The organism is Sorangium sp. KYC3313 (assembly GCF_052075895.1).
GTDB classification, from domain to species: domain Bacteria; phylum Myxococcota_A; class Polyangia; order Polyangiales; family Polyangiaceae; genus Sorangium; species Sorangium cellulosum_B.
Window position 1 is genome coordinate 6,147,336 of the sequence record NZ_CP197255.1, and the last position, 57,671, is coordinate 6,205,006.

At 70.8% G+C, this 57,671-nt stretch carries 40 protein-coding genes (2 of these 40 cut by a window edge); 24 read left to right on the forward strand and 16 right to left on the reverse strand.

Annotation, left to right across the window (positions count from 1 at the left end):
* The 3 genes from ACSRUE_RS23920 to ACSRUE_RS23930 form a co-directional block, all read right to left on the reverse strand.
* On the reverse strand, positions 1 to 468 hold the 5' portion of the coding sequence (locus ACSRUE_RS23920) for a serine/threonine-protein kinase (RefSeq protein WP_441293028.1). It extends 1,134 nt beyond the left edge of the window; 468 of the gene's 1,602 nt are visible here — the first part of the coding sequence; the start codon lies at positions 466 to 468; its stop codon lies off the left edge, out of view.
* Positions 452 to 1,069 carry an ECF-type sigma factor gene (locus ACSRUE_RS23925; protein ID WP_441293029.1) on the reverse strand — a complete coding sequence of 206 codons (618 nt, stop codon included), beginning with the start codon at positions 1,067 to 1,069 and terminating at the stop codon, positions 452 to 454. Before ACSRUE_RS23925 ends, ACSRUE_RS23920 begins: the two co-directional genes overlap by 17 nt.
* Before the next feature lie 72 nt (positions 1,070 to 1,141).
* The gene (locus ACSRUE_RS23930; RefSeq protein ID WP_441293030.1) at positions 1,142 to 1,663 is read right to left on the reverse strand and encodes a MarR family winged helix-turn-helix transcriptional regulator; all 522 of its coding nucleotides are present in this window, start codon (positions 1,661 to 1,663) and stop codon (positions 1,142 to 1,144) included.
* A gap of 405 nt (positions 1,664 to 2,068) precedes the next feature.
* On the opposite strand from ACSRUE_RS23930, the gene ACSRUE_RS23935 reads away from it, so the two are divergent.
* From ACSRUE_RS23935 to ACSRUE_RS23955, 5 genes are all read left to right on the forward strand, one after another.
* On the forward strand, positions 2,069 to 8,821 hold the full coding sequence (locus ACSRUE_RS23935; protein ID WP_441293031.1) for an SDR family NAD(P)-dependent oxidoreductase: 6,753 nt from the start codon (positions 2,069 to 2,071) through the stop codon (positions 8,819 to 8,821).
* On the forward strand, positions 8,818 to 9,552 hold the full coding sequence (locus ACSRUE_RS23940; RefSeq protein WP_441293032.1) for a 4'-phosphopantetheinyl transferase family protein: 735 nt from the start codon (positions 8,818 to 8,820) through the stop codon (positions 9,550 to 9,552). Before ACSRUE_RS23935 ends, ACSRUE_RS23940 begins: the two co-directional genes overlap by 4 nt.
* Positions 9,553 to 9,582: 30 nt before the next feature.
* Positions 9,583 to 11,130 carry an SDR family oxidoreductase gene (locus ACSRUE_RS23945; protein WP_441293033.1) on the forward strand — a complete coding sequence of 516 codons (1,548 nt, stop codon included), beginning with the start codon at positions 9,583 to 9,585 and terminating at the stop codon, positions 11,128 to 11,130.
* Between the two features lie 100 nt (positions 11,131 to 11,230).
* Positions 11,231 to 12,721: a cytochrome P450 gene (locus ACSRUE_RS23950; protein WP_441293034.1), complete on the forward strand. Its 1,491-nt coding sequence runs from the start codon at positions 11,231 to 11,233 to the stop codon at positions 12,719 to 12,721.
* A gap of 229 nt (positions 12,722 to 12,950) precedes the next feature.
* Positions 12,951 to 15,146 carry a TonB-dependent receptor gene (locus tag ACSRUE_RS23955; RefSeq protein WP_441293035.1) on the forward strand — a complete coding sequence of 732 codons (2,196 nt, stop codon included), beginning with the start codon at positions 12,951 to 12,953 and terminating at the stop codon, positions 15,144 to 15,146.
* Positions 15,147 to 15,287: 141 nt separating this feature from the next.
* On the opposite strand, the gene ACSRUE_RS23960 is transcribed toward ACSRUE_RS23955, so the two are convergent.
* The 3 genes from ACSRUE_RS23960 to ACSRUE_RS23970 all read right to left on the reverse strand — a co-directional run bounded on the left by ACSRUE_RS23960 (position 15,288) and on the right by ACSRUE_RS23970 (position 20,389).
* A complete protein-coding gene (locus tag ACSRUE_RS23960; protein WP_441293036.1) occupies positions 15,288 to 16,859 on the reverse strand; it encodes a glycoside hydrolase family 43 protein in 1,572 nt (523 codons plus the stop codon).
* Between the two features lie 394 nt (positions 16,860 to 17,253).
* Positions 17,254 to 18,945 (reverse strand): 2-isopropylmalate synthase, encoded by a 1,692-nt coding sequence (gene leuA / locus ACSRUE_RS23965; protein ID WP_441293037.1) that lies wholly within the window; start codon positions 18,943 to 18,945, stop codon positions 17,254 to 17,256.
* Between the two features lie 262 nt (positions 18,946 to 19,207).
* Positions 19,208 to 20,389, reverse strand: coding sequence for an LLM class flavin-dependent oxidoreductase (locus ACSRUE_RS23970; RefSeq protein ID WP_441293038.1), 1,182 nt, complete (start codon positions 20,387 to 20,389; stop codon positions 19,208 to 19,210).
* A 362-nt stretch (positions 20,390 to 20,751) separates the two neighbouring features.
* On the opposite strand from ACSRUE_RS23970, the gene ACSRUE_RS23975 reads away from it, so the two are divergent.
* The 7 genes from ACSRUE_RS23975 to ACSRUE_RS24005 all read left to right on the forward strand — a co-directional run bounded on the left by ACSRUE_RS23975 (position 20,752) and on the right by ACSRUE_RS24005 (position 32,311).
* Complete coding sequence (locus tag ACSRUE_RS23975; protein WP_441293039.1) at positions 20,752 to 21,471, forward strand: hypothetical protein; 720 nt, start codon at positions 20,752 to 20,754, stop codon at positions 21,469 to 21,471.
* Positions 21,468 to 22,169, forward strand: a complete 702-nt coding sequence (locus ACSRUE_RS23980) for a hypothetical protein (RefSeq protein ID WP_441293040.1) — start codon at positions 21,468 to 21,470, stop codon at positions 22,167 to 22,169. Before ACSRUE_RS23975 ends, ACSRUE_RS23980 begins: the two co-directional genes overlap by 4 nt.
* The gene (locus ACSRUE_RS23985; RefSeq protein ID WP_441293041.1) at positions 22,166 to 22,858 is read left to right on the forward strand and encodes a hypothetical protein; all 693 of its coding nucleotides are present in this window, start codon (positions 22,166 to 22,168) and stop codon (positions 22,856 to 22,858) included. The genes ACSRUE_RS23980 and ACSRUE_RS23985 overlap by 4 nt, the downstream gene beginning before the upstream one ends.
* A complete protein-coding gene (locus tag ACSRUE_RS23990) occupies positions 22,855 to 23,559 on the forward strand; it encodes a response regulator (RefSeq protein WP_441293042.1) in 705 nt (234 codons plus the stop codon). Before ACSRUE_RS23985 ends, ACSRUE_RS23990 begins: the two co-directional genes overlap by 4 nt.
* A gap of 34 nt (positions 23,560 to 23,593) precedes the next feature.
* Positions 23,594 to 25,138 (forward strand): ATP-binding protein, encoded by a 1,545-nt coding sequence (locus ACSRUE_RS23995; protein WP_441293043.1) that lies wholly within the window; start codon positions 23,594 to 23,596, stop codon positions 25,136 to 25,138.
* A gap of 381 nt (positions 25,139 to 25,519) precedes the next feature.
* On the forward strand, positions 25,520 to 29,788 hold the full coding sequence (locus ACSRUE_RS24000) for an RHS repeat-associated core domain-containing protein (RefSeq protein WP_441293044.1): 4,269 nt from the start codon (positions 25,520 to 25,522) through the stop codon (positions 29,786 to 29,788).
* 21 nt (positions 29,789 to 29,809) lie between these two features.
* On the forward strand, positions 29,810 to 32,311 hold the full coding sequence (locus ACSRUE_RS24005; protein ID WP_441285625.1) for a hypothetical protein: 2,502 nt from the start codon (positions 29,810 to 29,812) through the stop codon (positions 32,309 to 32,311).
* Positions 32,312 to 32,333: 22 nt separating this feature from the next.
* Here the strand turns inward: ACSRUE_RS24005 and ACSRUE_RS24010 are convergent, their stop codons facing one another.
* From ACSRUE_RS24010 to ACSRUE_RS24025, 4 genes are all read right to left on the reverse strand, one after another.
* A complete protein-coding gene (locus tag ACSRUE_RS24010; RefSeq protein WP_441285626.1) occupies positions 32,334 to 32,510 on the reverse strand; it encodes a hypothetical protein in 177 nt (58 codons plus the stop codon).
* A 237-nt stretch (positions 32,511 to 32,747) separates the two neighbouring features.
* The gene (locus tag ACSRUE_RS24015; RefSeq protein WP_441285627.1) at positions 32,748 to 33,329 is read right to left on the reverse strand and encodes a hypothetical protein; all 582 of its coding nucleotides are present in this window, start codon (positions 33,327 to 33,329) and stop codon (positions 32,748 to 32,750) included.
* The gene (locus ACSRUE_RS24020) at positions 33,326 to 34,045 is read right to left on the reverse strand and encodes a PD-(D/E)XK nuclease family protein (RefSeq protein ID WP_441285628.1); all 720 of its coding nucleotides are present in this window, start codon (positions 34,043 to 34,045) and stop codon (positions 33,326 to 33,328) included. The genes ACSRUE_RS24015 and ACSRUE_RS24020 overlap by 4 nt, the downstream gene beginning before the upstream one ends.
* A gap of 109 nt (positions 34,046 to 34,154) precedes the next feature.
* Positions 34,155 to 37,289 (reverse strand): type I restriction endonuclease subunit R, encoded by a 3,135-nt coding sequence (locus ACSRUE_RS24025; RefSeq protein ID WP_441285629.1) that lies wholly within the window; start codon positions 37,287 to 37,289, stop codon positions 34,155 to 34,157.
* 333 nt (positions 37,290 to 37,622) lie between these two features.
* Here ACSRUE_RS24025 and ACSRUE_RS24030 point away from each other — a divergent pair.
* Positions 37,623 to 38,425 (forward strand): IS5 family transposase gene (locus ACSRUE_RS24030; RefSeq protein WP_441285630.1). Its coding sequence is split into 2 segments (ribosomal slippage): positions 37,623 to 37,947 and positions 37,947 to 38,425, totalling 804 coding nucleotides; the frame shifts between segments, so codons are not numbered across the junction.
* Positions 38,426 to 39,489: 1,064 nt separating this feature from the next.
* Here ACSRUE_RS24030 and ACSRUE_RS24035 read toward each other — a convergent pair.
* A complete protein-coding gene (locus ACSRUE_RS24035) occupies positions 39,490 to 41,013 on the reverse strand; it encodes a type I restriction-modification system subunit M (protein WP_441293122.1) in 1,524 nt (507 codons plus the stop codon).
* Between the two features lie 565 nt (positions 41,014 to 41,578).
* Positions 41,579 to 41,869 (reverse strand): helix-turn-helix domain-containing protein, encoded by a 291-nt coding sequence (locus ACSRUE_RS24040; RefSeq protein ID WP_441285631.1) that lies wholly within the window; start codon positions 41,867 to 41,869, stop codon positions 41,579 to 41,581.
* Positions 41,870 to 42,161: 292 nt separating this feature from the next.
* Here ACSRUE_RS24040 and ACSRUE_RS24045 point away from each other — a divergent pair, with 292 nt between their 5' ends.
* On the forward strand, positions 42,162 to 42,779 hold the full coding sequence (locus tag ACSRUE_RS24045; protein WP_441285632.1) for a JAB domain-containing protein: 618 nt from the start codon (positions 42,162 to 42,164) through the stop codon (positions 42,777 to 42,779).
* Between the two features lie 269 nt (positions 42,780 to 43,048).
* Positions 43,049 to 43,885, forward strand: coding sequence for a hypothetical protein (locus tag ACSRUE_RS24050; RefSeq protein WP_441285633.1), 837 nt, complete (start codon positions 43,049 to 43,051; stop codon positions 43,883 to 43,885).
* 878 nt (positions 43,886 to 44,763) lie between these two features.
* On the opposite strand, the gene ACSRUE_RS24055 is transcribed toward ACSRUE_RS24050, so the two are convergent.
* Entirely contained in the window at positions 44,764 to 45,093 is a 330-nt protein-coding gene (locus ACSRUE_RS24055; protein ID WP_441285634.1) for a DUF6968 family protein, read from the reverse strand.
* 1,271 nt (positions 45,094 to 46,364) lie between these two features.
* Between ACSRUE_RS24055 and ACSRUE_RS24060 the strand changes: the two genes are divergently transcribed.
* Positions 46,365 to 46,787 carry a DUF6531 domain-containing protein gene (locus ACSRUE_RS24060; protein WP_441293123.1) on the forward strand — a complete coding sequence of 141 codons (423 nt, stop codon included), beginning with the start codon at positions 46,365 to 46,367 and terminating at the stop codon, positions 46,785 to 46,787.
* 31 nt (positions 46,788 to 46,818) lie between these two features.
* Positions 46,819 to 47,649, forward strand: coding sequence for an RHS repeat-associated core domain-containing protein (locus tag ACSRUE_RS24065; RefSeq protein WP_441285635.1), 831 nt, complete (start codon positions 46,819 to 46,821; stop codon positions 47,647 to 47,649).
* Between the two features lie 9 nt (positions 47,650 to 47,658).
* Here ACSRUE_RS24065 and ACSRUE_RS24070 read toward each other — a convergent pair whose 3' ends face one another.
* Both ACSRUE_RS24070 and ACSRUE_RS24075 read right to left on the reverse strand, forming a co-directional pair.
* The gene (locus ACSRUE_RS24070; RefSeq protein WP_441285636.1) at positions 47,659 to 48,636 is read right to left on the reverse strand and encodes a hypothetical protein; all 978 of its coding nucleotides are present in this window, start codon (positions 48,634 to 48,636) and stop codon (positions 47,659 to 47,661) included.
* A gap of 362 nt (positions 48,637 to 48,998) precedes the next feature.
* On the reverse strand, positions 48,999 to 51,626 hold the full coding sequence (locus ACSRUE_RS24075) for a galactose oxidase-like domain-containing protein (RefSeq protein WP_441285637.1): 2,628 nt from the start codon (positions 51,624 to 51,626) through the stop codon (positions 48,999 to 49,001).
* Positions 51,627 to 51,940: 314 nt separating this feature from the next.
* On the opposite strand from ACSRUE_RS24075, the gene ACSRUE_RS24080 reads away from it, so the two are divergent.
* The 4 genes from ACSRUE_RS24080 (at position 51,941) to ACSRUE_RS24095 (ending at position 55,486) form a co-directional block, all read left to right on the forward strand.
* Positions 51,941 to 52,072: a hypothetical protein gene (locus tag ACSRUE_RS24080; RefSeq protein WP_441285638.1), complete on the forward strand. Its 132-nt coding sequence runs from the start codon at positions 51,941 to 51,943 to the stop codon at positions 52,070 to 52,072.
* Between the two features lie 124 nt (positions 52,073 to 52,196).
* Complete coding sequence (locus tag ACSRUE_RS24085; RefSeq protein WP_441285639.1) at positions 52,197 to 53,732, forward strand: dockerin; 1,536 nt, start codon at positions 52,197 to 52,199, stop codon at positions 53,730 to 53,732.
* 105 nt (positions 53,733 to 53,837) lie between these two features.
* Positions 53,838 to 54,413, forward strand: coding sequence for a TetR/AcrR family transcriptional regulator (locus ACSRUE_RS24090; protein WP_441285640.1), 576 nt, complete (start codon positions 53,838 to 53,840; stop codon positions 54,411 to 54,413).
* Positions 54,410 to 55,486, forward strand: a complete 1,077-nt coding sequence (locus ACSRUE_RS24095; RefSeq protein ID WP_441285641.1) for an MBL fold metallo-hydrolase — start codon at positions 54,410 to 54,412, stop codon at positions 55,484 to 55,486. The genes ACSRUE_RS24090 and ACSRUE_RS24095 overlap by 4 nt, the downstream gene beginning before the upstream one ends.
* Positions 55,487 to 55,525: 39 nt before the next feature.
* On the opposite strand, the gene ACSRUE_RS24100 is transcribed toward ACSRUE_RS24095, so the two are convergent.
* On the reverse strand, positions 55,526 to 55,918 hold the full coding sequence (locus ACSRUE_RS24100) for an MAPEG family protein (protein WP_437766535.1): 393 nt from the start codon (positions 55,916 to 55,918) through the stop codon (positions 55,526 to 55,528).
* A 289-nt stretch (positions 55,919 to 56,207) separates the two neighbouring features.
* Here ACSRUE_RS24100 and ACSRUE_RS24105 point away from each other — a divergent pair, with 289 nt between their 5' ends.
* The 3 genes from ACSRUE_RS24105 to ACSRUE_RS24115 form a co-directional block, all read left to right on the forward strand.
* Complete coding sequence (locus ACSRUE_RS24105; protein ID WP_441285642.1) at positions 56,208 to 56,672, forward strand: nuclear transport factor 2 family protein; 465 nt, start codon at positions 56,208 to 56,210, stop codon at positions 56,670 to 56,672.
* Between the two features lie 208 nt (positions 56,673 to 56,880).
* Positions 56,881 to 57,552 (forward strand): class I SAM-dependent methyltransferase, encoded by a 672-nt coding sequence (locus tag ACSRUE_RS24110; protein WP_441285643.1) that lies wholly within the window; start codon positions 56,881 to 56,883, stop codon positions 57,550 to 57,552.
* 109 nt (positions 57,553 to 57,661) lie between these two features.
* Positions 57,662 to 57,671: the 5' end (the start) of a hypothetical protein gene (locus ACSRUE_RS24115; protein WP_441285644.1), read on the forward strand. Its footprint extends 149 nt past the window's final position; the window shows 10 of its 159 coding nt (coding positions 1–10); it begins with the start codon at positions 57,662 to 57,664; the stop codon falls past the right edge of the window.

Consider the following 57,671-nt stretch of genomic DNA (forward strand, 5'->3'; position numbering starts at 1 on the left):
CACGCCCCGCTCGTGCTCGCCGATCTCGTAGATGGGGACGACGTTCGGGTGCGAGAGCCTGGCCATCACCTGCGCCTCGCGCACGAGGCGGGCCCGATCCTCGGGATCGAACCTCCCCGGCGCGATGAGCTTGAGGGCGACGCGGCGGTCGAGCTCCGCGTCGTAGGCCGCGTAGACGACGCCCATCCCGCCCTGGCCGGCCCTGGCGAGCACCGTGAACCGCCCGACGCGCGCGCCGGGGCTCAGCGGTTCGTCGCGTTCGTCGCGGCCGGGGAGGGCGGCGGCGGCGCCCTTCAAGAACCCGTCCGGCAGGGCGCCCTCGCTCCGGAGCAGGCTCCACACCTCCCGGAGGAGCTCCGGGCGGCCCGCGCACCGCGCCTCCAGGAACGCCCGGCGGTGCTCGTGGTGCTCATCGAGCGCCGCCTCGAAGAGCGCCTCTACCTCGCGCGGATCAAGGGGCGGGCTCATCTCCGCCGTGGAGCGCCCGGTAGAGCCACGCCTTGGCGAAGCGCCAGTCGCGCTCGACCGTGCGCGTCGTCACGCCCGAGAGCTCGGCGATCTCGTCCTCGGTCAGGCCCGCGAAGTAGCGCAGCATCACGATCTCGGCCTTGCGCGGGTGCTCCTGGCGCATCTTGCGCAGGGCCTCGTCGAGGGCGAGGAGGTCCTCGACGGGGAGATCGAGCGCGAGGGGCAGCTCGTGGAGGTCCTCCTCGGGCGCGCGCACCTGATCGCCGCCCCGCTTCCGGGCGGCCTTGTGGCGCGCGTAATCGACGAGGAGATCGCGCATGGCCTGGGACGCGGCGCCGAAGAAATGGGCGCGGCTCTGGAAGCGGGCCTCGCCCTCCCGGAAGAGCTTCTCGTACGCCTCGTGGACGAGCGCGGTGGGGCCGAGGGTCTGCCCGGCGCGCAGGTGGCGGACGCGGGCCAGGGCGATCGTCTTGAGCTCGGCATAGACGGCGCGGAGGAGGGCGTCCGCGGCGTCCCTCTGGCCCGCCTGGGCGGCGTGCAGGAGGCCCGTGATGGCCTCGCCGGCGCTCGGTCCGGGGGCGCGTCGGTCGCTCGCGTTCATGGGGGTGCGCCTCGATCAGGCCGGAGCGTACACCAAGTGGCCGCGCCGACGAGCCCGGCGGCGCGCTCCATCTCACTTCGCCTTGCGCTTGCCCGGCCGCGACTTTTGCTCGGTCCGCTCGTGCGCTGGCGCCTTCTCGGGCCGCGTGGCCAGGGCCACGACGCGGCCGAGCTCCTCGCGGAGCGCGTCGGCCCTGCTCTCGCCGAGCTGCTCGCGGACGTGCTTCTGCGTCCGCTCCCACAGCGGGAACGCCGCCTCGATGGAGCGCTCGCCCTGGCGCGTGAGGGAGATGATGCGGACGCGCGCGTCGCCGGGCGCCCGCGCCACGCGGAGCAGGCCCGCCTTCTCGAGCGGCACGAGGTTCCTCGTGAGCGTCGTGCGATCCATGACGAGCCCGTCCGCGAGCGCGCTGAGCTGCACGCCCTCGTCGCCGCACGTCGCGACCGCGGCGAGCATCGTGAGCTGCGTCGACTGGAGCCCCACCGCGCGCAGGCTCTCGTCGTAGAGCCGCGTCAGCGCGCGCGACGCGCGGCGGACGCGCACGAGGGCGCACTGGCTCGCGATGATCTGGGCGGCGCGGGCAAAATCAATCACCAGTGTATCTACACCGTTTCGACCGGGTCCGTCAAATCGCGGCCAGGATCGCGGCTTGACATCCGTTCAGGTGCAGCTACACCTATCTCGTCCTCGACGACGTGGATCCGCCTCGTCTGCTCGACCGCCTGCTCGGCGTCGGCGGCCCTGGCGCGCGCTGGCCGATCCATCGATCGATCGATCTGTCATTCGCCAGGGCCATGGCGGCGTCGAGGCGAGCATCGCGGCATCACCCGCGCGGCCGGGGGCCATGGGCCTGCGGCGCGCTCTGCGCATTTACGTGTAGGTACACTTATTCGAGCAGCCCGAGCGGCGCAAAGGTGAGGAGCGCACGAACCATCGGCTGGCACGCGGTGCCAGTCGTGCGTCGACGCCGCGCGCGGGCGGGCTGCGTGGAGAGGATCTATGGGCGAGTTCTTCGTCGTTCCGTACTGCGTGAAGTTCGAGGACAGCATGGCCTATGGCAGCCATCACTACCTCACGAACTTCCGCTTCCAGTGCATCGCGCGCGAGACGCTCTACTTCGCCGAGGCCGCGGACGGCACGCTGCCGCACGAGGAGGATCGCGCCGCGATCCGGCTGCTCACCACCGAGGGGTACAGCCGGAACCTCGCGCCGGTGCGCGTGGGCGAGCGCGTCGCGATCTTCATGAGCCTCGGCGCCGTGACGCGCTCGAGCGCGTACGGCTACTTCCGCACGGTCCGCTTCGACGGCGAGCCCGTCGCGTGCGGCTACCAGCGCATCGTCGCCGTCGCCTCGGCGAGCGACGAGCTCGCGCCGCTGCCCAGGTCGGTGACGGCGCACGTCGGGGCCTTCGACGAGCGCGCGCCGCACCAGCGCTTCGTCGAGCTCTGCCTGCGCGGCGGCTCGGCGCTGCGCGAGCTCTTCCCCGAGCGCCTGCTCCGGCACGCCGCCGAGGTCGCGCGGGGGCCGCTCCACGAGGCGCGCCCGCACAGGGCGCGGTGGGACGCGGAGGCCGCGCCGGCCGCGGCGGGCGGGGAGGCCGCGCAGGGGCGCTCCTGCGAGGCCGCGCGGGAGGGCGGCGGCGTCGCCGGCAAGATCGCGCTGCTCCTGCCGGGCCAAGGCTCGTTCGACCTCCGGCTCCTGCGAGCGCTCCACGCGCGCTTTGACGCCGCGCGCGAGGCCGTCGCCGCGGCCGAGCCCGCGGCGCGCGAGCTGCTCGGCGCCTCGCTCGCGGCGCTCGTGACCGCCGGCGAGGCGGAGGCGCGGGCCGCCCTCGAGGCGTGCGTCGATCTCGATCAGCTCGGGATCCTCGTCCAGGACCACGTCGCCGTCGCGCTGCTCCGGTCCGCCGGGCTCGAGCCGGACGTCGTGGCGGGGCACAGCCTCGGGGAGATCGCCGCGCTGGCCGCGGGCGGCGCGTTTCCCCTCGCGACGGCCGCCGAGGTCGTGTGCCGCCGGGTGCTCGCCCTCCGCGGCGCGCCGCCCGGCCGCATGCTCGCCGCCCACACCGGCGCGGAGCGCCTGCGCGACGAGGTGCATGCGCTCGGCCGGGACGACGTGTTCGTCGCGGTGGTCAACGCGGCCGATCAGGCGGTCGCGTCGGGCACGGCGGACGGCATCGCCGCGCTCGAGCGGCGGCTCGCGGGCGCCGGCGTTCGCGCGACGGTGCTCGCGAGCCGCTACGCCTTCCACTCGCCGCTGCTCGCGCCGGCGGTCGGTCCGTTCGCGAGCGCCCTCGGGCGCGCCGGCGCGGCGCGGCCCGCGCTCGCCACGTACTCGCCGATCGATCGCGTCCACTACGGCGACGGCCCGCTCGCGCCCGCGCGCCTGCTCCCGATGCACCTCGTGACGCCGCTCGACTTCGAGGCGGCCGTGCGCGACCTCCACGCGGCGGGGGTCCGCACCTTCGTCGAGTGCGGCGGCGGCGGCGCCCTGACCGCGCTCGCGCGGCGGAGCGCGCCGCCCGGGCCCGATCTGCGCGTGATCTCGGCGTTCCGCGCCGGAGAGGACGTCGTGGCCGAGCACCGGCGCGTGATCGACGCGCTGCGCGCCGCGGGGCGCGCGCTCACGGCGGTCGCGCCGCTCCCGGAGGAGGAGCCGGACGGCCGCCGCCCGCGCGAGGCCGCGAGCCCCGCCGCCGCCGCGAACTCCGCGGGCACCGCCGCCGCCGCGAGCTCCGCGGGCACCGCCGCCGCCGCGAGCCCGCGCGACGACGCCGCCGCCGCGGGGGCGACGCCGATCGCGATCGTGGGCATGGGCGCGGTGCTGCCGGGGGCCGGCGGCGTCGACGCCTACATCGCGCAGCTGCATGCGGGCACGTGCGGGATCGCCGACACCGGCGAGCGGCACCCGGAGCTCGCGACCGACTTCCTGAACCGCGGCCGCGCCGCCGACAAGACGTACAGCCTGCTGGTCGGGACGGTCGACGCCCTCGGCCCGTACGCCGAGCAGACCGGTTACGACACGCGCACGCTCGAGCGGCTGCCCAAGACGGCCCGCATGCTGGCGTGCGCGCTCGCCGAGGCCCGATCACACGCGGCCGCGCTCCGCGGCGGCGCGCCCCTGCGGATCGTGTGCCTCCTCGGGTCCACGGCCGACGGCTCGATCGAGCACGACGAGGCCACGCTGCTGCTCGGCGTCGAGCGCGCGCTCGACCGCGCCGCCGCGGGCGAGGCGGCCCGCGCCGCCGTGGCGGACGCGCTGGCGGCCGAGCTCGGGCTCGACGCCGGGCGGCGCGCGGCGTGCCGCGGCCACCTCGAGCCGCTCGCGCGCGTCGTGCGCGACGTGGTGGGGGAGGGCGCGCGCACCGTCGTCGTCGACGCGGCCTGCGCGTCGTCGATGCACGCGGTCCACCTGGGCGCCGCGATGCTTCGCCGCGGCCTCGCCGACGTCGTGATCGCCGGCGGCGCCTACCAGCCCGGCCCGACGAACGCGTGCCAGTTCTCGCAGTTCGGCGGGCTCTCGGCGACCGGCAGCCGCCCCTTCGACGCGTCCGCGGACGGCGTCGTGTTCGGGGAGGGCGCCGCGGTCGTCGTGCTCGAGCGGCTCGACGACGCCCGATCGCGGGGCGATCGCGTCGACGCCGTGCTCCTGGGCAGCGGCCTGTCGAGCGACGGCCCGAGCCCGTCGGTCACGGTGCCGCAGCGCCGCGGGCAGGCCCTGGCGATGCGGCGCGCCCACGCGCGGGCCGGCGTCGAGGCGCGGAGCGTCCAGTACGTCGAGGCGCACGCCACGGCGACGCCCGTCGGCGACGCCACCGAGTTCCAGGCGCTCGCCGAGGTGTTCGCGAGCGACGCCGGCGACGCCGGCGCCCCGCGCATCACCCTGGGCAGCGTCAAGTCGCTGCTCGGCCACACGGGCTGGACCGCGGGCGTCGCGTCGCTCATCAAGGTCGTGCTCGCGATCCGCGAGCGCACGCTCTTCGCGCAGCACGGGTTCCAGGCGCCGAGCGCGCGCATCGATCTGGCGCGCTCGCCGTTCGCCATCCCGACGGCGGCCGCCCCCTGGATCGCCGAGGGCGGCGCCCCGCTGCGCGCCGCGCTCGACAGCTTCGGCTTCGGCGGCACCAACGCCCACCTCGTCGTCGAGGAGCACCGCCCCGAGCGCCACCCCCCGCGCGCGCACCCGCGCGTCGGCGCCCGCGCCCTGTGCGTCGTCGGGCTCGGGGCCGTGTTCCCGGCCGCAGGCGGCGCGACCGCGGGCGCCCCCTCGGACGTCCTCGCGTTCGACGAGGGCGCGCTCCGGCTGCCGGCCCGCGCGCCGGTCCTCCCGGACGCCCTCGAGGCGATGGACGCGACGCAGCTGCTCGCGGCGATGGCCGCGGAGGCGGCGCTCTCGGCGCTGCCCGCGCGCGAGCTCTGCGAGCGCATCGGCGTCGTCGTCGGCCACGAGGGCAAGACGCGCCGCGGCGCGCGCGCCAACGAGCGCATCTTCGCCGACCGCGTGGCGCGGGCGCTCCGCGCGCGCGGCGTCAGCCCCGCGCTGGCCTCCGCGACGGCCGACGCGCTCCGCGCGGGATCGCCCACGACGGGGCCGTACACGCAGCCGGGCAACATGCCCAACGTCATCTCCGGGCGCGTCGCCAACGTCTTCGGCCTGCGCGGGCCGAACTTCGTCGTCGACACCTCGGCGACCTCGCTGCTCGACGCGCTCGCGGCCGCCGATCTCGTGCTCGACGAGGACTGCGACGTCGTGCTCGCGGGGGCCGTCAACGCCTTCAGCGACGACGTCGCGCGGGGCGCGTCCGCCACCTGTGACCCGCGGCCGATCGGCGAGGCGGCGCTGCTCGTTGCGCTGTGCACCGAGGACACCGCCGCGCGCCACGCCTGGCCGGTGCTCGCTCGCCTGCACCTCGTCGCCGGCGCGGCGGAGGGCGCCGCCGGCGCGGCGGGGCGCGGCCCCTCGGCCCGCGAGCTCGCGATCGGCGGATCGAGCGCGCGGCTGCGCGGGGCCGAGGGCGCCGTCGAGCTCCACGCGGCGATCCGCGGCGCGCGCGCGCACGGCGCCGCGCTGGTGCGCTGGCCGTCCGATCCCCGCGCCGTCCAGGTCACGCCCCCCGAGGCCGCGTCGGTCGCGCCGGCGCGAGCGGCCTCGGGCTTCGCGACGGGCACGCCGATCCACGGCTTCGTCCCCGAGATCGCCCCCGCGCCGGCGACGGGGCCGGCGGCGCGCGTCCCGTCCCGCGTCCTCTACGTCTGCACCGACGCGGCGCTCGCCATGGAGGTGCGGCGCGCCGCCCGCTCCGACGAGGAGCGCGCGCGCGTCCTCGCGCTCGCCGTCGAGGAGGCGTCCGTCACGGCGGAGGGCGGGACCCCGCGCGACCTCGCGGCGCCCGGGGCCGAGGCGTCCGGCGGCGCGCCCGCGCTCGACGCCCGCGACGAGGCGCGGCTCGGCGCGTCGTTCGCGGCCCTGGCCCCCGAGGACGTCGACGCGGTCGTCGTGCTCACCCGCGCCACGGACGCGCGCGCGTTCGTCGACGGCGCGCCGGGCTCGTACAGGCCGGCGCTGCGCGCGCTGTTCGGCGCGGCGCGCCGCTATTACGGCGCCATCGCGCGCGGCGAGGTGGCCTTCGCCGCCGTCGTCGCCTCCGCCGTGGACCTCCACGGGCGGCTCGCGCCGGTGAGCGGCGCGGTCGGCGGCTTCGTGAAGTCCCTGGCGCGCGAGCTCCCGGGCGGCGACGTGCGCGTCGTCCACACCGACGCGCGCGACGCCGCGGCCGCGCTCGGCGCGCTCTCCGAGGAGTGGCGCCACGCCCGGCCCGCCGTGCCCGAGGAGGTGGTCGATCTCGGCGGCGCGCGGCACGCCGTGCAGCTCGCCCGCGCCTCCGCGAGGCCGCGCGCGCGCGCCGTACCGCAGCTCGGCGCCGATTCGGTCGTGCTCGTGACGGGCGGCGCGCGCGGCATCACGGCGGAGCTCGTCGAGGGCCTGCTCGACCGCTTCGGCTGCCGCGCCGTGCTCCTCGGCCGCTCGCGGCTGGAGGACGCTCCGGCCCGCGTGCTCGCGATGACCGACGCGGCGTTCGACGCGTACGAGCGGGACTTCTATGCCGAGGCCCTGCGCGAGAGCCCGGGCCTGCGGATGGGCGTCCTGCGCGACCGCTACGCGCGCCTCCGCGCGGCGCGCGAGGCGCACCGGGTCCTCGCCCAGCTGCGCGCCGGGGGCGCCGGCCGCCGCGTCGTCGACTACCACGCCGTCGACGTGACCCGCGGCGAGGACGTCGACCGCGCCGTCGCGGCGATCGCGGCGGCGTACGGCCGGGTCGATCTGGTCGTGCACGGCGCAGGCATCCAGGTGTCGAGCCGGCTCACGTCGAAGCCGCTCGATCTGTTCGAGCGGATCGTCGACACGAAGCTCGCCGGCCTCGCCCACCTCCGCCGCGCCCTCGCGCGCCACCTGCCCGACGCGCGCCCGCACGTCCACCTCGTCACCTCGGCGTTCAGCGTGCTCGGCAACGACGGGCAGCCGGACTACGGCGCGGCGAACGAGGCGATGAACCGCGCCGCGGCGTACTTCGCCGCCGAGGCGGGCGCGGGCCCGTGGTCGAGCATCGCGTGGCTCGGCTGGAACGGCGTCGGCATGACCGCCGGGTCCGAGTACAGCGCGCTCGGCGCGGCGCGCGGGCTCCGGGGCGTCGAGCCGGAGGAGGGGAGGCGGATCTTCCTCGACCTCGTCGCCGAGCCGCCCGCCGGCGCGGCCCAGGTCCTGCTCACCGACGGCGAGATCGAGCGCTTCGCCCCCCGCATCGTCGCGGCGGACGCGGCGGACGCGGCGGACGCGGCGGACGGCGCGTCCGGGAGCGCGTGGACGCTCGATCCACGCGTCGATCCGTGGCTCTCCGACCACCGGGCGCGCTCGATCGCCGTCGCGGCCGGGGCGTTCCTCGTCGACCTGGCCGTCCGGCACGCGCTCGCGACGTCGGGCGGCGGTGCCCTCGTCCGCGAGGTGCGCGACGTGCGCTTCCTCGAGTTCCTGCGCCTCGCCGACGACGCGCCGCGCGACGTGCGCGCGGTGACGATCCGCCGCGAGCGGCTCCCCGGCGGCCGCGTCGCGTGCGCCGTCGAGGTGCGCGGCGACTTCGTGCACCGGTCGGGCGTGACCCTCCGCGCCGGCGTGGTGTTCGCGACCTGCGTGGTCGAGCTCGGCCCGAGCCACGTCCGCCGTGACGGCCTCGCGCCGCGGCACGCCGGGCGGGTCGACGGGCCCCTGATCCGCGACCCGTACGCGAGCCCTGGCTCGCCGGTCCGGCACGCGGGCTGGTTCGACCACCTCGGCACCTTCGTGCTCGGGGCCGCGCTCAAGGAGGCCCGGTTCCGCCTCACGACCGACGGCGCCCTCGCAGGGCAGCGCGGGGCCGCCACGCCGTTCCTCCTGCTCGACGCGCTCCTGTCGCTGGGCACCCTGCGCCGCGACGAGGCGGGCGCGTTCCCGGTGTGCGCCGCGGGCGGCGTCGACCGGATCCGCTTCGGGACGGCGGCCAACGATCTCGCGCTCCGTGACGCGGGCGTCCCCGTCCGGCTCGTCGCCGCGGTCCCGACCGCGGCGGGCGACCGCGTCCTCGGCGCGTGGGCGCAGGCGCTCGACCCCTCGGGCGGCGTGCTTCTGGAGGTCGAGGGGCTCGAGGGGCGCGTCATGGGGCGCGTGGCCGCGGACGCCCGCCCGGCGGCGCAGGCGACGCTGACGCTGGGGGCGCCGTGACGCCGCCGCTCGCGATCGCGGTCGCGCGGGCGGACGCCGAGGCCGCGGCGCGCCTCGAGCCCTACCTGACGGCCGGCGAGCGCCGCGCGTGCGCAGCGCTGCGCGTCGCGGCCCGGCGGGCGCAGTCCGCGTGCGCGCGCGTCGCGGCGAAGTGGCTGCGCCTCGAGCTCGCCGCCGGCCGCGGCGCGCCGCTGGTCGCGCTGGACGCGGCCTCGCTCGAGGCGCACCCGCGCGCCGACTACCTCGCCTGCGCGGTGACGGGGCCGTGCGGCCGTCGCCCGCGCTTCGAGGACGGCGCGTTCGCGCTGTCGCTCTCGCACGCCGGCGAGCTCGCGGCGGCCGCGGTCACCACGGCGCGTGCGGTCGGCGTCGACGTCGAGCGGGTCGAGGCGCGCGCGGCGAGCTTCGCCGACGAGCACTTCACCCCGCGCGAGCGCGAGGGCCTCGCGCGGGGCGCCGCGGCAGGCGCCTCGCGCGCCGCCCTCGAAACGTTGCTCTGGAGCGCCAAGGAGGCGCTCTACAAGACGGGGGCGCTCGCGCTGCCGGCGCGGTTCTCGTTCCGGGACATCGACGTCGCGTTCCCGCCGGAGGGCGCGCGCCTGGCGCAGCCCTCGGTCCGCTCCTTCGCGCTGGGCGCGCGGGGCGGGCAGTTCTTCGGCCGGGCCGTGCTGACCGGTGCGTTCGCGCTCGTCGCGGCCGTCCCGGTCCCCCCGGCCGCGGCTCTCGGATGAATGGCACTCACCAACCACGAGGTTTCGACGATGCAATCTCATGATCTTCTCGACCATGTCCGCTCCGTCTTCGTGCGCATGACGCGCTACCCCGACGAGGTCGTCGTCGCCGACGCCGACCTGGAGCAGGACCTCGGCATCGACTCCGTGAAGCGCGGCGAGATCCTCGCGTCGCTGCGCGCCGATTTCGGTCTCCCGAACGCCCTCAAGGCGGCGCCCGACGAGCTGCGCACGGTGGCCCGCGTCAGCGAGTTCCTGTCGCGAACGATCGCGGCCAGCGCGGAGGCCGGAGAGCACGCCAAGGGTCATGTGGAGACCGGCAACTACGCCAACGGCCATGTCGAGGCCGGAGGGCACACCCATGGTCATGTCGAGGCCAGAGGGCATGCCAAGGGTCATATGGAGGCGGAAAGGTACGCCAAGGGTCATATGGAGACCGGAAACCACGCCAATGGCCACGTGGAGACCGGAAACCACGCCAATGGCCACGTGGAGACCGGACGGCACGCCAATGGCCACGCCGGCGACGCGCTCCATGTCGTGGTCCAGGCGCTCGCGGACGCGACCCGCCACCCGGTCGATCTGCTCGTCCCCGACGCGCGGCTCGAGGAGGACCTCGGGGTCGACCGCCGCCGGCGCGACGAGCTCCGCGCGCTCCTCTGGCAGCGCGGCGCCCAGCCGGCCGTGCTCGAGGCGGCGCTCGACGAGGCCCGCACGGTCGGCGATCTCGCGCGCCTCGTCGACTCCGCGCCGCCCGCGCAGGTCCCCGCGGCGCGCGCGCCCGCGGCCCCCGCGGCGCAGCGGGCGCTCCCTGCCCCCGGGGTGGCGCTCGCGGGAAAGACGGTCCTCGTGACCGGATCGAGCCGCGGGCTGGGCCGCGCCATCGCCGCGAAGCTCGGGCGCGCCGGCGCCCGGGTCGTCGTCAACAGCTTCCATTCGCGGGACGACGGCGAGGCGGTCGCCGACGAGATCCGCGGCGCCGGCGGCGACGCGGTGCACGTCTGGGGCTCGGTCGCCAACCCCGCGCACATCGACAGGCTCTTCGACGCGATCGCGCGCGACGTCGGCGAGCTGCACCACTTCGTCAGCAACGCGTCGAACGGCCGCTTCGGCCCCCTCGAGCAGACGACCCCGGAGCACTGGGAGCTGGCCTTCCGCACGAACGTCATCGGCTACCACCTGTGCGCCCTGCGCGCGGCGCGCCTGATGGAGCGCAACGGCGGCGGGCGCATCGTCGCGCTCTCGTCGAACGGCTCGTCGAGGTACCTCGAGCACTTCGGCGCCATGGGCGCCGTGAAGGCCGCGGTGGAGTCGCTCACGCGCGCGCTCGCCGTCGAGCTCGCCCCACGCAACGTGCAGGTCAACTGCGTCTCCGCCGGGCCGATCTACGGCCACGTGACGAGCAACTACCCGGATCACGAGCGGATCCTCCCGTACTGGGAGTCGCGCACGCCCGGCGGCCGGCTCTGCACCGAGGACGACGTCGCCGAGGCCGTCCTGCTGCTGCTCTCCGACGGGGCGCGGAGGATCAACGGCGCGACGCTCACCGTCGACGGCGGAGGCTCGCTGTGCATCTGACGGCGGCGATGACGATGACCGGCGCCGGGGTGCGCTCGGCGCGGGTCCGCGCGGAACAGCTCACGCCAGCTTCCCTGGAGCTCGCGAAGAAGGAGGAATCATGAGTGCCACGCTCGATCGGCAGCCCCCGGGCCCCGGCCCGCTCGCCAGCCTGCGGTACCTGGCGAATTTCAGGACCGGTAACATGCGTCATTACGAGGACCTCTTCGCGCGCTACGGCGACGTCGTGCGCCTGCGGGCGCCCGGGGCCGAGGACTTCGTCATGGCGTTTCACCCGAACGACATCGCGCACGTCCTTCGCACGAACGCCCGGAACTACCCCAAGGGGAAGCGCTACCACGAGCTCGCCCCCGTGCTGGGCTGGGGCCTCGTGAACAGCGAGGGCGAGCTCTGGCGGCGCCAGCGCAGGCATGTGCAGCCCCAGTTCAACCACGCCAACACGCTCAAGTTCGTCCCCCTCATCGTCGAGCACATGGAGGCGGCGCTGCGGCGCTGGGACGCCCAGCCGGGCGAGTTCGAGCGGGACATCAACGACGACATGATGGATGTGACGTTCGGTATCGCGGGCGAGGCGTTCTTCGGCGCCGCGCTGGAGGCCCACACGGACACCGTCCGCGAGGCGTTCAAATATGCGCTCTCGATCGCGCTCAAGCGGATGTATTCGCTGGTCAACCCGCCCCTGTCCTGGCCGCTGCCCAGCCACCTGCGCTTCCGCCGGGCCATGGACCGCGTGCACACGGTGATCGACGGCATCATCGACGGCTACCAGCGCGGCGCGGGCGGCGAGGACAACGTGCTCGTCCGCCTCATGAACTCGGTCGACCCCGAGACCGGCGCCAAGATGGACCGCGCGCAGCTGCGGGACGAGATCAAGACCATCCTGATGGTCGGGCACGAGACCTCGAGCGTCACCGCCTCGTGGGCGCTCTACCAGGTCGCGCGGCACCCCGAGGTGTGCGCCCGCCTCACCGACGAGATCGATCGCGTCCTCGGCGGCCGGTCTCCGACGGCCGGGGACATCGAGTCGATGCCTTACCTCACCATGGTCTTCAACGAGTGCCTCCGGCTCCTGCCCTCCGTGCCGTTCATCCTCCGCAGCCCGCTGGAGGACGACGTCATCGGCGGTTACAAGGTCGCCGCGGGGTCGACGGTGGCCATCGTCCCGTGGGTCACGCACCGGCACCCGGAGTTCTGGAGCGATCCGCTGGAGTTCAAGCCCGAGCGCTTCGCGAACCACCGGCGGAGCGCGGACGACAAGCTCGCCTTCCTCCCCTTCGGCGCCGGCCAGCGGATCTGCCTGGGCGAGTTCATGGGGCAGCTCGAGGGCAAGATCATGGTCGCGATGGCGCTGCAGCGTTATCGGCTCCGGCTTGTCCCCGGCTTCGACCCGCGTTGCCGCGGCTTCATCTCGCTGCAGCCGGTGAACGGGATGCGCATGATCCTGAAGCGGCGGGAGCCGTCGAGCGCCGTACGCGCGGCGCCGGCGGGGCGGGTGGAGCCCGCGGCGGCGGGGAGGGGGGAGCCCGCGGCGGCGGAGCCCGTGGCGGCCGCCATGAGCGCTCACGGCTGCCCGTACAGCGCCCGGGCCTGAGGGCCTGGGCTCGGCGCACCCGGCCGGCGGCGCGACGGCCCGGCCTCTCCTCCCGGCCGGAGCCCCCGCCATCATTTTTTCTCGGCCCATGTCAGACCCCGACGAGCCGCGGCGAAGCAACAGGCAGGCAGGCGGACGGCTCGGGATGAACCCCTGAGCGCTAGATCCTGACGCGCGCTTCCCACGTTTCCCACCCAAGCTCCGGCCGCGCTGCCTGTATCATCGCCTCATGAGGCACCGCGGGGGACGGGGCTCGAGGGGATGGCCGTCACGGCGGCTCGGGCCGACAGGAACGCCGGCGGTCGTCGTCCCGCTCCTCTGTGCCTCGCTGTGGCCGTCGGTGGCCCGCGCCGACAGCTACGAGCGGTGCGTCCGCGAGGCGGCGACCCAGGCCGAGATCGACGCCTGCGCCCCCAAGGACGAGCCCCTCGAGGTGAGGGTGCGGGCGAAGCCGCCGGCCCGGAGCGCCTCCGACGTCGAGGCGGACGCGCAGGTCCTCGCCGCGGCGCCGCACGGCTCGGGCGCCGACGTGCTGCGCGTCCTCCCGGGCGTCTTCATGAGCGATCGCGGCCTGCCCGGTCGCGCGCCGCACCTCTCGCTGCGCGGCTTCGACGGCACCTCGGGTCAAGACGTCGAGATCTTCGCCGGCAACATCCCGATGAACCAGGTCTCGCACATCCGTGCTCCTGGATATGCCGACATGCGGCTCATCATGCCGGAGGTGGTCCGGTCGGTCCGGATCGCCAGCGGCCCTCACGATCCGAGGCAAGGCGATTTCGGCGTCGCCGGCTCGCTCCGCATGGATCTCGGCCTGGAGGCGCCGGGCTTCTGGTTGAAGGGGGGAGTCGGCTCGTTCGGGACGAGGCGTGTCCTCATCGCGTTTGCGCCCGAGCACGACGAGATGATGGACACGTTCGCGGCCTTCGAGACCGACGCCATGGATGGCCCGGGCGGCGTGCGCGGCGGCGAGCGCAGCTCCTTCGTCGGGCAGCTCGGCGGGGGCGAAAACCGGGTCCAGTTCCGCGCGACGGTGGCCATCGGCTCTGCGCGCTTCGACTTTCCCGGCTACCTGCCGCAGGGCCCCGTGGAGCGGGGCGCCGACGCCTACGCGGCGCAGCGGCCGCTCGGCCGCGACAGGACATCGCAGGCGCTCGTCGGCTCCGATGTCCTCTGGAGCCTCGGCGAGGGCACGATGGGCATCGGCGGCTTCGCAGGCAAGACCAAGACGACGTTTCACCAGAACCTCACCGGGTACGCGCTCGACCAGCTCGCCGGCGAGCCGATCGTCCGGAGCGACGACAGCGAGATGGTGAACGACGCCGCCACCTTCGGCCTCACGGTGCTTTACCGCCATGGCGTCGAGATCACCTCGAAGCGCGATTCCATCGAGATGGGCGCCTACGCGCGCGTGGACACGGTCGACCAGACCGACACGCGCCTGTTCGAGGACGGCACGAGGAACGCCGCGCTCGTCGACGCGACGATCGACGCCACGAACGTGGCCGCGTATGCCGATCTCTCGCTCTACCCGATCAAGCGCGTGGTCGTCCGTGGCGGCGCGCGCCTCGACTCGCTCTCGTACGGCGTGCGGGATCGCACGAGCAACGCCGGGCTCGAGCGCACCGCGCAGGGCTTCGTCGTGTCGAGCAAGGCCATGGCCGACATCGCGGTCAGCGGCGGCGTGCACCTCGTGGCGAGCTACGGCGAGGGGTTCCGTTCCCCGCAGGCGCGCGACCTCGACGAGGGCGAGCGCGTGCCGTTCACCAAGGTGCGCAGCGTCGAGGCGGGCGTCCGGCTCAAGGAGGGCAAGACCTTCCAGGGCTCGGCCGTGGGGTTCGGCTCGTGGCTCGGCAACGACCGCGTGTTCGACGCGGCGTCCCGGCAGCACGTCGAGGCGCCGCCGTCGGTGCGCGCCGGCGCGCAGGTCGTGATGAGCGCGCGCTCCGGCCCGTTCGGCGCACACCTGAGCGGGACGTACACCCACGCTCGCTTCACCGGGTCCGACGCGCGCTTCGCGGAGGGCGACCCGGTGCCCTATGCGCCGGCGTTCGTCCTGCGCGACGACGTGTTCGCCTCGGGGGTCGTCGGCCGGCTCTCCGGCAAGGAGGTGACGGTCCGCGTGGGCGCCGGCGTCGAAGGCATGGCGGGTCGCTCCCTCCCGGGCGGGCGGGACGGCAAGGACGCTGTCAGCCTCGATGCCGTCGCGGCGGTCGGCTGGCGCGGCATGGAGCTCGCCCTGAACGGCACGAACCTCCTGGGCCTGCAGTATTACGACGCGCAGTACGTCTACGCCTCGAGCTTCGTGAAGGAAAGCGCGCCCCCGCAGCCGTCGCCGCACGTGCTCGTCGCGGCGCCGGCTGCGTGGATGCTGACGCTCCAGATCCACCTCCGTGGCAAGGAGCGCGCGCCGGAGCTGGCCTATTAGCAGCCCTTTTCAGCGGAGAAATTGAACAGGGAGGTGGGGAGTCAGGGAGTATTTGAAAATTTCCCTCCCCGTCTCCTCGCCTCCCTGTGAATTTTCCGAAGAATTTAAGGGGGGTTCCTTAGGCTGTCCCCTGTGTGGACGTCACCCGATCTCGCGGTAGTCGAACCAGTCGAAGTCCGCGTGCAGGCGTGTGCCGGCCAGGTCCTGGCACGCCATCCCGACGAAATTGCCCGTGAACCCGCAGGGTATCGCGTGCTCGTCCGACAGGATCGACGCGTCGTGCTCCCACCCCACCGTGTGGTAGGTGACGCCATCCCGGGAGTAGAAGAACGATATCCGCTCGTCCTTGATCTCGATCCTCAGGAAGATGTTCTCCGCCCCGTCCAGCACGTACTCCTTCTCGACCGGGAACGTCAGGTTCCCCCGCTCGCACTTCATGACCGACAGGGCCTTCTCGGCGTGGTCCGCCCGCGAGACGTAGAGATAGTAGAACGACTCCGTGCTGTAGAACGCGACGATGCCCGCCATCTGCTGGAAGTGCTGAGGGGCGAACTGCATGCACGTCGTCGCTTGCACATGTTTGGCCTGCTGGCGCCGCGCGACGAGGCTCTGCTCGAAGTTCGAGGTGATGCTCTCGCGCCCGATCAGGCGCAGGTACCCGGGTCGGGCGGCGAGGCTGCTCACGTCTGCCGGCCGCACGCGCGGCGACTGCCACTCGATGCCCAGCGCGGGCGTATCGAAGTCGTCGCGCTCGGGCGTCTTGGGCCATTCGTGGCGAGCCAGGTTCGGCCCCTCGTAAACGTCCAGCGGAACCTGCCCGCCCGAAGTCAGCCGCGGCCACCCCTCGACCCAGGTGATCCCCTGGAGCGCCGTCTCGCGTCCCAGCGTCGACCGGCCATTCTTCAGCGGGCGACGGCACAGGTGCGCGAACACCCACGAGCCGTCCTTGTTCTCCACGAAGCTCCCGTGACCGGCGCTCTGGAGCCGCAGCTCGGGGTGGGACGCGGTGGAGATGAGCGGATTGTTGGGCATGACCTCGTAAGGGCCGTGAATCGAGCGAGAGCGGGCCACCGTCGCGGCGTGCGTGATGAACGTGCCGCCCTCCGCGGTCAGGAGGTAGTAGTAGCCATCTCGCTTGTAGATGTGCGGCCCCTCCACGAGCCCGAGCGCCGTGCCCCGGAAGATGTTCTCCACCGGACCGACGAGCTTCTTCTCCTTCGGGCTGTACTCCTGGAGCAAGATCCCGCCGAACGGGTTGTTGCCCGGCCGGTGATCCCACACCATGTTCACCAGCCACTTGCGGCCGTCGTCGTCGTGGAACAGCGAAGGATCGAACCCCGAGCTGTTCAGGTAGATGGGCTCCGACCACGGACCGGTGATGGAAGGCGCGGTGACCAGGTAGTTGTGGACGTCCTTGAACGAGCCCGCCCAGCGTCGCGAATTCGTGTAGATGAGGTGAAACAAGCCGTCCGCGTAGGTCAGGCACGGCGCCCAGATCCCGCCGGAGTTGGGGTTGCCGCGCATGTCCAGCTGCGAGTACCGCTCCAGCGGCCGCGCGACCACCCGCCAGTTGGCGAGGTCCTTCGAATGGGAGATCTGGACGCCCGGGAACCACTCGAACGTCGAGGTCGCGATGTAGTAATCGTCCCCCACGCGCACGATCGACGGATCGGGGTTGAACCCTCTCAGTGCCGGATTTTCCACCTTGCTCATTCACTCACCTTGATTGTCTCGTTGTGTTCCAGCGCAGCCAGTCCTGCTTCCAGCGCCCGACGCACACGCCCGGCACCGCAGGCGCACCCTGCCCAGGTCCCACCGCTCGCGCGCCGGATGAGGCACCGGAGGTGCGCGTCCACAGGCAGCTCGGGATGCAGCGTGGGGGGAGAAGGCATCATAGGGGGAGCGTGGCGTCTGCAACGTCGCCCCTGCTGGTTCCCGCATCTGCCGTCTGTGGCCGCGCAGCCGGACCTGCCGGAGGAGCTCCGCCGTCGGCGCGCGAGGCTAGCACTGTGTGCGCGCGCGCGTCCAGGCGCTTCGTCTCGCCGCGCGGGCGCCTCCGGCGGGCCTCCGGCGGGCCTCCGGCGGGCCTGAGCGACCGCGCGCCCGGTCACTCCGCTGCCGCCGCGAGCTGCGCCGCATCCGCCGGCCGCGCGCGGTTCCACGCGGACGCCACGGCGGCGAGCGACGCCATGTCGGCGTCCCCGTGCGTCCCCGCCCCGAAGCAGCGCTTGCGCCCGACCGAGAGGGCCACATACGCCGCCGTCTCGTCGCCGGCGCTCCTCGGGAGCGCGTGCGCCGCGTGCTCGTCCACCGCGATCGCGATTTCCGCGTGGCGCGAGAGCGCGCTCGCGAGCGCCTCGACGGGGCTGCCGCCGGCGGCGCTCAGCACGTGGGCGGCGCCTCGGATCTGCACATGGAACTCGTGTCGTTCGTCCGCGCCCTGGCCGACGCGCCTGTGCCGGGTGACGCGGAGCGGCCCTGCGCGGTTCACGTACTCCCGCTCGAAGATCGCCAGGATCTCGGCCTTCTGCACCTCGCCCTCGGTCCGCTCCGCCGTGCGCTGCACGGCCTGGCTCACCTCGATGGCGAGCCCCCTCGGCAGCGCGTAGCCGTGGTCGTGCTCGAGCACGTAGGCCACGCCGCCCTTGCCCGACTGGCTGTTCACGCGGATCACCGCCTCGTAGCTGCGCCCGACGTCCTGCGGATCGATGGGCAGGTACGGCACCTCCCAGAGCGGGCTCCCGCCCTCGCGCAGCGCCTTGAACCCCTTCTTGATCGCGTCCTGGTGCGACCCGGAGAAGGCCGTGTACACGAGCTCGCCGACGTACGGGTGGCGCGGGTGGACCGGCAGGCGGTTGCAGTGCTCGACCGTCTCCTTGATCGACTGGACGTCATGGATCTCGAGCTCGGGATCCACGCCCTGGGACATCAGGTTGAGCGCCAGCGTCACGACGTCGACGTTGCCCGTGCGCTCGCCGTTCCCGAACAGCGTGCCCTCGACGCGATCGGCGCCCGCCATCACGGCGAGCTCCGCCGCGGCCACGGCGGTGCCGCGGTCGTTGTGCGGGTGCACGCTCAGCACGATGCTGTCGCGCTGCTTCAGGTTCCTGTGCATCCACTCGATCTGATCCGCGTACACGTTGGGCGTCGACATCTCCACGGTGGCGGGCAGGTTCAGGATGATCTTCCGTGAGGGCGTGGGCTCCCAGACGTCCATCACGGCCTCGCAGATCTCCTTCGCGAAATCGAGCTCGGTGCCGGTGAAGCTCTCGGGGGAGTACTCCAGCGCGACCTCGGTCCCGGGCAGCCGCGCCGCGAGCTCCTTCACGAGCCGGGCCCCGCGCACGGCGATCTCGGCGATGCCCGCGCGATCCAGGCCGAACACCACGCGCCGCTGGAGCGTCGAGGTGGAGTTGTAGAGGTGGACGATGGCGCGGCGCGCCCCGCGGATGGCCTCGAAGGTGCGCTCGATCAGCTCGGCGCGCGCCTGGGTGAGCACCTGGATCGTCACGTCGTCCGGGATGAGCCCCTGATCGATGATCCAGCGCACGAAGTCGAAGTCGGGCTGCGACGCGCTGGGGAAGCCCACCTCGATCTCCTTGAACCCCATGCGCAGGAGCTCGTGCCACATGCGGAGCTTCCGCTCGAGGCCCATGGGCTCGATCAGGGCCTGGTTGCCGTCGCGCAGGTCCACGCTGCACCAGCGCGGCGCCCTCTCGATCACGCGGCCGGGCCAGCGGCGATCGGGCAGATGGATGGGCTGAAAGGGCTTGTACTTGTGGACAGGCATCGTGGACATGAAAGGACTCCCTGAAAGCTAGCGATGGGAGTCGTCACGACACGACGACGATGCGGGGGACCCCCATCGGGACCAAGAGAACCGAGGGGGCGGTACTGCGAGGAGTGGCGTCGTCAGCAGCGCGCGCAGAGGCCCCCGGGCCGTAGGCCTAGGCAGGGGCGTAGGGAGCGCGCGCGAGGGACGGACATCGAGGTGCAGCCTAGCGAACATCCGCGCGCCTGTCCAGCGCTGCGATACGAGGGGAGAGCGGGTGACCGCCGCTCTAGGGCTTGTCGAACTCGGGGATGAGCTTGCCGATCCGGCGAATGCTGCCCATGACCTGCTCGTGCGACAGGCGCCCGACCTGCTGGAAGCTCAGCAGGCGATCGATGCCGAGGTCCTCGTAGAATTTGATCTTGTGCCGGCACGTCTCCGGGCTGCCGACGATGAGCGAGTTCTGCTCCTTCAGGGCGTCGAACACCTCCTCGTTCGGGACGTCCTCGTTCTGCATGATGCGGGCGAGGACGGCGTTGGCCTTGGTCTCGGCCGGCGTCTTCCCCGCGCGGTCGCGCAGGAGCTGGCCCACGAGGCCGCCGCCCGCCGGGTCCTTGGCCAGCGCCTGCTCCTCGGCGTGGGTCCGGAGGAAATGCTCCTTCGCCTCGAAGAACGTGAACGACCCGTTCGTGTACCACGCGGCCGCGGAGGCGGCGCCGTTCTCCATGGCCTGCTGATCCGTCTCGGCGCAATGCGCGAACGTGAAGAACCCGACCTGGTTGTTGATGAACGCGCCGACGGGGCGCTCACACCGGCGGATGGCCTCGCGGTAGATGCCGATCCACTCCTTCACCTGGTCGGGCGGCGCCCACAGCGTGACGCCGAGCGCGCCGACCCCGTTGCGCCCGGCCTGCTCGAACGAGGCCAGGCTCGAGCAGGCCTGCCAGAGGGGCGGGTGGGGCTTCTGGTACGGCTTCGGGATGATGGGCACGTTGTTGATCTCGGCGTCCTCGCTCTTCCAGGAGAACCGCTCCTGCGTCCACATCTTCGGGATCATCTCGAACGCCTGCTGCATCTGATCGCGCGTCCGGTCCGGAGGGATGTTGAACGTGCGCCACTCCGGGATGGTCGAGCGGGCCAGGCCGAGCTCCAGGCGCCCGCCGCTCAGGTGATCGAGCATGGCCGCGCGCTCGGCGACGCGGATGGGGTGGTTGAACCGGAACGGCGACAGCACCGAGGAGTGCCCGAGCCGCATCGACGTCGTGTGCTGCGAGATCGCCGCGAGCATCACCTCCGGCGCCGACGAGTAGCTGAACTCCTCGGCCGTATGGTGCTCGACCTGCCACCAGCAGCCGTACCCGAGCCGATCGGCGAGCTTCGCCTGCTCGAGGGTGTTCATGATGATCCTGTGCTCGTGGTCCTCCGACCACGGACGGGGACTCTGCATCTCTGTGAACAGGTCGATCTTCATTACTTCCTCCCTCGCGAGTGCCGCGCGCCAAGCATCGATCCGTCGTGTACAAAACGGCAATGTGTGGTTTGCCGCACATCGAGGTACATGTCGATGGATCGCCGGCGTCGGGCGCTCGGAGGCTGTGATGTGCGTGTGGACCGTCGCGGGAGACCTCCCGTGGAGCGAGGGCTGTCCGGGGGCCGGCGGTCCCGGGCCCGGGGCGCTCCCGAGAGCGCGGGCGACTGCCACGTCTTCGCCACAACCTCTCCGCGTTTGTTCCTCGTCGGGCGCGCGGGCGCGCCTCACCCGGGGGGTACGCCCAGGGAGGTCTGCGGCGGTCGTGACCAGGCCGCGCAGCGCTCACCCCGATGGAGGTCCTCGTGCAGGCGCAAGCTACCTGTCTCCCCCTGACATCATCGCCCGAGGCCGGCACCGACGCCGGCGCAAACGAGCCCGCGGCGCGTCCAGACGACGCTCCCGCGGCCCCCGCGCCCGGCCCCGCCGTAGAGCCCACCGCAGGCGGCGGACACCGCAGCTGGACGGCCGCCCTCCTCGCGGAGCGGCCCTCGGCCTCGCTCCGCGAGGAGCTGTCCCGCTTCGGCGTCGGCGTCGGCCTCGCGGCGCTGTACGGCCTCTCGCTCGGCGCGCGGCAGGGCGGCGTGTCGTTCGTCCGCCACGCGGCCGGCGTCCCCGCGGCCATGATCGCCGTTGCGTGCGTCGGCGTGCCGGCGCTCACGATCGTGCTGACGCTCTTCGACGCGCCGCTCGACCCGCCGCGCGCGCTCTCTGCGACGGCGCGCGCCGCCGCCGCGACGGGCCTCGTGCTGGGCGGCCTCGCGCCCGCCTCGGCGCTCTTCGTCGTGACGAGCGGGGCGGACGCGACAGCGGCCCTCATGGGGCTGCTCGGCCTCGCGGTGGGCGGCGCCGTCGGCATCTGCATCCTGCTGCGCGACCTCGGCGCGGTGCTCCAGCGCAAAGGCGATCTCGCCGGCGTATCCGGGACGACCGCGGCGCTCGTCGTGTTCGCGGTGTTCGCCGCGGTGCTCGCGCTGCGCGTCTGGTGGGGGATGCTCCCGATCCTGAAGGGGGGTGCCCTGTGAGCGCCTCCGTCGTGAGCCGTCTCCTCCGGGCGCCTTCCGAGGTGGCCGCGAGCTGCCGTGACGACAGGGACATCCGCGCCATCGCGCTCGCGTCGCTCGGCGCCATCGCCCTCGGCTCGGCCGTGTTCGGCGGCGTGATCGGGAGCTTCCGCGGCGGCGAGCAGATCGTCTATGCGGCCGTCAAGGTGCCGCTGGCGATGCTGATCACGCTCGCGCTCTCGGTCCCGGCGCTCCACGCGTTCTCGGCCGTGTTCGGGCGCCCGTGGCCCATGCGGTCCGTCATCGCGCTCGCCCTCGCGTCGGCGGGCCGCTCGTCGCTGGTGCTGCTCGCGTTCGCGCCCGTGCTCTGGCTGGCCATCGACGTGGGGCTCGGCTACCACGCGTCCTCGGTCGCCGCCTGGCTCGCCTACGCCGTCGCGGGCCTCGCGGCGCTCGGTGTGCTCGTGCGGGGCATCGGGGCGGGCCGGGGCCGCTGGCTCACCGCTGTCGCTTTCATGGCGGTCTTCTTCGCCGTCGGCGGCCAGGCCGCGTGGATCCTCCGGCCCTACCTCGGGCGGCCGAGCGAGAAGGAGGTCCCGTTCCTGCGCGCCCGCGAGGGGAGCTTCTCCGACGCGCTCGTGAAGAGCTTCCGCTCCTCGCTCGGGATCTACGACCGGGATCTGCGCTCGCGCGGCGGCGTGGCGGAGGAGGCGCAATGAGCCTCCGCGATCTCGCGGTGCTGTACCTGATCGCCGGGCTCGCGTGCGCCGTCGCGGTGTACCGCGCCTCGCTCGAGGGGCGCCGCCGCGCCGCCCTGTCCGCGGCGCTCTGCGTGCCGCTCTGGCCCATCTGGGCGCCCGTCGCGCTCACGGCGGGCCGCGGGGAGGGCGGCGGGCGCGCGGGCGGCGCCGCGGGCGAGGCCGCCGCGCGCGTCCAGGGCGCGCTGCGCGAGGGGGTCAGCGCCTGCGCTGGCACCTCGTTCGAGGCGCTCCTGTCGCGCGAGGCGGCCTCGCGGATCGAGGCCGAGGTGGCGCGCGCCGCCGCCCGCCACGCCGAGCTCGACGCGCTGCTGCGCCAGAGCGGCTTCGACGAGGGCGCCGCCGCGGCGCGCGTCGCGGAGATCGAGCGGGGCGGCGGCGGCGCGGGCGCGCGGTCGCTGGCGACGGCGCACCTCCACCTCGAGAACATCCGGCGCCTGCGGGCGATGCGCGACCGCGACGCCCGCGCCCTCGAGGAGCTCGCGGATCTCGTCCAGGCGCTGCGCACGCAGCTCGTGCTGGCGCGCTTCGCCGGATCCTCGGTCGAGGGCGTCGGTGGTATCGTGTCCGAGGTCTGGGCGCGCGTGGAGGGCCTGGGCGCGGCGATCGACGCGCACGGCGCCGGAACAGAGGGACCGATCGCGACGTGAGCAAGCACATCCTGGTCGTCGACGATGAGGCGCGCATCCGCGAGGTGCTGCTCTACGCCCTGCAAAAGGAGGGGTACGCCGTGACGGCGGTGGCCGACGGGCGCGCCGCCGTCGAGGCGGCGGGGGCGGGCACGGTGGACCTCGTGGTGCTGGACGTGATGCTCCCCGGGCTCGACGGCCTGGAGGTGTGCCGGCGGCTGCGCGCCGGGAGCAGGACGCCGATCCTGTTCCTGTCGGCGCGCGCCGACGAGGTCGACCGGATCGTCGGCCTGGAGCTCGGCGGCGACGACTACCTCACGAAGCCGTTCTCGCCGCGGGAGCTCGTGGCGCGGGTGCGCGCGCTGCTCCGGCGGACCGAGGCGCCCCCGCCCGCGCCCGCGCCGGCGCCCACCGGCGCGCGCGCCGTGGTCCTCCGCCACGGCCCGATCGAGGTCGACACCGAGCGTCACGAGGCGCGGTACCTCGGCCAGCCGGTCTCGCTCACGGCGACGGAGCTCGGCGTGCTCGGCGCGCTGCTGGAGCGGCCCGGGGTGGTGCTCTCGCGCGGCCAGCTCATGCAGCGCGCCTACCGCTACGACAACCTGATCACGGAGCGCACCATCGACACGCATGTTCGCCGGATTCGCGCGAAGTTTCGCGTGGTCGGCGGCGACCCGATCGCGACCGTCCACGGCGTCGGCTACAAGCTGCAGGGGGCGTAGCCGGGCCGCGATGCCTGGCCGCACGATGCGCACGATGCGCACGATGATCGAGCGCCTGCGCCGGGAGCTCGGCCGGATCCGCGTCCGGCTGCTGGTCGTGAACCTGGTAGTGCTGCTCGTGCCGGTGGCGGGGCTCGAGTTCGCGCGCCTCTACGAGCGGCAGCTGCTCGGCTCGCTGGAGCGCGACATGGCGAACCAGGCGGTCCTTGTCGCGGCGATGCTCGCGTCGGATCTCGACCGGGGGCTCGAGCTTGGCGCGCTCGATCACCGCCACGTCTTGACCCAGGCCGCGAGGCACACGCGCACGCGCGTCCGGATCCTCGACAGGGCGGGCGTGGTCGTCGTGGACTCGCACGAGAGCGGCCCGCCCGAGGGGCCCGAGCCGGCGGTTCCACGTCTTCTCTCGACGAGCGGCCGTGGATCGGGCTCGTCGGGCCTCGCGGATTTCGCCAGCGGGGTGCGCCACTTCGGCGAGAACGCGCGCGAGAGCTGGCCCGAGGTCGGGGATCGCCCGGAGGTACGCGAGGCGCTCGCCGGGCGCCGTGGCGCATGGACGCGCGTGCGGGAGCGGCAGCCGGCGGTCTTCCTGTTCCTGGCCGAGCCGATCCGGCGGGGCGGCGAGGTGGTCGGCGCGGTCTACGTGGTGCGCTCGACGCAGCCGGTGCTGGTCGAGCTGCACCGGATCCGCTCGGGGCTCATCCGGGTGCTCGTGGTCGCGAGCCTGTTCACGGGCCTCGTGACGCTGGCGCTCGCGTGGTCGATCTCGAGGCCGCTCGGCAAGCTGTCGCGCGCGGCGAAGCGCATCGCGGCCGGCGAGCGCGACGTCGTGGTGCCCGTGTCCGGGAGCGGCGAGATCCGCGAGCTCGGCGCGTCGTTCGCCGCGATGAACGAGCGGCTGGGGGCGCGCCTGCGGTACATCTCGGATTTTGCGGCCGACGTGGCGCACGAGTTCAAGTCGCCGCTGACGTCGATCCGGGGCGCCGCCGAGCTGCTCGACGAGGGGGCGGCGGACGATCTCGAGGCGCGGCGGCGCTTTTTGCGGAACATCGAGCTCGACGTGGCGCGGCTCGACCGGCTCGTGTCGAGGCTCCTGGAGCTGAGCCGCATCGAGGCCTCGAGCGAGGCGATGACGGTGCTCGATCTGGAGGCGCTCGTGGCGCGCGTGGTGGAGCGGCGCGCGAGCCCGGGGCAGCCGGTGGTGCTGCGGTACGAGATGCGGACGCGGCTGCTCCGGGCGCGGCAGACGGACCTGGAGACGGCGCTCCTGAACCTCGTCGACAATGCGGTGAAGTTCTCGCCGCCGGGGGAGCCGGTGGTGGTGACCGTCGAGGGCGGCGAGGGGCGGGAAGGGGAGAGGACGGCGAGGATCTCGGTGCGCGACCGCGGGCCGGGGGTGCTGCCGCAGCACCTGCCGAGGATCTTCGACAGGTTCTTCACGACGGACGAGGGCCGCGACGGGACGGGGCTCGGGCTGGCGATCGTGAAGAGCGTCGTCGAGGCGCACGGCGGGGCGGTGACGGTGGAGAGCGCGCCGGGGGAGGGGGCGAGCTTCGTGGTGGAGCTGCCGGTGCGGCAGTAGAAGGGGGCGGGGAAGGGATGCTCGTGCCGCGCCGCGAGGACGCGCGTTCGTGAGCCCCATCCGGCGGCTTTCGCATTCCCGGTCGAGCCGATCCTTGGGCGGGGAGCGGTTCGACGCTGTCCACGTCGTTTGGTCCACGTGCCTGGCGCTCGTCGACAGCGGGGCGGCGACAGGGGCTAAGAAAGCCTCCCGGCGATACGCGGTGCGCACTCGACCGATCGAAACCGGACGCGTGCCAGTTCCGGACCGAGGATCCGCGGTGGGTGAAGCCTTGCGGCTCCGGTTTGCGCGCCGGCGGGTGGTTTGACGCACGGTGCGTGCTGCCGTAAGTGGGAGCGCATGCGCACGGCACCTGTCCCCAACATCCCTGCGATTCCTGGGATGAATCCCGGCGTTTTCGTCCTAGGCGGCGGCGGCGGCGGAGGGGGCAGTGGCGGCAAGGGCGGCAAGGGCGGCAAGGGCAACCAGAAGGCCAAGGGTAAGAACGGCGGCAAGGGCACGGGTGGCGGCGGCAAGGGGGCGTGCGGGAATGGGACCGGTGATCCTAATGGCGGCTCATGCCCGAAGCACCACAAAGGCAAGAAGAGCGGCAAGGCCTCCAAGGGCGATCCGGTCGATGTCGTCACGGGAAACGTCTTCACGAATCCCGTGCTCGACGTCGATCTGCCGGGCCCGCTCCCGCTCGAAATCGCGCGTGCCTACTACTCGACGTCGACCGAGCGCGACGTCGGCCTCGGCTTGGGGTGGTGCCACTCGCTGGCGTGGGACATCGAGATCGGCCGGCGATCCATCACAGTGTGGAGCGACCAGGGCCTCGGCCTGGAGTTCGATCTCATCGAGGAGGGCGAAGGCACGACAGGGCCCGAAGGGATGGTTCTCGTGCGCGGCGCAAAGGGCTTCGTGCTCGACACCGGTGAGGGCAGGTGGCTTGTATTCGAGGCGCGCCATGAGGAGCGATGGCTCCTGTCGGCCATCCGCGATACCTTCGACCAGACCATCTCACTCGTCTACGCCGGCGGGCGGCTCGCTGAGGTGCACGACAGCGTCGGCCGGGTCGTCAGGGTTCGCCGCGACCACGACGGCCGCATCGCCGCGTGGGAGCTGAAGAACGCGCCGGAACAGGGCCGCTGGGTCGCCCTCGGCCGCTTCGTCTACGACGAGCGCGGCAACCTGATCGAGGCGCGCGACGCGGAGGATTACGTCACCCGGTACGCCTACGACGAAGACCACTTCTTGCTCGCACATAGCTCGCCCGTCGGCCTCACCTTCCATTTCCGTTACGACGAGCAGAAGCGCTGCGTCGAGACGTGGGGAGCGTACGAAGGCACCGAGGACAGGAGCCTCTCGGCCGACGTTCCCGCGCTCCTGGCCGACGGCGAGACCCGTGCGAAAGGCATCTATCATTGCAAGTTCATTTACGATGGGAACGGCTACTCCGAGGCGATCGACTCCATCACCATTCATCGGTACTTCGGGAACGAGCACGGCAAGCTTGACAAGGCCGTCTCGGCTGGCGCGGTGGTCCAGCGCCGGTATGACGAGGGCGGGAATCTCGTCGCGTACACCGACTCGCTCGGCGCGACGACCCAGTGGAGGCTGGACCCCCGCGGCCGCGTGCTTCAGGAGATCGACCCGCTCGGCCGCTCGACGACTTACGAGCGCGATGCGGACGGGCACATCCGCCGGAGAGTCGACGCCGCTGGCGGAGTGACCAGCGTGGTGCGCTTTGCCGGAGGTATCGCCTGGACCGATCCGATCGGCGCGTCGTTCGAGAGCCGCTTCGACAACCGTGGTCTCGTCGTGGAGACCATCGGTCCAAACGGGGGACGCACTCAGTACCGCCACGACAGCCACGGCAACTTGGTGGAGAAGGTCGACGCGCTCGGTCACGTCACCCGCTGGGCTTACGACTACTGGGGCCGGTGCACGGCCAAGCAGGACGCGACCGGTGCTACGTTTTACTACGCCTACAGTGTGCGGGGCGATCTGCTCTCCGAGCGCAAGCCGGACGGCAGCGTTGTCCGGTACGAGTACGACGGCATCCGGCAGCGGACGAGCGTGATGGGCGAGAACGGGCGCATCACACGCTATGTGCACGGCGGGTTCCGCAAGCTCTGCGAGATTCACGAGGCGGACGGGTCGACGACGCGGATGAAGTACGACCGGGAGGGCCGGCTTGTGGAAGTGATCAACCCGAAGGGAGAGGTCCACTCCATCAAGTTGAATCTAGCCGGCATGGTCCTCTCCGAGCGTACGTTCGACGGCCGGCAGCTGCATTACAAGTACGACTCCGAGGGCCGGCTCATCATGGCCGAGAACGGGCTCCGCCAGAAGACCTGGTACGAGTACGATCTGGCGGGCCAGCTCATCGAGCAACGCTACGACGATGATCGGGTAGAGAAATTCGAGTACGACGAGCTCGGTCGGGTTGTGTGGGCGGAGGGGCCGAGCGGCGTATTCGAGTACAAGCGGAACGCGCTGGGGTGGGTCGTGCGCGAGAGCCAGACGGTCAACGGGCAGACCGTCGTTATCGACGTCGAGCGCGATCTCGTTGGGAACGTCGTACGGCGCTCGACGTCGCTCGGCCACTCCCAGGTCTGGGACCGCGACATCATGGGTCAGTGCACGCGCGCTGTGCTCGACGAATTCGAGGAAATTCAGCCGATCCACGACGTGCTCGGCCGCGAGGTCGCGCGCCTTTTGCCCGCCGGCGGCCGGATTGACGCGGCCTACGACGAGCGTGATCGTCTCGTGCAGCGCCGCGTGACCACGGCGAGCAGACCCACGCTGGGGCAGCCTGCATGGCAGGCTGCTCCAGCCGGAGCGCCGACCGTGGAGCAGGCGTACCGGTACTCTCCGGCTTCCGAGCTCCTGGAGGCGTACGATCGTGCCTTCGGCTCGCGGCGCTTCGAGCACGACGCCGTGGGGCGCCTGGTCGCCGCCGGCACCGACGAGCGGAACATCGAGCGCTTCGCCTACGACGCAACCGGAAACCTGTACGAGCGGTATGGCGTCGAGCGGCAATACGGGCAGGGCGATCGTCTCGTGCAGCGCGGTGGCAAGCGCTACACCTGGGACGACGACGCTCGCCTCGTTCAGGTGCGCGCTGCCGCGGGCGACGGCGAGCACACCGTCCGCTATTGCTGGGCAGCGAACGGCCTGCTCGAGGCCGTGGAGCGCTCAGACGGCGTGCGCATCACCTTCGCCTACGATCCGTTCGCCCGGCGGGTCCAGAAGACGGTGGTCCGTGTCTCGCCGGGCGCCCAGCCGTCCGTTGAATCGACCACGCGGTACGTATGGGACGGCGATGCGCTCGTGCACGAGATCACGCAGCGCATGATCGGCCACGGCGCCCCGATCGTGGAAGAGCGGACGTACTGCTACGACGACAGGGGCTTCCCGTGGGCGCACAAGGATGCGCGCGTCGAGCGTGGGCATCGAACGGCGAGCGGCTATTACCATTACCTGACCGACGATATCGGCACGCCGGAGAAGCTGGTGTCGTCCGACGGGTCGGTTGCCTGCGAGATCCGGCGGAGCGCCTGGGGACGGTTCGCGGTCGCGCCCGGCGCCGTCACCAGCACACCGATCGGCTATCAGGGCCAGTATCACGATGAAGAGACCGGCCTGTTTTACAATCGGCACCGGTACTATGATCCCGAGGCTGGGCGCTACATCAGCGCCGATCCCGTGGGGTTGATCTCGGGATTCAACGCCTTTGCCTACGCCGAAAGTCAGCCTACACGATTCGTCGATCCGCTAGGATTGATGGCCAAGGTCAAGATCTGGGATCAACCGGGGGCCGACGGGAGGAAGGAAATCCGGGGTTATTCCGAAGGCCAGCCACGACCACCGCATGAACCCGGCAAACCGCGCGATGCGCAGGGAAACCCGAAGTACGACCCCGCCATTCAGGAGGCGGTCGACAACGCGAAGGGCAAGTTCACCGAGGAGGATCCGAAGACCGGGAAACCGAAGGATCCTAGCAAGGAGAGGCTCCCGAACACAGCGGGCAAGTGTGCCGAGATCGAGGCGCTCGATCGGCAGGCGAAGGAGATCCGAGGCGACCTTCAGAAGAAGCCCGGGTGGGACAAGCTCTCGAAAGAGGAGCAGAACGCCAAGGTCCGCAACGAGCTGCGCGAGCAGTATCGGAAGGGAGCGAAGATCCAAGCCTCCGACAAGGACGGGAACCCGATCCCGCCGTGCAAGTTTTGCGCGCAGGTGTTCCGCGAGCTTGGCATTCACCCGGACAATATCAACGCGGATCCGAACAAGGACGTCAAAAGGGGCAAGGCGCAGCCAAAGGCCACTGGCGGTGTGTACCACGATAATGCGCCGTGGGACGGCAAGAAAGTGCATGGCCAGGGGAGCCCCAGGACGGAGGCGTCGGAGACAGCCGTCGTGCCTCGTACTGACGGAGACGGCAAGCAGGTCACGCAGAGAGACCCGAGGACCGGAAAGAACCAGGGGGTGTACTACCCGCCGGAAAATCCGCCCCCGGGCGGCTATCCGCCGGAAGGACCCAAGGGCGCCTGGCCGGGGCCGGGAGACGGCGGTGGCGGCGGAGGAGGGGGCTCCGGCGGCAATCCATATTATGACGAGCAGGGCAACTACATCGGCCCGCGTGACAAGCACCAGCGGAAGAAGTAGGCGCGCGGGAGGCGACCGCCCATGGAGATCTCGGCATGCAAGAATGTGCTGGCGCGCTCGGTCGACGAGTGGCGCCTCGCGGACCGGTCGTTCGAAGAGGCCGAAGCCGAGCGGGCGCGCGCCGAGGCGATGGTACGGCAGCTCCGCGCGAGGGAGATCGCGGAGCGGGCGTCCTGGGCTGAGAGGGCGATCCCCTTCAGTCTGCGCGCCAAGGCGCTGGAGTTCGGGCTGTGGAGCGCAGAGGAAGCGATCGAGCGGCTCCGGTGCGTGGACTTCGCAAGCCGTCACGCGTTCGTCCTCCACCACCTTGGGGTATTCCCCGACGCCTCGCTCGGCGCCGTGCTCGCGCTCATCGGGCGGCCTCAGCTCGGCGATGGATCGGGATGGTTCGTCGACGAGGCGGCGGTGGTCGCGGTCGCTCTGCGGCTCGCGCGTGCCGGACAGCACGACGCCGCGCTCGACGCGTTCCGCGCGCTGAGCGCGCGCCGCGGGGAGGCGCTACGATCGTGCGCGCCGTATCTCTCCGAGGCGGCGCTCGTGCGCGCCATCTCGGAGATCGAGGCGTGGCTCCCGGGGGCGGAGCCGGTCGTGGCGTTCCTCGTGGGGTGCGATTTCCTGCCGCTCGTGCCGGCCCGAGATCGCGAGCGGGCGCGCGCCGAGATCGTCCGGCTGCGCGCGGCCCTGGAGGCCGGAGGGGCGGAGGAGGGGTCGCCCGGCGGGTTCTGGTCGCGCAAGCGCGCGGCGCACGCCTTCGTGAGCGCAGGGATGCTCGAGGCATCGGAGGCCGAGTGCCAGGGGCTCGAGGACGTCGATGATTTGCTGTCCGTGGCGCGCGAGCACCCGGGCGAGTCGCGCGCGCGGCTCGCGCGGCTCGCGCTAGAGCGGGCCCGGACGAGCCGGTATTTGCCCGCGGCGCTCGCGGACGTCGTGGCGGTGTGTCCGGCGCTCGCGGACGAGGCGATCGCGTGCGCGCGCGGCCAGGTGGATCCGATCGTGGGTGCAGACGCCCTCCTGCGCGTCGCGGAGCACCTCGGAGAGCCGCGTGTATCGGCGCTTTTCCACGAGGCGTTTCGCCGGATAGAGCCGCTCGGCGACGCCGTCTCGGACGCGCTCGAGTGGGTTGCGGACTGGGCAGTGGACCACGGACCATCGCTCACGGAGGGCGAACGCGCGGCGCTGGGCGGGCGCATGGCGCAAGCGGCGACGGCGGCCGAAGAGCGTGGGACGACGCCGCCCGTCGAAGCGGAGGAGTCGCGGCTTGGGCGGCTGCTGTTCGGTCCCAAGCACGCAGCGGTGATCGTCACGGATCGAGGCTTCGGCAGGGTGCTGGACTTCGCCGAGCACCACGCGGCTGGCGACGAATTTGCGCTTGTGATGGCGTTCGCGCGCACGCTCCAGGGCGAGCGGCGCGCCCGGCTCGCGCGGGCATTGCTGCAGAGCGGCGAGGAGCTCTACGACTCCCCCGGATTCGCCGAGCTGTTCTCCCCCGAGGAGCAACGGGAGCACCTGCGGGCGGCGCTCGCGCGCTATGAGCGGCCGGTCAGCGTGGAAATTCTTTACACGCTCGAGCGCGCCGCGCAGCTCGCCGACGGCGCGCCGCGCGGCGTTCTCCTCTCACTCTACCTCGACGACGTGCGTGCGCGCGCCGGGCGTGTGCGGCTGAGGGGGATCTACACCGCGGCGACGCTCGCCGAGGGCGACCGGCGCGCGACGCTCATCGAAGAGACGCTTGCCGCGGTGGAAGGGGGCGACGACCTCGACGAAAAGGATCGTGTCGAGGCGATCGCGGCGGTGTTGCCGCTGGTGCCAGCGGAGCGTGCCGTGTCGCTCGCTGGGAGGGTGCTCGACGCGGTTGCGGAAGGCCAAATCGGCAGGACGCAGGCGGGCGATCGGCTGATGGCCATTCCCGACCCCGTGTGGGCCATGCTGCCCGCGTCCCGGTGGGAGCCGGGATTGCGCTGGGCGCTGGAGGAAGGGGCGGAGTTCTTCGAGTGGACGTCCTGGATGCAGAAGACGTTGCCGCGCGAGGTGCGCGCGATGCTCGAAGCGCAGCTTGAGGCGGCCCCGTCCTCGCGCGCGGGCGACCCTGCGGAGTGTCCGAGCGACGCCCCGGCGGACGGCGGAGGGGGAGGAGGGGAACTGTCGCCCGACGAGCGGCTCCGCGGCTGGGCTCGCGTGGCGGTGTCGCTGTCCGAGGCCGAGCGCGCGGCCAGCGCGTCGGAGATCGAAGCCGCTGTGCGAGCGATCCTGGCGCTGGTGGACGTGGAGGACGGCGTGCTCTGCGACACCCTGGCGAGCCTGCCCGACGCCGCGCTCCGGGCGATCTGGTCGGCGCGCGCACGCGCCGACGCGTGGCGACGCACCATCGACATCAGCGATCCCGCCCTCTTCGCCTATCTGCCGTCGGAGCACTACCTCCACGCGGACGCCGTCCTCCAGCTCATCTTGCGGCTCGGCGGCGCCTCGGCGCTCTGCGACTTTGGGCGCATGCTCGTCGGCCTTCAACACAAGTCCTCTGCTTGATGCCCCCGATCCGGAGGCCAGATCAGTGCGCGGGTGGCTCACGCACGCTCATGATCAGATCGATAGAGCTCTGCACCTGCGCCAGCCGCTCCGTAGGGGAAAGGCTGAGCATCCAGCGGACGAGGGAGCGGTCCACGCCGTTCTCGTCGTAGGGGCTCTCGTCCCGCTCCTCGGCGGGAGGCTCCAGAGGCTCGGGCATGCTCCGAACCTAGCATGCGGGGGCCCGCAAGTTGCGGGCACCCTGCTTCGGGTCGACCTGCCCGGTTTCCAGTCGTCCCGGAGCAGCGAACCAAGCCGGCGTTGCTGCCCTGAGCTAGCGCGTCGGGCATGGCGAGCTTCACCAGGTTCGGCTGGCGAGCCGGCATGGCCCCAGCCTCGGGCAGCTTCGCTGCCGGTCGCGTGACACCTCTACCGCATGGTCCAGGGGCACCTGCGCTCAGCCCGCCAGTACGCCCCGGATCCGCGGCTCGAACTCCCTCCAGAAGAACCGCACCGACTCGACGAGCTGTGTCCGGTAGGGCGCGAGGTTCTCCCAGTACTCCCCCGTTGCCACCTCGTAGCGGTAGGCGGGCCACCAAGGGCTGGTGACGAGCTTGTGCGGCTTGATGAGGTCGGCCGCTGCAAACGCATCCTTGAGCTTCCTTGACAGATCCCTACCGTCGGCGAGACCGATATTCACCCGCACCCCCGTGTACGCGCAGTCAGGAGAGGTCGCGAAGTTGAGCCGGCTCTTCTTGTTCCACTCCAGACCGATCCCGACCTTCGGCACGGATTCACCCTCGCTCGACCCGAACCATTGTCGTGAAAACACGAGGACCTTCGGCCAGTCTCCTTCCAGATCCATGTGAACGCCGGTGTCGGGAGAAAGCTGCGGGGCGAGCCCGGCGATGTCATCTGCGCACGAGCACAGAAACGAGTGTGTGAGCTGGGCGACGGACGGCCCAAGGGCGGCCCACTTCTCGATAAGTGCCTGATGTCGAAGATAGAATACGGCACGAGGCTCGTCGATGCGGTTCATTGGAACTGCCTCTTCAGGGTTGCGAGATAGTTGGACGCCACCTCTCGCCCATGGGTCGTAACGCCATTCCACGGCGGGCGTACCAGCGCGTCATGCAGCATCGAGGCGATGTCGGCATAGCTCATCTTCTGGAAGGCTTCCTGCGCGCTGCCCGTGGCGGTCTCGGGTGCCCGTCCCGAGGGCGACAGGAAGACGAACAATGCGCCAGCCTCTCGCCCAAAGCTCTCGAAAAGTCGGTCGCATTGGCGAGGTTGTTCACCCGCGTCGACCTTGTTCTCGATCACGAGGCAGAGCCCAGGCGCGCTGACAACGATATCGGCGCGGGCGTCGCCCCGGCTCACTTCGAGCGCCGGGCGGGCGAGATGCAGCTCGGACGTGGGCGGAGCCGACGCGCAGCGGCGGAGCAAGGCCTCGAGAAAGCCGGAGCCGAGGCCGTGGCGGCCCTGGGGATCGAGAAGCCACGCCAGCAGGGCGGAATGGTACAGCTCCCTTCGGCCAACCCCGAGGATGCTCAGCGTGTCGTCCGGTCCGCCGACCCAGGCGCCATCACGCAGGAGCGCATCGTGCTCGGCACGGAGCTCGGCGACGGTCGCCTCCCATGCAGCGACCTCCGCCGCTTCGTTCTTCCGCTCTTCCGCCAGGATGGTGCGCCACTCGGCGGCGAGGGGGGCGATCTGCACCTCGTCCGCTTCAAGGCCTGGGGCGAGGCTTGTCATCGATCTCCTCCACCAGCATCGCTCGCTGGGCAGCCAGAACCGCGCGCGGGACGCCGCGAATTGGTGATGCCGTTCCTACCCGGCGCCTGCCCCCGGCCGAGCTCGCCGCTCACGCCGCCCACTCCAACGCGAGTAGCTCGGCCTGCTTCAGCACCGTATCGACCGCCTTCTCCGTCTTGTCCGGCGGATAGCCGAACTTCTTCAGCTTGCGGCGCACGAGGGTGCGGAGCCTCGCCCGCACCGTCTCCTTCACGGCCCAGTCGATGGTCACCGAGTTGCGGATGGTCTCGGTCAGCTCGCGGGCGATCTGCGCGAGCACCGCGTCGCCGAGGACCTTCACGGCCGAGTCGTTCGCCTCCAGGGCGTCGTAGAAGGCCAGCTCGGCGTCGTTGAGCTTCAGGTCTTCGCCGCGCTGCTGGGCGGACTTCATCTCCTTCGCGATCCGGATCAGCTCCTCGATCACCTGCGCCGTCTCGACGGCCCGGTTGCGGTACCGAGCGACGGTCCTCTCCAGCTTCTCGGAGAACGCCTCCGACTGGACCAGGTTGGTGCGCTTCCGGACCTTCAGCTCGTCGTGCAGGAGCTTCCGCAGGAGCTCGAGGGCGAGGTTCTTGTGCTGCATCGCGTTCACGTCGGCGAGGAACTCCTCCGACAGGATGGAGATGTCCGGCCGCTTGAGCCCTGCGGCGGCGAACACGTCGAACACGCCGTCCGTCGAGATGGCCTTCGACACGATCTGGCGGATCGCCAGCTCGACGTCGGCCTCCGACTTGCCCGAAGCCGACAGCGACGTCTTCACGACGGCGGCCTTCACGGCCTGGTAGAACGCCACCTCGTCACGGATGGCCAAGGCTTCCTCGTGCGGCACCGAGAGCGCGAACGCCTTGCTCAGCTCCGTCACGGCCTTCACGAGCCGGTCGCGCCCGCCTTCGAGCGCGAAGATGTGCTCCTGGGCGACCGGCAGGAGCATGAGCCGCTCGATCGGCGAGCCGTTCACGAACGCCATGACGTCGAAGCCGTGGAACAGGTCGCGACAGATCTCGACCTTCTCCAGCATGACCGGCACCGCCTCGTCCTGAACCTGGGCGGCGTCGCCCTTGCCGCCGCTCTCGGTGTACGTGTCGAGCGCCTTGCGCAGGCTCTCGGCGAGGCCCAGGTAGTCGACGACCAGCCCGCCCGGCTTGTCGCGGAACACGCGGTTCACGCGAGCGATGGCCTGCATGAGGCCGTGTCCCTGCATCGGCTTGTCCACGTAGAGCGTGTGCAGGCAGGGTGCGTCGAACCCCGTGAGCCACATGTCGCGCACGACGACGACTTTGAGGGGATCGTTCGGGTCCTTCAGCCGGTCGGCGAGGTCGCGGAGGCGTGCCTTGTTGCGGATGTGCTGCTGCCAGGGCAGCGGGTCGGACGCCGAGCCGGTCATCACGACCTTGATGGCGCCCTTGTCGTCGTCCGGGTCGTGCCAGTCGGGCCGGAGCGCGACGAGCGCGGCGTACATGTCCACGCAGATGCGGCGCGACATGCAGACCACCATCGCCTTGCCGGCCATCGTCTCGATCCTTGCATCGAAGTGCCGGACCAGGTCCTCGGCGATCATCTTCACGCGCTTCTCCGCGCCGACGACGGCCTCCAGCGCGGCCCACCTCGACTTGAGCCGTTCTTTCCTCGACTCCTCTTCTTGCTCGGTGACCTCCTCGAACTCGTCGTCGATGACCTTCTTGAGATCGTCGTTCAGATCGAGCTTCGCGATGCGGCTCTCGTAGTAGATCGGGACCGTCGCCCCGTCCTCGACCGCGCGCTGGATGTCGTAGACCGAGATGTAGTCGCCGAAGACGGCGCGCGTGTTCTTGTCGATCGCATCGACGGGCGTGCCGGTGAAGCCGATGAACGACGCGTTCGGCAGGGCGTCGCGCATGTGCTGCGCGAAGCCGGGCACGAGGTAGCCGCCCTCCTTCGTCTTGACGAGCTTGCTCTTGAATCCGTACTGGCTGCGGTGCGCCTCGTCGGCGATGACGACCACGTTCCGTCGATCGGAGAGCTGGGGGAACCTGTCGCCCTTCTCCTCGGGCAGGAACTTCTGGACGGTCGTGAAGACGACGCCGCCGGCCGCCACCTCCAGCAGCTCGCGCAGGTGGCTGCGGTCGCGTGCCTGGACCGGCTTCTGTCGGAGCAACTCGTGGCAGCGCCCGAAGGTCCCGAAGAGCTGGTCGTCGAGGTCGTTGCGGTCCGTGATGACCACGAGCGTGGGGTTCTCCATGGCCGGGTCCAGCACGACCTTGCCCGCGTAGAAGGTCATGGTCAGCGACTTGCCCGAGCCCTGCGTGTGCCAGACGACGCCGACCTTGCGGTCGCCGCCGGGGCGCGTGGCGCGGACCGTCTCGTCGACGGCCGTGCGCACGGCGTGGAACTGGTGGTAGCCGGCGATCTTCTTCAGGACCTCGTCGCGGTCTTCCTCGAACACGACGAAGTTGCGGGCGAGGTCGAGGAGGCGCGCCCGATCAAAGACGCCCTCGAGCAGCGTGACCAGCTCCAGGGTGCCCGGCGCAGCCACGGCGCTGCCGTCGACCGTGCGCCAGGGGCCGAAGCGTTCCCAGGAGGACGTGAGGGTTCCGAGGCGCGCCGTCACCCCGTCCGAGACGACGAGCAGCTCGTTGTAGACGAAGAGCGACGGGATCTGCGCCTTGTAGGTCTGGAGCTGGTTGAACGCGCCCTGGACCGTCGCGTTCTCGTCGGAGGCGCTCTTGAGCTCGACGACGGCGAGGGGGATGCCGTTCACGAAGACGACGATGTCGGGGCGGCGGTGGTTGTGCTGGCCCTCGATGACGGTGAGCTGGTTGACGACGAGGTATTCGTTCTCCTCGATGTCGTCGAAGTCGAAGAGGCGGAGGCGTTCGCCGCGGATCTCGCCACCGGTTGTCGCGATCTCGATCTCGACGCCATCGCGGAGCAGGCGGTGGAATCGGCGGTTGTTCTGGAGAAGGGAGGGGGCTTCCGGGACGAGGATCTTGCGGAGCGCCTCGTGGATAGCGGTCTGCGGGACGCCGGGGTTGAGGCGGCGGAGCGCCTCGTCGAATCGGCCGCGAAGGACGACGTCGGCGTAGGTGGCGCGCTCGGCGGCGGGCTCGTCGGGGGCGATATCCGGGCCGTGGAGGCACTCGTATCCGAGGCGGGCGAAGGTCTGGAGGGCGAGCTCCTCGACGGCCGACTCGGTCACGGCGGGGACGCCGGCGGCGGAGGGGCTCACAGGGAGGCCTCGGTGAGCTTCTCGGCGTCGCGAACACGGAGTTCGCCGGAGAGGAGGGCGTCTCGGAGAGCGGTTAGCGTCGCACTTTCTGCATTGTTTGCCTGGATGCGCAAATCCAAAGGTTCCGCTGTCTTACAGAAACGCGCTTGGATGCTTTGATGAGGATCAAGGAGAGGAACCTGCCCGAGAATTTGGGTATTCAAATTCGGCATCGTTGCACCGACAGCTCGCGCAGCGATCCAGCTTCGGATGCTCGGAAGATCTAAGAGCACCTAACAAAAGCCCGTTCACCCCGCTTGCTTGAGGGAAGCCGATGGTGCGGCAGAATACAGCGTGGGCAAGCTGTTGGTGCCGGACGAACTCTGGGAACGAATCGTACCTCTATTGCCGAAAACGGAGCCGAAGCCGCAGGGGGGCCGGCCGCGTACGCCTGATCGGATCGCGCTGACCGGTATCTTGTTCGTGCTCAAGACCGGGATCCCTTGGGAGTATCTCCCGCAAGAGCTCGGCTGCAGCGGCATGACGTGCTGGCGCAGGTTGCGCGACTGGCAGCAGGCTGGCGTCTGGGATCGGCTCCACGAGGTCTTGCTCGATGAGCTCGGCGAAGCCGATAGGATCAACTGGGAGCGTGCTGCGCTGGATGCCTCGCTGGTTCCGGCAAAAAGGGGGGTGAAAAAACTGGCCCGAACCCCACGGATCGCGGCCGGCCGGGCACGAAATATCACCTTCTGGTCGATCAGAATGGTATCCCGCTCGCCGTCGAGATGACGCCGGCGAACGTCCATGACTCGAGGATGTTCACTCCTATGGTGGACGCGGTGCCGCCGATCGCGCGTCCTTGCGGCCGACCGCGGCGCCGCCCCAAGAAACTGCATGCCGATAAGGCCTACGACGACCCGGCCCTGCGGTTGGCTTGTCATCTGCGCCACATCGTGCCCCGCATCGCTCGCAAGGGCATCGAGTCGTCGGAGAAACTCGGCCGTTACCGCTGGGTCGTCGAACGGACGATCGCTTGGCTCCGGCGCTTCCGGCGCTTGACCGTGCGGTATGAGCGCCGTGCCGACATTCACCGAGCGTTCCTCCTGCTCGCCGTATGCCTGATCTGCCTCAACTATATCCCGACGGGCTTTTGTTAGGCGCTCTAAGTACAGCGATAGAAAAAGCGGAAGCAAACCGCTTCCTGGTCGAATGCGAAGGCAGCCGGTTCCGCATAACCAGCCCTCCTCCGTGCGACCAATAAGCGCATGCTTCTCGACATCGCCACGGCGACTATATACCAGGTCTCCAATCCGCAGAACGTGACGCTGGAGCCGCTCGACCTTCGCCGGCCCGACACGCGCTATCCCCGAGCTACTGATCCTACGGCTTGCGATGTTTGTCGGCATGACTACGGGCGTTCCCGACTCCCGGTAGTCGCTCGCATGCAGTTGGCTACCGAAGGGACCTGTCTGAATGTCACCGCCCCCTTCATCAACAATCATCGCCAGGGGACGGGAGCGCCATCCCTTCGGAATCTGCCCCATCTCCGATTCCTCGAAGCTGTTGGGGAAAGTCGCCGCGGTCTCCGCGTCCATCCCAGCGGGAGCCCGCCCCTCCATCTTCGCCCGTACCGGGTCGAAGTCGACGAACCAGCTCTTGAAGAGCGCCCGCGCCATTGTCTCCAGCGTCGCGGTCATTCGCCGGTTCAACTCGATCTTGTCGTCGAGGGAGCCGAGGACGGCGGCAATGGCGTCCTGTTGCATGCGAGAAGGAAGCTGCACTGGTAAGTCGCGGAGCGTTCCAAGGTTGATTTTTTTGAGTAACGCTACCCTGGAGCCGTGCACTGAGCCACCCGATCGCAGAAGGAGATTTTAGGCAGTAATCAATAAATCGATGGTTTACGTGGTTCAGTAGGGGGATGACGCCGACGTCGCGAGATACGTTTGCTCCCGCGAGTTGGGAGGGGACGATGGCCGTGTGTCCTGGTTCGGCAATTAGATTTATTACAATTTCGCCGCCCTTTAGAATTGTCCGGCGAAATTGATCGCTTACCTCATGTGTGACCCGTTTCTCGTTGTCGAATTCGATGCGTCCGTTGCGAATGTCTCCGCCCCTGATAACCGGTACCCCTCCAGGAACAAAATCGCCAACCTTGACGATGCCGTATGTGATGCCTCGCTCGGGATCACATAGTTCGCCAAGTGTCTTGGATGGGAAACGGTCAGGCATGAACCAGCCTCTTCATTGCGTTCCGAATGGTGCGCTCCAGCCTCGACCCCTCGGCAAATTGTGCTTCTAGCTTCGCCATCAACTGCGAAAACCGCTCCTCGAACGGCTCCTCCTCCTCATCCTCCACATCTTCCGCGCCGACGTAGCGTCCCGGCGTCAGCACATGCTGGTGCGCGCGCACCTCGTCCAGCGTGGCGCTGTTGCAGAACCCCGCAACGTTCTCGTACTTCCCCGCGCCCGCGCCCTTGTCTCCGCGCCATGCGTGGTACGTCCCCGCGATGCGTGCAACATCCTCGTCGGTTAGCTCACGCTGCGTCCGATCAATCATCCGCCCCAGCTTGCGGGCATCAATGAACAGGATCTGTTCCTGTCGGTCGCGAAACCGCCCGTTCTTCTTGTCGCGCGCAAGAAACCAGAAGCACACGGGGATCTGGGTCGAGTAGAAGAGCTGCCCCGGCAACGCAACCATGCAATCGACGAGGTCCGCCTCGATGATCGCCTTCCGGATCTCCCCCTCGCCGGACTGGTTCGACGACATCGATCCGTTCGCCAGCACGAACCCGGCCTGACCCGCCGGCGCGAGGTGATGGATGAAGTGCTGGACCCACGCGAAGTTCGCGCTGCTGGCAGGCGGTGTGCCGTACTTCCACCGCGCATCCTCTTTCAGGCGCTCCTGCCCCCAGTCCTTCGCGTTGAATGGCGGGTTCGCCAGGATGTAGTCGGCCTTCAGGTCTTTGTGCAGGTCCCGGTGGAACGTGTCGGCGTTCTCCGGCCCGAGGTTCGCTTCGATGCCGCGAATGGCCAGGTTCATCTTGGCGAGGCGCCACGTGGTCGGGTTCGACTCCTGCCCGTAGACGCTGATGTCGCCGACGCGCCCCCCGTGCTCCTCGATGAACTTCTCGGACTGCACGAACATCCCGCCCGACCCGCAGCACGGGTCGTAGACGCGGCCCTTGTACGGCGCGAGCATCTCGACGAGGAGGCGCACGACCGAGCCGGGCGTGTAGAACTGCCCGCCCTTTTTGCCCTCGGCGAGCGCGAACTCGCTCAGGAAGTACTCGTACACCCGGCCGAGGATGTCCTTCGACCTGTTCTGCCGGGACCCGAGGCCGATGGTCCCGATGAGGTCGACCAGCTCGCCGAGCCGCTGCTTGTCAAGCTGGGGGCGGCCGTAGTTCTTCGGAAGCACGCCCTTCAGCGACGGGTTGTCGCGCTCGATGGCGACCATCGCATCGTCGATGAGCTGGCCGATCTTGGCCTGCTTCGCGTTGGCCTGGACTGCGGCCCAGCGAGCCTCCTTCGGGACCCAGAAGACGCGCTCGGCGCGGTACTCGTCCCGATCCTCGGGGTCGGCGCCCTCGTCGACCTGCGCGGAGAGCCGCTGGTGCAGCTCGTCGAAGGCGTCGCTGATGTACTTGAGGAAGATGAGCCCGAGGACGACGTGCTTGTACTCGGCCGCGTCCATGTTGTTCCGCAGCTTGTCGGCGGCCTGGAACAGCTTGCGCTCGAAGCCCAGGTCGCCGCCGCCGCGCCCTTCGGCTTGCCCGCCGTCGCCGTTCGCCGTCTTCCCGTTGGCCCTGACGGCAGCCTTCCCGCTGGCCTCCGCGGCGCCCTTTCCGTTTGCCCTCTCGGCCGCCCTCGGCTTCGGCCCCGGCGCCGCCTGCTCGAACGGCAGCGCGCGCTGCGCCTCGGCCACCGCGCTCGCGGTCTTGCCGAGCAGCCGGTCGACGATCGGCGCCTTCTCCTTGCCGTGATCGTCGAGGCCGAGCTTGCGGCAGAGGTCCTTCAGCCGGTCGCGGGGGTAGCCGAGGAGGACCTCAAACAGGTCGGCGCTGCGGGCCTGGACGATGGCGTCGATGAGCTGATCGCGGACGCGGCGGTCGCTGACAGGGAGGTCGAAGCGGGCCACCGCGGCCAGGAGCTCGTCCCGGGTGAGATGGGTGAGAAGGTCTCGTTTGGTCGGCATGCGGTGCGAGCAGATTACGCCTGCGCCGAATGAGCGATCAACGCCGAGCGCTGCACGTAAGGCCGTGCGGGCGCTGGATTTCTAGCGAGGATGTCAGCGCATGGCCGCTGCCGGCCTACCTCGACGGCGGCGGCTTCGCCCGCGTGCTGCGCGGCCTCCCGCGCGTCACCTCCGGCAGCACGGCGCGGCGCAGCAGGACGCCTGGCTCGACGCCGAGCGCGTCGGCGAGCCGGACCAGCACCACGACCCCGACGTTCGTCTTCCCCCGTTCGACGCGCTGCAGGAACCCCGTGCTGATGTCCGCCGCCTCGGAGAGCGCCTCCTGGCTCAGGCCCAGGCGCACACGGAGGCGATGCACGTTGGCTCCGATGTACTCGAGCACCACGTCCGCGTGATCGCGCTCCATGCGCCGGGCCTACCTTCGGGCGCGCCACGAAAACACAATCTATACATTGTGTTGTATTGACCGCGTCGGAGCGCGCTCGGTAAGCTGCGAGGCGCACAAAGAAGTGCAGCCCGCGGGCGCGCCAACGCCCCGGGCTGCGTGGCCGAACCCCGAACACAACGAGGTCCGACGTGTTGATCGTTCGCATACTCCCCGATCCCGGGCAAAGTCCCCGTTCCTTCGAGCCCCGCCGCCGCCGCGCTCACCAGGCGCTCGCGCCGGTGGACCGCCCTCCTTCATGCGGAGGTGCTCGATGAAGCCCGCTCCCATCGACGTCCCCTCGATGCCCGACGCGGCCCTGCTGGATCTCCTGCTCGGCCTGCCCGACGCGGGCCGCCGCGCGCTCCCGGCCGAGGACCTCCCGGCGCTCGCCCGCCTTTCCCCCGTCGCGCTGGCGGAGCGCGCCGAGGTCGCCCTCCAGGCGGCGACCCGCCTCGCGGCCGCCTTCGAGCTCGGGCGGCGCCTTCACGCCGCGCGCTCGCGCCGCTCGCAGCGCCTGCGGCGCCCGCGCGACGTCGCCCGCTTCTTCCACGCGACGCTCGCGCCGCTCGTCCACGAGGAGGTCTGGATCGTCGCGCTCGACGTGCACGACCGCGCCCGCGGCGCCCGCATGATCAGCCGCGGCGGCCTCCTCTCCGCGTCCGTGCGCCCCGCCGATGTCCTCCGCGCGGCCCTCGAGCTCGGCGCCGTCACGTTCGTGATGGCCCACAACCACCCGGGCGGCGACCCCGCGCCGTCCGCGGACGACGTGCTGCTCACCCAGGAGATCGAGCACGCCGCCCACCTGATCGACGTACCCCTTCGCGACCACGTCATCGTGACCCCTGCCGGGCGCTATTCCTCCGTCTTCCGGACTGGCTCGCCCCGCTGAACCAAGGCTCCTGGCAAAGCGGCGCGTCAGCCGCGTTTGCCAGAACAGTGCCAACCCCGCTATCCCCTCAACATCCCTCGACCTTCTCACCCTCTCTCTCCCCGCCATCGCCCCCGGACAGCAGGAATTCGACACCGCACCTTCCTCTTCAAATCGCCCTCCCCTCAAAATATCCCTGGACAACCCTCTTCATTCCATCGATAGCTCACGATGGCCCGTCTGGCATTCCAGCGCAATCCCGCGCTCCTGCCGCGGACGAGGGTGATCTCATGAGCAAATACACCGCATCGGAAGTGATCCAGCTCCCCCGCTTCACGGCCGTGGGGGCGATGGCGCTCGGCGAGCAGCTGCTCACGGCGGCGAAGCCGGCGGAGAAGCAGCTCGTGAAGGGCGTCGCGCGGGTGCTCGCCACGCTGGCGTCACGCCACGACGACCTCGCGTCGGCGCTGCGCGATCAGGTGTCGCTGTCGGAGGGAGGGGAGGCGAGCGAGGATGCGGTCCAGTGCGATCGCGTCCTCGACAATTGCTGGAGCGGTCTCCACGACTTCCTGACGGCGTACACCAAGCTGCCGTCCGGCGCGCCCGAGGCCGCCGAGGCGAGCTCGCTGAAGGCGGCCATCTTCACCGGAGGGCTCAAGTTCCTCCAGCTCACGTATGTCCTGGAGTGGTCCGAGAGCGAGCTCCGGGTCCAGCGCATCCGCAAGAGCGGCCTCGACGCGCGCATCGAGGCGCTCGGCGGCAAGCGCTTCCTCTCCGCGCTGGAGGCCGCGCACATCGCGTACGGCAAGGCGCTCGGCGTCACCGCGCCCGCGGCCACGGCCGCGGCGGCGCCGCCCAGCGTGCGCGACGCGCTCGCCGCCTTCACCGAGGCGCTGCGCGCCTACGTGATCAAGGTGATGGGATCCGTCGAGCCGGACGAGCCGGAGACGCAGGAGCTCGCCGACAGGCTGCTCGCGCCGCTCGCGAGCTGGAGCGTCGGGTCGAGCGGCCGCGGCGCGCCCCGGAAGAACGACAAGCCCGAGGGCGACACGGCGGCGCTCGCCCCGCCCGTCGTTCCCCTCCAGCCCGGCGCGCCGACGGCCGCGCCCGCGCCCGCCGATAGCTGATCCCGGCTGCCCGGCGTGCACCGCCGGCGCCGCGATCTCCTCCCGCCTCGTCCCCTCCTCGTGACCCCGACCCGGGGCCAAGCCCTCGCGGACCCCTCCGTACGCTCCGGACGGCGTGGCCGTCGTCGCCGCGGCCGTGCCATCCGGGTCCACCGGCCCATCCCGGAGCGGCCGGCGCCGCACCCTGTGCCACCTCGGCCTAGGTCTGTGCCAAGTCAGGGGGGGTCCGACACTGGCTCAACCGCAATGCATTGCGACACACCGGGGTCCGGACCCCTCCGCGGTGCTCCGCGGAGCGTCTCACCGGGGTCAATTTGTGTCAAAAGGCGCTGTCCAACTCGTTTTTCTGTGCCATTGACCCCCGGATCCGCAGCGGATTGTGCCAGATCGAGGGGTCCGGCACCCTCCGGACCGCAATGCAGAGCGCCTGCCGGGGTGCCGGACCCCCTTCGGACCGCAACGCAGAGAGCCCGCGGGGGCGCCGGACCCCTCCGGATCGCAGCGCAGAGCGGCCGCTGGCCGACCGCCCAGCGCCTGGGCGTCCTCAAGGCCCGACCCAGGTTGAGGCACCGCCACCGCCGCCGCCCCGCCGCCGCCCACCGAGGTTGAGGTTCCCGGAGGTTCCCGCGAGGCTCGACCCAGGTTGAGGCACCGCCACCGCCGCCGAGGCCCGACCCAGGTTGAGGCACCGCCACCGCCGCCGAGGCCCGACCCAGGTTGAGGCACCGCCGGCACCGCCACCCCTGCCGCCGCCGCCCACCCACCGAGGTTGAGGTTCCCCCTGCCGCCGCCGCCCACCCACCGAGGTTGAGGTTCCCGGCGCGAAGGACATCGAGGAGCGCGTCAGTGAGCTCGGCCACGGCTCCAGTGCACCGCGCTCACGGCGCCGACGACCCAGCTTTCGGCCTCGTTAGTTTGAACGCTGGGAACCCGAGCCACTCGTCACCCAGCCACGATATCCGGCCCACGTCCTCGTATTTGACGAGCATTGACGGAATCAAGAAGAGCGCGCTGTAGAGCGCCTGGAATGCGTCGATGCCGACTCCATGGGATTTGTCGGTGTCCCCCGCACCGTCGACCTCCACGTCAGCTTCCCAGCACATCACGGATGGCCTGTGCTCTGGCGCCCAAAGTCGCACGTGGATGAGTTCTTCGGTACCGTTCGGAAGTGTCAGCACGAGGGTGCGCTCCGCGATGAGGTCCGGCATGACGCCCAGGTAGCGCTCGCGTCGTTGATGTCAAGCGCACGTGCTCAGCAGGAGCTTAGGCATCGCTGCATTCCAATCTTGCGCGCTTTTTCGCAGATGCTCAACGGGAGCCTGATCTGGTGCTCTTCACAGTACAGCTGCCATCGCGATACGAGCGCCATGCATGCCGTGGGGCAACTGGAGCGGCACTTTGCCTTGCCTGCCCCTCGACCTTCGCTGCTCTCTCCCAAGCAATGGGCCGTTTCTCCAGGCGTAAAGAGCGTGTCTTGCATCGCCGCTCCACACATGAGCCTCCAGAAATCCGCCCCCTCGTCGACTGCATCTTCACACCTGCCACGTGTCGCGAGGACCTCGCCGTCCTCTAGGGTCTCCTCCTCCAATACTGGTTCCGGTCCGGTCAACGGATCAACTGTACACGCCGTAGCAAAACAAAAACTGAGAGCTGCGGTGATGGCGTTGAGAGCTCGCATGCCATGTCCTGTTGCGACGCGTGTGCCTGGCTCAAGTGTGCTGCCGAAGCGCGCCCATAAACACAAACCATCTCGGATTCTCAAGCTTCAAAATGAATGTGGTTGAACAGTCGTAACCCCGCCGAACGGCTTAAGGGCGCAAGGCGGTAGGTCTTGGACCTAGGCGTCTGTTGGTGGCGGAACGCCCCCGGGTGGAGGTGTCCGTCAACCAATCGGGCGCCCAACGTGGGCAACCCGCCGCGGCCAGAGAGGGGCCCCGAGCTCGCTCACAGCCGTCTCGACGCCAGGCGCGCCGAGCTCGGCAAGGAGGCTCGCCTGCACCACCCAGCGGCAGCGTGGACGCGCTCAGTGGCACCGGGAGTGAGTCATGTCGGCCGCGCGGAGCTCGCGCACGCGGGCGGCCTCGTTGCGGCACGCGCGGAGCTACGAGGGAGGGACGAGCAGGCCGCCGCGGCGGGGGTTGGTCGGGCTCACGGGTGCTCGTCGGCGGGCACCTGTAGACGGCCACCCCGATCCCGGCGGCGCGCGCCGGCGCAGGAGGCACCGACCCAGGTTGAGGTGCTGCCGGACGCGCCGCAAGGCGGCTCACGTCATGCCCTGACCCGCCTGCGCGGCCATCGCTGCCCAGCACGGCGGCTTCCCTCGCATGTCTTCCATGTGCGACCATCTCACCACCATGGGCAAGGTCACCGCGCTCCACATGGACACCATCACCGAGAAATCCGGATCGAGCTCGGAATGGCCGGCATTACCGGCAGCATGGGGCAGATGAATAAGTCGATCACTGTCGGCGCGGGCGCGATGGCGAGCGGCGCGGGCGGCAGCGCCGGGGGAGGGGGCGGCGGCGCAGGCGGGCCGGGCGGGGGCGGGCCGCAGGGCGCCGGCAATGGCGGTGGAGGCGGCGGCGGGAGCAATCAGGGGGCAGGGCCGCCCAGCCCCCCGGCGCCCCCGGGTACGGAGGGGCAGGCAGCCGGTGGCCACCCCATCGACGTCGTAACAGGCACGCTGTTCACAGAGCCTGTCGTCGACTTCCAGCTCCCGGGCTTCTTATGGGTCACGCTGATCCGACACTACAGGACCTCGTCGGTCGCGTTCGACGCCGGCATAGCGACTCGCGGAGCTCGGCGACGACGGCCGGAGCACGTTCTTCCTCTGGGACGACGAGGCGCTCGTCGAGGAGGTCGATTCGAGTCATCTGCGCTCGGTAAGGCGTGTCTTCGATGACGACGGCTTCACGCCGCTCGCCGAGCGCACCGTGGAGGGAGAGTGGCGCCTCATTGCCACGGACCTGACCGCGACGCCCTGGCTCTACGCGGCGCCGAGCGGCGAGCTCGCCGACGTCGACCTGTCAGCGTGGGGCCGCGTCGCGCGCTCGAGCGGCGCGATCGGCACGCTGCGCTTCGCTGGGCACCGCGCCGATCCGCGGACGGGCCTGCATTACAACCGGTTCCGGTACTACGACCCTGACCTCGGCGTCTATCTCACGCCAGACCCGCTCGGCTTTCCGGCCTCGTTTCAGGACATCGGGTTACTGCCGAACGCGACCTTCCACCTCGACCCGCTCGGGCTCGTCGTCATCATCCAGGGGAGCAACGACAAGGTCATCAACGACTCGGTGGCCATGTACCAGAAGCAGTATCCCGGAGCGACGGTGATTCAGGGACACCAGCTGCCGAGCGCGAACCTCGCCGGTGAAGATCACGTGATCGTGGTTTCCCACGGCGATCCAGGCTCGATCGAGTGGAACGGCAAGAAGAAGAGCATCGGGGGCAGGGAGCTCGGCAAGCAGCTCAACGCCGCCGGATTCAACGGCGCGGCGCCCGGCGCCAAGGTCGACGTCGCCTCCTGCAACGGCGCCACCAAGCCGCTCTTCGGGCCGAGCATGGCGCAGGGGGTGGCCGACATGACGCTCGCGCCGACCTCGGGCGCCAAGGCGGACAGCCGTGTCGGCGCCTACCTCGGCTCCGACGCGATCACAGGGAAGATCGTCCCCTCGTATGGCGCGACGATCACCAAACCCGGCCCCCCGGTCCACGAGAAGGTGATCAAGGGCTCATGGACCACGGTGGATCCGCGGCCCTTCTAGGAGCCGCGCTCACCCAGGCTCCACAGGAACGAACGCCGCGCCCGACTGCAGCCACGCGGCGAAGTACGGCGCCGGCGCGCCGGCGCGCCGCAGCGCGAGCAAGAACGGTCCGTCGCACACGAGCTCGCGCCCGCGGCGACGGCGGCTCTTCATGCCGAGCGCGAGCGCCTCGGACACGAGCCGCGCTCCGTGCTCGTCGACGTCGAGCTCCAGCGTCTGGCACGCGGCGACGAGGACGCGATCCCCCGGCACGATGGGCTTGCCGACGAGCTCGTCGAAGGACGCATCGACGCGCAGCGACACGACCGGGACCTGGAAGATGTCGTCGTCCTGCAGCGAGGTCTGCCCCCACAGACGAGCCCAGCGGCCAGGCCCACGATCGACCGCGCCGAGCGCGTCGTGCGTCGCCTCCGCGAGCGTCGACCAGCCTCCACGGCGAGCGACGACGACCGACGCGCCGCCGCGGCCGCGGAGCTCGATGACGAAATCGCCCGGCGACTCGTAACGGTGTACGGTCGCGGCGCCCGCATAGGCGCTCGCCCCGGCGCCGCCCCAGTGGCCGAAGCACTGCACGCGGCTCCCCAGGAACGAGAGCCCCGCGGAGCGATCGCGGACAAAGGGCCGCTCGAATGCAACCCTGGTCCGCAGCAAGGCGAACGCCACGAGAGCGTGCGCCGGCACGCTCTGCGGCAATAGCCGCGTCTGCGCATCACCGAACCGGCGAGCCAGCTCGGCACGGATCGCTGCGACCGCCGCATCACCCTCTCCTGCGCAGGCGAAGGACTCCGCCGGATCCACGGCGCCGGCGGCGACGGCAGCTGCGCGGCCCAGCGCCCGCGAGAGCTCCGTGGGCTCGACCAGCACGTCCTCGGATCCGAGCTGCCGCTGGAGCTCCGCCCACGCGAGCGCGAACGTCGCACAGTGGACGAGGTCACGGTCGATCGGCAGCGCGTGCTCGAGCGTCGGCGTCACCAGGGGGGCGGTCATGAGCTGCTCGCCGTGCACTGTACGTCGATCAGGAGGAAATCGGCACCTGGGATCGCTGACACGCGGCGATCGTCGCGGCGGGCGTCGACTGCGGCCCCGTGAGCGAGAACGGCCGCGGTGTGATGTTCTATTTCAAGGCGCCCGGCGACATCCTCATCGAGGTGAGCTGCCGGCGCCGCCCGCTCCCGGCGGCGCGCGCCGGCGGTTGACAGCGGCGCGCCGGCGATTGACGGCGACGCGCCGCCGGGACGCGCGGTGAAGGACGCAGGGAGAGCCCGAGATCTCGAGGCCATTCCGCCGCTTCCACTGCCGGCCCGCCGAGGTCGAGGTTCCGGGGCTCCCGCCCCACGTGTCCGGGCCGGCTACTGCAGCTTGACGAACTTCGCGACCGACGGGACGCCCTGCGTCGAGACGACGAAGAGCATGTAGTAGCCAGGCGGCGCGACCTTGCCGTTCGGCGGAGCCGTGAGCGTCAGGGTGCTGCCCGACTGCCCGGTGATCGCGAGCTTGACGGCGCGCTGGCTCTGGTCGAATCCGTGCGTGACCGAGCCGGGAGACATGAGCATCGCGCTGCCGATGCCCGTGGCGGCCACCGCCGAGGACAACGTCACCGAGATGGACTGGCCGTACGACGCGGTCGAGGCCACCGACTGGATCACCGGGCGCGCGTTGCCGCTCAGGAGATAGGGGGGCGTGAAGATCTCGACCCGCCGCTCGGGCCATTTGTAGGGGAGCTCGTTGAAGGCGTGATCCCGGCCCGCCGTGAGCACGCGCGCGTCGGGCAAGAGCAACGCCGTCGAGTGATAGAGCCGAGCCACGCGCATCGGACACATCTTGGTCCAGGTGTTATTGCTCGGGTTGTAGATCTCGGGCGTCATGACCGGCGTCGTCGCGTGGTCGGACGAGCCTCGCGCGCTGCCTCCCACGACGAACACCTTGCCGTCCGGGAGCAGCACGGCGGTGTTCAGCACGCGCGCGTAGTTCATTGACGCCTTGTAGCTCCACGCCGGCGACGCCGCGCCGAGGTCGAGGAGCTCCGTGGTGGCCGTGGCGGGGATCGCGGTGTCGTTCGGGTCGCTCGTCGCCGCGTTCGAGACGGCCCCGCCCCCGCCGATGACCATGACGCGCGCGCGGTGATTGTCGGTCGGCGAGAGCGGCAAGAGCACCGCGCTCCCGTAACCGGGGTACGTGCGGGAGTTGGCGTACTGCGTCGTGTACTGCGTCGCGCTCCAGGTGTTGTTGCTCGTCGTCAGGAGCCGCGAGCCTCGGCCCGAGTGAACGAACACCTTGCCGTCCGGCAGCTGGAAGACGAACGGGTAGAGCTGTATCGGGCGCCCGTCGCTCGTGAACGGCTCCGGCACATCGCTCCGCGCGGAGAGGGTGCCCGCGGTGTTCAGCGTCTGCCAGCTGCTGTTCACCGGCTTGGTGCTCGAGATTCGCCCCGTCTTCGTCGTGCCGGAGATGGCCAGCACCGAGCCGCCGTCGAGGCGCGTGAGCGTGGGGTACCAGCGCCCGAGGGTCATGTCCGTGAGCGAGGCCCACGTCGAGTTCGAGGGGTCGAACCGGTGCGAGCCCTTGACGTGGGCATCCCCATGGCCCCCCGCGACCCAGAGGCGTCCGTCGCTCAGAAACGCGTGGCCAGAGCAGAAGGCGTGCGGCTGCGTCCCGCTCGGCAAGGACGCCTGCCCCGTCGCCGGATCGAACACCTCGGAGTACCCCTGGTCCGAGTCATCCGTGAACCCGAAGAGCAGCACCTTGCCCGTCCGCAGGAGCGCCGCGTGGATGCCGATCGCCCCCGCGTCGAGCGGGTCGCTCCACTGCCCTTTCGTCGCGGGATCGCAGCACGGCTCACCTCCGAAGACCGAGCCCGCCCACACGGTGTTCCCGGAGGCGTCCTGGCCGTGCCTCACCCAGCCGCCGTTGTAATAGAAGGACGCCAGCGACCCATCGGCGCTCCTCCGACCGACGACCTCCAGGTTGTCGTAATCGCTCCAGATCACGCCCGCGGCCGAGTACGAGTTGATCGGATCGACCCACGTGGCCGACGTCTTCCAGGGGTACGCGCTGTCGTCGTTGTCGCGGTAGTAGTGCCGCAAGCCGCCGGTCGAGAGGGGCACGACGAGCTCGAAGTTCCCCTTGGTGCCGCCCTTTCCCTGGACAAACTGGTGCACCCCGGTCGCGGAGATCGCCTGGTTGTTGTCCACGCGGATCTCGTTCGGCGTCGTCCAGGTGCGGTCATCCCTGCGATACATGGAATAGAGCGTCGATCCGGAGCGCGCGATCACCTCCAGGCGGTTCGTGCCGAAGTTGCTCTCGACCAGGCTCACCGCGGAGTACGTTCGGCCCGTCGCGAACGTGGTCCCCGAGCTCCATGGATGGGACGCGACCGAGTTGTCGCGCCAGTAGTGGGCGAGGCCGCCGCTGGCGAGCGGCACCACGACCTCGAAATTGCCGGGCGATAGCTTGGCCTGGACGATCCCAGGCTGCCCGGTGACGCCCGTCGCGACCGTCGTTCCGCTCGACCAGGCCTTCGTGGACTGATTGCGGTAGTAGTGCACAAGGCTGCTGCCCTGCACGGCGATGACCTCGAGGTTTCCGCCGCTCGAGTTCTCGATCATGCTGATCCCGTTCACGTCCGCCGAGCCCACCTTCTTCGGGCCGAACCAGGTCGGGGTCGACACGAGCGAGGTGGTCGCGTTGTTCCGGTAGTAAGCCGAGAACCCGCCACCCGTGTGCGGCACCACGAGCTCGAAGTTGGGGACCGTCCCGGTGCCGTCCGAGCCCTGAACGAACCCGATTCCGAACGTCGGGCTGCAGGTGCACGCGGCTCCGCTGCACACGAGCTCATCGCTCTCGGTATCCAGATTGAGCTCGTCCCCGTTCGTCCACTCGGCGCAAGCCGCACCACCCAGCGCCAAGCTGCCGAGCGCCAGCAGCATTCTCGGCGCACAACTCCACCCACCGAGCAACCGCATCATCTTGCTTTTCATGTTCTCCTCAAGGATTCAAAGGGGAAGAACCTCGGATGAGCTCGAGACCCAGGGCAAGCTGCATCTCGCGCCGCGGACCATCGCGGTACATCGGAGCGTGGCTGCACAGCTCGTCGTGAGCAGCGCAGGAACGATGAGCCGTCTCCCCCACATGTTCGTAAAGCTCACCTCATCACGGGGCTGTTACGTCGGGCATCGTTCACACATAGAATGCCTTGTCAGGGGCCGCCGAGCACTGAATTTTTTGTGTTTTCGTTCTGACGCAAGTTTGCTTTGGTCCCGAAATTTCCTTGGACGACGTGTTATGGGGGTCGATGCCCAACAGGCGTTGGGAGTCCGGTGGCCTGCGGCTCCCTGGTGCTGTCGAGGGCGATACGGCCCGCCGCGGGCATCGCCGCCTGCTGGAGGCGGAGCTCCCGACCGGGGTCGAGACCCTCATCAACTGAATCGGTTCAGTTTTTTCTGCGCCTCCGTGGTATGGCCGGTCGTGGTTTCCACCGCGCGGCCTGACGATCGACGCTCCGGGCCGCGCAATCACCCGGCCCGCTCGTGCAGCGGCAAGGAGCCAACATGCGACAATCTTCGTTCTTGAGCCTCGGTTCGTCAGGCACTCTCGCTCTCCTCCTCGCGGCGCTCGGATGCGACGCGTCGGGCGGCTCGTCCTCTGGCGCCGGCGGTCAGGGCGCCGGCGGTCAGGGCGCGACGAGCAGCGCGAGCGGCTCCGGCGGCGCCGGCGGTCAGGGCGCGACGGGCAGCGCGAGCGGCTCCGGCGGCGCGGCGGGCACCGGCGGCGCCGGCGAAGGGGGCGGGGGCGCGGCAGGCGCTGGCGGCGCTGGCGAAGGAGGCGGTGGCGCGCCGCCGGCGCCGCTCTGGGACTGGAGCGGCATCGTCGGCACGGGACAGAGCCTCTCGGTCGGCGCGGAGGGCACGCCGCCCCGCACCACCACGCAGCGCTTTCACAACCTCAAGCTGTCCCTCGGGAACGCGAGCGTGCCCCCCTTCGACGCGGCGAGCGCGGCCCTCTCCCTGGTGCCGCTCGTCGAGCCGATCCGCGCGTTCGCGACGACCTACCCCAGCGCTTACCCGAAGAACATCTATGGCGAGACGCCGCACACGGCCATGGCCGACCAGATCTCGTCCCTCGCGGAGGCCGCCGCGGGCGGCGATCACATCACGGTGCACACCGTCGTCGGGGAGAGCGGGCAGCCGATGAGCGTCCTCCGGAAGGGCGCCACCCAGACGGCCTCGGGCGACACGTCGATGGGCCGCGCCTACGCGGCGACGCTGTTCGAGGCGGAGGCCATCGCGCGCCTCGCCAGGGAGGCCGGCAAGACGTACGGCGTCGGCGCCGTCGTGATCACGCACGGCGAGGCCGACGCCGGCAGCGCGACCTACGGGGATGAGCTGGTCAAGCTGTGGTCCGACTACAACCAAGATCTCCTCCGGATCACCGGCCAGTCGCGGAGCATCCCCCTGCTCGTGTCCCAGCAGAACTCGGTGCACACCGACGCCGGCACGCGGTCGACGTCGACGCAGGCGCAGTGGCGCGTGGGCGTGGATCACCCGGGCGATATCGTCTGCTCGGGTCCGAAGTACCAGTACCCGTATGCGAACGATCACATCCACCTGAACGCGAGCGGGTACCAGCAGCTCGGCGAGAAATTCGGCCAGATCTACTTCGAGAAGGTCGTCCTCGGGAACGACTGGCAGCCGCTCCAGCCGACGCGCGTCGAGCGCAGCGGCAACGTCGTCACCGTGCACTTCCATGTCCCGGTGCCGCCGCTCGCCTGGGACAGCGCGCTGCCGTCTCCCCACCAGACCGCGTTCACGGAGTGGGCGCAGGGCCGCGGCTTCGAGCTCTGGAGCGGCAACGCCCGGATCCAGATCAGCGGCGTGGAGATCTCCGGCGATTCGGTGCAGATCACCGCGCGGAGCCTCCCCGCGTCCGGCGTGATGGTCGGCTATGCGATGACGACCGACGGGACGTCGATGACGGGCGGCACGATCCGCTGGGGTCAGCTGCGCGACTCCGATCCGTTCGTCGGCTCGACGACGGGCAAGGCCCAGCCGAACTACAGCGTGGCGTTCGAGATGAACGTCCCCTGACGGGCGGCTCCGGCGCGGCGTTCCGATCGAGAGCCTGCGGGCGGCGGTCCGCAGGCGCACCTCCGCGCGCTTGACAAGACAGACCTGTCTGTCTATATCCGCGTCGTGCGGGACGCCAGGCGCCACATCCTCGAGGTCGCGGAGCGCCTCTTCTACGCCGAGGGGTATCGCGCCGTCGGCGTCGATCGGTTGATCGCCGAGGCGGACGTCGCCAAGGCCACCTTCTACCGCCACTTCCCGACGAAGGACGACCTGCTCGTGGCGGTGCTGGATGCGCGCGACCTGCGCTTCCGCGAGTGGCTGGCCGGGCGAGTCGAGGCGGTCGCGGGCGATCCGCGGGACCGGCCGCTCGCGGTCTTCGACGCGCTCGCCGAGCTGTTCGCCGCGGACGACTTTCGCGGCTGCGCGTTCCTCAACACGATGGTCGAGGTCGCGAGCCGGAGCCACCCCGCGCACGAGGCGGCGCAGCGCCACAAGCAGCGGCTCATCGACTATTTCGAGCGGCTCTTGCGCGAGGCCGGCGTGCCTTCGGCCAGCGCGCTGGCGCCGCAGATCCTGCTGCTGATCGACGGCGCGATCGTGACCGCCGTCCGCGAGGGGGGACCGGGCGCCGCCGCGCGCGCGCGGTCCCTCGCCGAGAACCTCATCGCAACAGCGCGGCCAGGAAGGCGACGACGATGAACCGGATCACGGGTGTCCCGAGCAGGTGGAATGGATGTGCCGAGCAGCTCCCGCAGCCCGCCGTGGCGGAGCCCGGGGCAGGCGCGCCCTCGCCGGGTCGCCCGCGCAGGCCGCGGGCGCCCGTGGGCTCGGTGGTCGGCGCGCTGCTCGCGCTCTCCCTGACGGCCTGTGCATCGCCGGACCGCGGCGGAGCCAGCGCGCCGCCAGCCGGCGCGGCCGCCGCGATCGCGCCGCCGGCCGGCGAAGCCGCCGCGGCCGAGGCCTCGAGCGGGCGCCTCCAGTGGCGCGGCGGCCCGACGGCGATCCTCGAGCGCGACGGCCTCCGGCTGCTCACCGATCCCGTCCTTGGCCCGCGCGGCCCAGCGGTGTTCGTGCTCCCCAAGCACCCGTCGACCGGCGTCGAGAACGCGCCGGTCGCCCGCTATACCGATCCTCCTGCGGAGCCGCTCGGGCACCTCGACGTCATCCTCCTCAGCCACAACCATGCTGACCATTTCGACGCGGTCGCGAGGGAGACGCTCCCGAAGGACGTCACCTTCGTCCTCCCTCCCGACGCGGTCGAGGCGGCGCGCTCCGCCGGATTCACGAAGCTGACGCCGCTCGATTGGGACAGCGAGGTCGTCCTCCCGACCCGCGCCGGCCGCCTGCGGATCCTCGCCGTCCCGGCGAACCACGCCCACGACGCGGCGCTCGACGCCACGCTCGGCAAGGGCAACGGCTATGTGCTCCGCTGGGAGGGCGCGACGCCCTATTCGGTCTACTGGACCGGTGATTCGGTCTTCACCGAGCCGATGCGCGCGGTGGCGGCCCGCTTCGCGCCCATCGATCTCTGGCTCCCGCACCTCGGCGCGGTCGGCGTCGACGGCGCGCGCGGCCTTCGCACGATGGACGCGGAGGAGGCGGTCGCCGCCGCCGCGCTGCTCCGCGCCCGCCACGTGATCCCCATCCACCACACAACGTTCGCCCATTACCGCGAGCCCGTGACGGCGTTCACCCAGCGCGCCGCCTCGAAGAACCTGCCCGCGCAGGTCCACGTCCCGACGGACGGCGCGTGGATGCCCCTGCCGCGCTGAGCCTGCCACGGCGCCCCCGCCGCGCCGGCGCTGCGGCGTTCAGACCAGCCACTTCAGGAGGAAGAGGCCCACGGTGGCGGCGAAGCCGATGATCCAGACCGCGGTCCGGGCAGCGGCCTTGTCGCCGATGTACATGACCAGATAGAGAGCGCGCGCGGCGACGTGGGTGACCGCGAGGATGGCGCTCCAGCGAGCGTCGGCGCCCGCGAGGTGGGCCGTGAAGACGGCGGCGGCGAAGGGCGCAAACCCCTCGAAGGCGTTCTGGTGGGCGGCGAGGGCGCGGCGCCCGACGCCGGTGAGCTTGGCCTGCTGGTCGCGCGGGTTGCGGTTGTCCAGGCCCTCGGGCTGCTGTGCCTGTGCCCTGGCGACGAACAGGCGGGCCACGTAGATCAAGAGAAGTGAGATGAAGACGCACGTCAACGGAATGGTCATCGGATCCCTCTCGAGCGCACAGGCTCCTCGGAGCGCGGAGCGACTCTAACGAGCTCCCGCCGCCGGCGCGAGCGCCAAGCGTCGTGGCCGCTCCCACGGCGCCTGCGCCGGAGCGGGCAGGGCGGTCCCGCGCGGGGCAACGCGCTCGAGCGACGGGCGCCCGCCGATGGCAGGATGGGAGCGGCCGGTCCGCGGTACGGCCCTGGGGATCTGCGCGTGAAAAGGGGTTGCCGGGGATGGGAGATTCGAGGAAGGTTCGTTCAGGTGCACCTTGAGCGAAGATCCTGTCGTGTCGCGCCCGCCGCTGCCGCCCTTCACCGCAGAGACCGCCGCCCGGAAAGCGCGGCTGGCGGAGGACGCCTGGAACAGCCGGGATCCCGCGCGCGTGGCGCAGGCCTACACCGTCGATAGCCGCTGGCGGAACCGGGCGGAGTTCTTCCAGGGGCGGGCTGCGATCGAGGCGTTTCTGCACCGCAAATGGCAGCGGGAGCTGGACTACCGCCTGATCAAGGAGGTCTGGGCGTTCACCGGGGACCGGATCGCGGTGCGCTTCGCCTATGAATGGCACGACGACAGCGGCAACTGGTACCGGTCCCATGGCAACGAGCAGTGGGAGTTCGATGCGCAGGGGCTGATGCGGCGGCGCGAGGCGAGCATCAATGACGTGCGGATCGCGGCGGAGGAGCGGAAGTTCCACTGGCCGCTCGGGCGGCGACCCGACGAGCATCCGGGGCTGAGCGAGCTCAGCTTGTAGTTGCAGCGGCTGTCGCCGTGCCGGTCCGAGACTGCCTCTGCGGTGGGTCTCGCACTGGAATGCTCCAGTGATGTGCTGTTGACACGACCGCCGTCCCCCCGATAGACTCTCCGGCGTCGAGGCCGTTCGGCAGACCGGGAGGCCTTCGCGATCCTGGTTGACGGCGTGTCCTTGGGCGGGTGAACGACACAGGATGCCGAGCGAGCTCATGTCCAGCTCTCCAGACAAGCCCGAGATCGCCACGGCCTACGATCGCTGGGCCGCGACGTACGATGACGATTTCAACCGGACCCGCGAGCTGGCGGCCGACGTCCTCCGGCAGCGCGGCCTGGCGCTGGCCGGCCGGGACGTGCTCGAGATCGGCTGCGGCACCGGGCGCAACACGCCGTGGCTCGACGAGCAGGCGAGCAGCGTCCTCGCGCTGGATTTCTCCGAGGGGATGTTGCGTCGCGCGAGGGCCCGCGTGTCTTCTCCCCGTGTCCGGTTCGTGCAGCACGACATCCGCGATTCCTGGCCCCTCGCGGAGGGCTCGTCCGACGTCGTGATTGCCATGCTCGTGCTGGAGCACATCGAGGACATCGACGCGGTCTTCGCCGAGGCCGCCCGCGTCTTGCGCGCGGGAGGAGAGCTCTTCCTGTGCGAGCTGCACCCCGTGCGACAGATGCGCGGGGGCCAGGCCAATTTCGTCAACCCGGAGACGGGCCAGCCCGAGCGTGTGACCGCGTTCCTGCATGACGTGTCACAGTACGTGAACGGCGGCCTGCGGGCCGGGTTCGAGCTCGTTCACCTGGGCGAGTGGCGCGACGCGGAGGCCGCCAGGAGCGACCCGCCGCGGCTCCTGTCCGTGCAGCTCAGGCGCGCTCCTCACTCGCCTGGCTAGCGGCTGAGTCCGTAGCACACAAATCTGCGCTCCGCTGTAGAACCCATCGTTGCGTTCTGGATCGCCGTTCGGGTGACGTGGATCGGGCCATCGGTCTAGGATGGTCGCCATGAAGCTCT

Excerpts from the sequence above, each read along its gene's own strand:
- ACSRUE_RS23925 (WP_441293029.1), bottom strand. The coding sequence starts at position 1,069 with ATGAACGCGAGCGACCGACGCGCCCCCGGACCGAGCGCCGGCGAGGCC.
- leuA (WP_441293037.1), bottom strand. The coding sequence starts at position 18,945 with ATGTCCACGATGCCTGTCCACAAGTACAAGCCCTTTCAGCCCATCCAT.
- ACSRUE_RS23955 (WP_441293035.1), top strand. The coding sequence starts at position 12,951 with ATGAGGCACCGCGGGGGACGGGGCTCGAGGGGATGGCCGTCACGGCGG.
- ACSRUE_RS24020 (WP_441285628.1), bottom strand. The coding sequence starts at position 34,045 with ATGACAAGCCTCGCCCCAGGCCTTGAAGCGGACGAGGTGCAGATCGCC.
- ACSRUE_RS24070 (WP_441285636.1), bottom strand. The coding sequence starts at position 48,636 with ATGACCGCCCCCCTGGTGACGCCGACGCTCGAGCACGCGCTGCCGATC.
- ACSRUE_RS24100 (WP_437766535.1), bottom strand. The coding sequence starts at position 55,918 with ATGACCATTCCGTTGACGTGCGTCTTCATCTCACTTCTCTTGATCTAC.
- ACSRUE_RS24040 (WP_441285631.1), bottom strand. The coding sequence starts at position 41,869 with ATGGAGCGCGATCACGCGGACGTGGTGCTCGAGTACATCGGAGCCAAC.
- ACSRUE_RS23960 (WP_441293036.1), bottom strand. The coding sequence starts at position 16,859 with ATGAGCAAGGTGGAAAATCCGGCACTGAGAGGGTTCAACCCCGATCCG.
- ACSRUE_RS23970 (WP_441293038.1), bottom strand. The coding sequence starts at position 20,389 with ATGAAGATCGACCTGTTCACAGAGATGCAGAGTCCCCGTCCGTGGTCG.
- ACSRUE_RS24085 (WP_441285639.1), top strand. The coding sequence starts at position 52,197 with ATGCGACAATCTTCGTTCTTGAGCCTCGGTTCGTCAGGCACTCTCGCT.
- ACSRUE_RS24095 (WP_441285641.1), top strand. The coding sequence starts at position 54,410 with ATGAACCGGATCACGGGTGTCCCGAGCAGGTGGAATGGATGTGCCGAG.
- ACSRUE_RS23935 (WP_441293031.1), top strand. The coding sequence starts at position 2,069 with ATGGGCGAGTTCTTCGTCGTTCCGTACTGCGTGAAGTTCGAGGACAGC.
- ACSRUE_RS24045 (WP_441285632.1), top strand. The coding sequence starts at position 42,162 with ATGAAGCCCGCTCCCATCGACGTCCCCTCGATGCCCGACGCGGCCCTG.
- ACSRUE_RS24075 (WP_441285637.1), bottom strand. The coding sequence starts at position 51,626 with ATGAAAAGCAAGATGATGCGGTTGCTCGGTGGGTGGAGTTGTGCGCCG.
- ACSRUE_RS23985 (WP_441293041.1), top strand. The coding sequence starts at position 22,166 with ATGAGCCTCCGCGATCTCGCGGTGCTGTACCTGATCGCCGGGCTCGCG.
- ACSRUE_RS23950 (WP_441293034.1), top strand. The coding sequence starts at position 11,231 with ATGAGTGCCACGCTCGATCGGCAGCCCCCGGGCCCCGGCCCGCTCGCC.
- ACSRUE_RS23995 (WP_441293043.1), top strand. The coding sequence starts at position 23,594 with ATGCGCACGATGATCGAGCGCCTGCGCCGGGAGCTCGGCCGGATCCGC.
- ACSRUE_RS24015 (WP_441285627.1), bottom strand. The coding sequence starts at position 33,329 with ATGAACCGCATCGACGAGCCTCGTGCCGTATTCTATCTTCGACATCAG.
- ACSRUE_RS24060 (WP_441293123.1), top strand. The coding sequence starts at position 46,365 with ATGGCGAGCGGCGCGGGCGGCAGCGCCGGGGGAGGGGGCGGCGGCGCA.
- ACSRUE_RS24080 (WP_441285638.1), top strand. The coding sequence starts at position 51,941 with ATGCCCAACAGGCGTTGGGAGTCCGGTGGCCTGCGGCTCCCTGGTGCT.
- ACSRUE_RS23945 (WP_441293033.1), top strand. The coding sequence starts at position 9,583 with ATGCAATCTCATGATCTTCTCGACCATGTCCGCTCCGTCTTCGTGCGC.
- ACSRUE_RS24050 (WP_441285633.1), top strand. The coding sequence starts at position 43,049 with ATGAGCAAATACACCGCATCGGAAGTGATCCAGCTCCCCCGCTTCACG.
- ACSRUE_RS24005 (WP_441285625.1), top strand. The coding sequence starts at position 29,810 with ATGGAGATCTCGGCATGCAAGAATGTGCTGGCGCGCTCGGTCGACGAG.
- ACSRUE_RS24000 (WP_441293044.1), top strand. The coding sequence starts at position 25,520 with ATGAATCCCGGCGTTTTCGTCCTAGGCGGCGGCGGCGGCGGAGGGGGC.
- ACSRUE_RS24110 (WP_441285643.1), top strand. The coding sequence starts at position 56,881 with ATGTCCAGCTCTCCAGACAAGCCCGAGATCGCCACGGCCTACGATCGC.
- ACSRUE_RS24055 (WP_441285634.1), bottom strand. The coding sequence starts at position 45,093 with ATGCCGGACCTCATCGCGGAGCGCACCCTCGTGCTGACACTTCCGAAC.
- ACSRUE_RS24010 (WP_441285626.1), bottom strand. The coding sequence starts at position 32,510 with ATGCCCGAGCCTCTGGAGCCTCCCGCCGAGGAGCGGGACGAGAGCCCC.